General features: G+C 34.9%; 47 protein-coding genes (1 of these 47 cut by a window edge). 16 read left to right on the forward strand and 31 right to left on the reverse strand.

Annotated elements, in window-relative coordinates; genetic code table 11:
* Nucleotides 1-158: 158 nt before the first annotated feature.
* Nucleotides 159-653, reverse strand: a complete 495-nt coding sequence (gene eco, locus J3U09_RS01915) for a serine protease inhibitor ecotin (protein WP_267356893.1) — start codon at nucleotides 651-653, stop codon at nucleotides 159-161.
* A gap of 102 nt (nucleotides 654-755) precedes the next feature.
* Here eco and ydiK point away from each other — a divergent pair, with 102 nt between their 5' ends.
* Nucleotides 756-1,808, forward strand: a complete 1,053-nt coding sequence (gene ydiK / locus J3U09_RS01920; protein WP_220224842.1) for an AI-2E family transporter YdiK — start codon at nucleotides 756-758, stop codon at nucleotides 1,806-1,808.
* 132 nt (nucleotides 1,809-1,940) lie between these two features.
* Nucleotides 1,941-3,296, forward strand: coding sequence for a CDP-diacylglycerol--serine O-phosphatidyltransferase (pssA, locus tag J3U09_RS01925; RefSeq protein ID WP_267356897.1), 1,356 nt, complete (start codon nucleotides 1,941-1,943; stop codon nucleotides 3,294-3,296).
* Between the two features lie 53 nt (nucleotides 3,297-3,349).
* On the opposite strand, the gene J3U09_RS01930 is transcribed toward pssA, so the two are convergent.
* The 3 genes from J3U09_RS01930 to J3U09_RS01940 form a co-directional block, all read right to left on the reverse strand.
* On the reverse strand, nucleotides 3,350-4,315 hold the full coding sequence (locus J3U09_RS01930) for a sugar-binding transcriptional regulator (protein WP_267356899.1): 966 nt from the start codon (nucleotides 4,313-4,315) through the stop codon (nucleotides 3,350-3,352).
* A gap of 785 nt (nucleotides 4,316-5,100) precedes the next feature.
* Nucleotides 5,101-6,654, reverse strand: coding sequence for a hypothetical protein (locus tag J3U09_RS01935; RefSeq protein WP_267356901.1), 1,554 nt, complete (start codon nucleotides 6,652-6,654; stop codon nucleotides 5,101-5,103).
* Nucleotides 6,655-7,289: 635 nt separating this feature from the next.
* Nucleotides 7,290-9,263 (reverse strand): TonB-dependent receptor domain-containing protein, encoded by a 1,974-nt coding sequence (locus J3U09_RS01940; protein WP_267356903.1) that lies wholly within the window; start codon nucleotides 9,261-9,263, stop codon nucleotides 7,290-7,292.
* Between the two features lie 194 nt (nucleotides 9,264-9,457).
* Between J3U09_RS01940 and J3U09_RS01945 the strand changes: the two genes are divergently transcribed.
* The 4 genes from J3U09_RS01945 (at nucleotide 9,458) to J3U09_RS01960 (ending at nucleotide 15,034) form a co-directional block, all read left to right on the forward strand.
* The gene (locus tag J3U09_RS01945) at nucleotides 9,458-10,357 is read left to right on the forward strand and encodes a siderophore ABC transporter substrate-binding protein (RefSeq protein ID WP_065734490.1); all 900 of its coding nucleotides are present in this window, start codon (nucleotides 9,458-9,460) and stop codon (nucleotides 10,355-10,357) included.
* Nucleotides 10,358-10,552: 195 nt separating this feature from the next.
* Entirely contained in the window at nucleotides 10,553-11,869 is a 1,317-nt protein-coding gene (gene rimO / locus J3U09_RS01950; RefSeq protein WP_065561714.1) for a 30S ribosomal protein S12 methylthiotransferase RimO, read from the forward strand.
* 9 nt (nucleotides 11,870-11,878) lie between these two features.
* A complete protein-coding gene (locus J3U09_RS01955) occupies nucleotides 11,879-13,267 on the forward strand; it encodes an MATE family efflux transporter (RefSeq protein WP_267356905.1) in 1,389 nt (462 codons plus the stop codon).
* A gap of 597 nt (nucleotides 13,268-13,864) precedes the next feature.
* Nucleotides 13,865-15,034, forward strand: coding sequence for a phosphoethanolamine transferase (locus J3U09_RS01960; protein WP_267356907.1), 1,170 nt, complete (start codon nucleotides 13,865-13,867; stop codon nucleotides 15,032-15,034).
* Between the two features lie 246 nt (nucleotides 15,035-15,280).
* Here the strand turns inward: J3U09_RS01960 and tkt are convergent, their stop codons facing one another.
* From tkt to J3U09_RS01990, 6 genes are all read right to left on the reverse strand, one after another.
* Entirely contained in the window at nucleotides 15,281-17,287 is a 2,007-nt protein-coding gene (gene tkt, locus J3U09_RS01965) for a transketolase (protein WP_267331393.1), read from the reverse strand.
* 115 nt (nucleotides 17,288-17,402) lie between these two features.
* Nucleotides 17,403-18,353, reverse strand: a complete 951-nt coding sequence (gene tal, locus J3U09_RS01970; protein WP_065561718.1) for a transaldolase — start codon at nucleotides 18,351-18,353, stop codon at nucleotides 17,403-17,405.
* Between the two features lie 759 nt (nucleotides 18,354-19,112).
* Nucleotides 19,113-19,349 (reverse strand): FeoC-like transcriptional regulator, encoded by a 237-nt coding sequence (locus J3U09_RS01975; RefSeq protein WP_267337000.1) that lies wholly within the window; start codon nucleotides 19,347-19,349, stop codon nucleotides 19,113-19,115.
* A 15-nt stretch (nucleotides 19,350-19,364) separates the two neighbouring features.
* Nucleotides 19,365-21,665, reverse strand: coding sequence for a Fe(2+) transporter permease subunit FeoB (gene feoB, locus J3U09_RS01980; RefSeq protein ID WP_267356909.1), 2,301 nt, complete (start codon nucleotides 21,663-21,665; stop codon nucleotides 19,365-19,367).
* Nucleotides 21,662-21,940: a FeoA family protein gene (locus tag J3U09_RS01985; RefSeq protein WP_218060022.1), complete on the reverse strand. Its 279-nt coding sequence runs from the start codon at nucleotides 21,938-21,940 to the stop codon at nucleotides 21,662-21,664. The genes feoB and J3U09_RS01985 overlap by 4 nt, the downstream gene beginning before the upstream one ends.
* A gap of 149 nt (nucleotides 21,941-22,089) precedes the next feature.
* Entirely contained in the window at nucleotides 22,090-22,485 is a 396-nt protein-coding gene (locus J3U09_RS01990) for a nitrous oxide-stimulated promoter family protein (RefSeq protein ID WP_267356911.1), read from the reverse strand.
* Nucleotides 22,486-22,536: 51 nt separating this feature from the next.
* On the opposite strand from J3U09_RS01990, the gene J3U09_RS01995 reads away from it, so the two are divergent.
* Nucleotides 22,537-23,367: a shikimate 5-dehydrogenase gene (locus tag J3U09_RS01995; protein ID WP_065561722.1), complete on the forward strand. Its 831-nt coding sequence runs from the start codon at nucleotides 22,537-22,539 to the stop codon at nucleotides 23,365-23,367.
* A gap of 204 nt (nucleotides 23,368-23,571) precedes the next feature.
* Here J3U09_RS01995 and J3U09_RS02000 read toward each other — a convergent pair whose 3' ends face one another.
* The 6 genes from J3U09_RS02000 to coaE form a co-directional block, all read right to left on the reverse strand.
* Nucleotides 23,572-24,525 (reverse strand): carbohydrate kinase family protein, encoded by a 954-nt coding sequence (locus J3U09_RS02000; protein WP_267356913.1) that lies wholly within the window; start codon nucleotides 24,523-24,525, stop codon nucleotides 23,572-23,574.
* Between the two features lie 422 nt (nucleotides 24,526-24,947).
* Nucleotides 24,948-26,705 carry a 30S ribosomal protein S12 methylthiotransferase accessory factor YcaO gene (ycaO, locus tag J3U09_RS02005; protein WP_065734515.1) on the reverse strand — a complete coding sequence of 586 codons (1,758 nt, stop codon included), beginning with the start codon at nucleotides 26,703-26,705 and terminating at the stop codon, nucleotides 24,948-24,950.
* A 31-nt stretch (nucleotides 26,706-26,736) separates the two neighbouring features.
* On the reverse strand, nucleotides 26,737-27,756 hold the full coding sequence (gene tsaD / locus J3U09_RS02010) for a tRNA (adenosine(37)-N6)-threonylcarbamoyltransferase complex transferase subunit TsaD (protein ID WP_065734516.1): 1,020 nt from the start codon (nucleotides 27,754-27,756) through the stop codon (nucleotides 26,737-26,739).
* A complete protein-coding gene (gene yacG, locus J3U09_RS02015) occupies nucleotides 27,756-27,968 on the reverse strand; it encodes a DNA gyrase inhibitor YacG (RefSeq protein WP_065561726.1) in 213 nt (70 codons plus the stop codon). The genes tsaD and yacG overlap by 1 nt, the downstream gene beginning before the upstream one ends.
* A gap of 25 nt (nucleotides 27,969-27,993) precedes the next feature.
* Entirely contained in the window at nucleotides 27,994-28,731 is a 738-nt protein-coding gene (gene zapD / locus J3U09_RS02020) for a cell division protein ZapD (protein WP_267356915.1), read from the reverse strand.
* Nucleotides 28,724-29,338 (reverse strand): dephospho-CoA kinase, encoded by a 615-nt coding sequence (coaE, locus tag J3U09_RS02025; RefSeq protein WP_220224859.1) that lies wholly within the window; start codon nucleotides 29,336-29,338, stop codon nucleotides 28,724-28,726. Before coaE ends, zapD begins: the two co-directional genes overlap by 8 nt.
* Before the next feature lie 323 nt (nucleotides 29,339-29,661).
* Here coaE and lexA point away from each other — a divergent pair, with 323 nt between their 5' ends.
* Both lexA and J3U09_RS02035 read left to right on the forward strand, forming a co-directional pair.
* The gene (gene lexA / locus J3U09_RS02030; protein WP_065734520.1) at nucleotides 29,662-30,288 is read left to right on the forward strand and encodes a transcriptional repressor LexA; all 627 of its coding nucleotides are present in this window, start codon (nucleotides 29,662-29,664) and stop codon (nucleotides 30,286-30,288) included.
* A gap of 51 nt (nucleotides 30,289-30,339) precedes the next feature.
* Nucleotides 30,340-30,720, forward strand: a complete 381-nt coding sequence (locus J3U09_RS02035) for a hypothetical protein (RefSeq protein ID WP_065561730.1) — start codon at nucleotides 30,340-30,342, stop codon at nucleotides 30,718-30,720.
* A gap of 78 nt (nucleotides 30,721-30,798) precedes the next feature.
* Here J3U09_RS02035 and hisM read toward each other — a convergent pair whose 3' ends face one another.
* Genes hisM through J3U09_RS02050 form a run of 3 tightly spaced genes read right to left on the reverse strand, consistent with a single transcriptional unit; the run spans nucleotide 30,799 to nucleotide 33,000 of the window.
* Nucleotides 30,799-31,518: a histidine ABC transporter permease HisM gene (gene hisM, locus J3U09_RS02040; protein WP_267342768.1), complete on the reverse strand. Its 720-nt coding sequence runs from the start codon at nucleotides 31,516-31,518 to the stop codon at nucleotides 30,799-30,801.
* Nucleotides 31,519-31,530: 12 nt separating this feature from the next.
* Complete coding sequence (locus J3U09_RS02045) at nucleotides 31,531-32,214, reverse strand: ABC transporter permease (protein ID WP_267356917.1); 684 nt, start codon at nucleotides 32,212-32,214, stop codon at nucleotides 31,531-31,533.
* Between the two features lie 3 nt (nucleotides 32,215-32,217).
* Complete coding sequence (locus J3U09_RS02050; protein WP_267356919.1) at nucleotides 32,218-33,000, reverse strand: lysine/arginine/ornithine ABC transporter substrate-binding protein; 783 nt, start codon at nucleotides 32,998-33,000, stop codon at nucleotides 32,218-32,220.
* Between the two features lie 335 nt (nucleotides 33,001-33,335).
* On the opposite strand from J3U09_RS02050, the gene yccS reads away from it, so the two are divergent.
* Nucleotides 33,336-35,426, forward strand: a complete 2,091-nt coding sequence (yccS, locus tag J3U09_RS02055) for a YccS family putative transporter (protein WP_267356921.1) — start codon at nucleotides 33,336-33,338, stop codon at nucleotides 35,424-35,426.
* 26 nt (nucleotides 35,427-35,452) lie between these two features.
* Here the strand turns inward: yccS and J3U09_RS02060 are convergent, their stop codons facing one another.
* Genes J3U09_RS02060 through yejK form a run of 4 tightly spaced genes read right to left on the reverse strand, consistent with a single transcriptional unit; the run spans nucleotide 35,453 to nucleotide 38,908 of the window.
* Nucleotides 35,453-36,010: a hypothetical protein gene (locus J3U09_RS02060; protein WP_267356923.1), complete on the reverse strand. Its 558-nt coding sequence runs from the start codon at nucleotides 36,008-36,010 to the stop codon at nucleotides 35,453-35,455.
* A 46-nt stretch (nucleotides 36,011-36,056) separates the two neighbouring features.
* The gene (locus tag J3U09_RS02065; protein ID WP_267356925.1) at nucleotides 36,057-37,061 is read right to left on the reverse strand and encodes a hypothetical protein; all 1,005 of its coding nucleotides are present in this window, start codon (nucleotides 37,059-37,061) and stop codon (nucleotides 36,057-36,059) included.
* Nucleotides 37,058-37,900, reverse strand: coding sequence for a deoxyribonuclease IV (nfo, locus tag J3U09_RS02070; RefSeq protein WP_065561737.1), 843 nt, complete (start codon nucleotides 37,898-37,900; stop codon nucleotides 37,058-37,060). The genes J3U09_RS02065 and nfo overlap by 4 nt, the downstream gene beginning before the upstream one ends.
* A 9-nt stretch (nucleotides 37,901-37,909) precedes the next feature.
* Nucleotides 37,910-38,908, reverse strand: coding sequence for a nucleoid-associated protein YejK (yejK, locus tag J3U09_RS02075; protein WP_267356927.1), 999 nt, complete (start codon nucleotides 38,906-38,908; stop codon nucleotides 37,910-37,912).
* Between the two features lie 177 nt (nucleotides 38,909-39,085).
* On the opposite strand from yejK, the gene J3U09_RS02080 reads away from it, so the two are divergent.
* The gene (locus J3U09_RS02080) at nucleotides 39,086-40,477 is read left to right on the forward strand and encodes an MATE family efflux transporter (RefSeq protein ID WP_267356929.1); all 1,392 of its coding nucleotides are present in this window, start codon (nucleotides 39,086-39,088) and stop codon (nucleotides 40,475-40,477) included.
* 200 nt (nucleotides 40,478-40,677) lie between these two features.
* Here the strand turns inward: J3U09_RS02080 and J3U09_RS02085 are convergent, their stop codons facing one another.
* The 3 genes from J3U09_RS02085 to J3U09_RS02095 all read right to left on the reverse strand — a co-directional run bounded on the left by J3U09_RS02085 (nucleotide 40,678) and on the right by J3U09_RS02095 (nucleotide 45,929).
* Nucleotides 40,678-43,278, reverse strand: coding sequence for an autotransporter outer membrane beta-barrel domain-containing protein (locus tag J3U09_RS02085; protein WP_267356930.1), 2,601 nt, complete (start codon nucleotides 43,276-43,278; stop codon nucleotides 40,678-40,680).
* 500 nt (nucleotides 43,279-43,778) lie between these two features.
* Complete coding sequence (locus tag J3U09_RS02090; RefSeq protein WP_267356931.1) at nucleotides 43,779-44,672, reverse strand: hypothetical protein; 894 nt, start codon at nucleotides 44,670-44,672, stop codon at nucleotides 43,779-43,781.
* Nucleotides 44,673-45,062: 390 nt separating this feature from the next.
* Nucleotides 45,063-45,929 (reverse strand): YicC/YloC family endoribonuclease, encoded by an 867-nt coding sequence (locus J3U09_RS02095; RefSeq protein WP_267356933.1) that lies wholly within the window; start codon nucleotides 45,927-45,929, stop codon nucleotides 45,063-45,065.
* 150 nt (nucleotides 45,930-46,079) lie between these two features.
* Here J3U09_RS02095 and rph point away from each other — a divergent pair, with 150 nt between their 5' ends.
* The 3 genes from rph to J3U09_RS02110 all read left to right on the forward strand — a co-directional run bounded on the left by rph (nucleotide 46,080) and on the right by J3U09_RS02110 (nucleotide 48,716).
* A complete protein-coding gene (gene rph, locus J3U09_RS02100) occupies nucleotides 46,080-46,796 on the forward strand; it encodes a ribonuclease PH (protein ID WP_267356935.1) in 717 nt (238 codons plus the stop codon).
* Nucleotides 46,797-46,809: 13 nt separating this feature from the next.
* Nucleotides 46,810-47,457 (forward strand): orotate phosphoribosyltransferase, encoded by a 648-nt coding sequence (gene pyrE, locus J3U09_RS02105; RefSeq protein ID WP_065561745.1) that lies wholly within the window; start codon nucleotides 46,810-46,812, stop codon nucleotides 47,455-47,457.
* Between the two features lie 146 nt (nucleotides 47,458-47,603).
* On the forward strand, nucleotides 47,604-48,716 hold the full coding sequence (locus J3U09_RS02110) for an SIMPL domain-containing protein (RefSeq protein WP_267356937.1): 1,113 nt from the start codon (nucleotides 47,604-47,606) through the stop codon (nucleotides 48,714-48,716).
* 69 nt (nucleotides 48,717-48,785) lie between these two features.
* Here the strand turns inward: J3U09_RS02110 and J3U09_RS02115 are convergent, their stop codons facing one another.
* Nucleotides 48,786-49,526, reverse strand: coding sequence for a GntR family transcriptional regulator (locus tag J3U09_RS02115; protein ID WP_267330917.1), 741 nt, complete (start codon nucleotides 49,524-49,526; stop codon nucleotides 48,786-48,788).
* Between the two features lie 137 nt (nucleotides 49,527-49,663).
* Here J3U09_RS02115 and J3U09_RS02120 point away from each other — a divergent pair, with 137 nt between their 5' ends.
* Together J3U09_RS02120 and J3U09_RS02125 are read left to right on the forward strand one after the other, a co-directional pair.
* Complete coding sequence (locus J3U09_RS02120) at nucleotides 49,664-51,535, forward strand: beta-glucoside-specific PTS transporter subunit IIABC (RefSeq protein ID WP_267356939.1); 1,872 nt, start codon at nucleotides 49,664-49,666, stop codon at nucleotides 51,533-51,535.
* 13 nt (nucleotides 51,536-51,548) lie between these two features.
* Nucleotides 51,549-52,985, forward strand: coding sequence for a 6-phospho-beta-glucosidase (locus tag J3U09_RS02125; protein ID WP_220224873.1), 1,437 nt, complete (start codon nucleotides 51,549-51,551; stop codon nucleotides 52,983-52,985).
* A gap of 81 nt (nucleotides 52,986-53,066) precedes the next feature.
* Here J3U09_RS02125 and dinB read toward each other — a convergent pair whose 3' ends face one another.
* The 4 genes from dinB to thiP form a co-directional block, all read right to left on the reverse strand.
* Nucleotides 53,067-54,122 carry a DNA polymerase IV gene (dinB, locus tag J3U09_RS02130; RefSeq protein ID WP_267356941.1) on the reverse strand — a complete coding sequence of 352 codons (1,056 nt, stop codon included), beginning with the start codon at nucleotides 54,120-54,122 and terminating at the stop codon, nucleotides 53,067-53,069.
* 73 nt (nucleotides 54,123-54,195) lie between these two features.
* Complete coding sequence (gene cptA / locus J3U09_RS02135; RefSeq protein ID WP_267356943.1) at nucleotides 54,196-55,890, reverse strand: phosphoethanolamine transferase CptA; 1,695 nt, start codon at nucleotides 55,888-55,890, stop codon at nucleotides 54,196-54,198.
* Nucleotides 55,891-56,044: 154 nt separating this feature from the next.
* The gene (thiQ, locus tag J3U09_RS02140; RefSeq protein WP_267337551.1) at nucleotides 56,045-56,746 is read right to left on the reverse strand and encodes a thiamine ABC transporter ATP-binding protein ThiQ; all 702 of its coding nucleotides are present in this window, start codon (nucleotides 56,744-56,746) and stop codon (nucleotides 56,045-56,047) included.
* Nucleotides 56,724-57,671, reverse strand: the 3' portion of a protein-coding gene (gene thiP, locus J3U09_RS02145; protein WP_267356945.1) for a thiamine/thiamine pyrophosphate ABC transporter permease. 633 nt of this gene lie beyond the right edge of the window; only the last 948 of its 1,581 coding nucleotides appear in the window; its start codon lies off the right edge, out of view; its stop codon occupies nucleotides 56,724-56,726. The genes thiQ and thiP overlap by 23 nt, the downstream gene beginning before the upstream one ends.

A 57,671-nucleotide genomic window follows, 5' to 3' on the forward strand; every position in this document is an offset into this window, starting at 1 on the left:
AACAAGTAGAGCTAACCTTGCATTACGAGGGATAAAATACCTTTTTTTTTACAGATGTCTACATAAAAAATCAAATAAACTTAGATTAAGGACCGAATGACTATATTTTAATCAATCAGCCCTTTGTTAGCGAGCTATTAACAATTAATTAACGTTTTTTATTCGGCAGTGGCTTGCAAAACTTTTGAATCTGGTTGCCAAATTCTATATTTAACTGTTACATCGTTTGGTACATAAAATACCAATGGTAACTGACTGTTATAATTTAATAAACCTAAATTATGTCTGATTGTAACGAACAGGTTTTTGTTAGCACTTTCAGGGCAAGCCATCATGGTTGAAAGCGTTCCTTTAACTTCTTCAACTTCGTAATAAGAATATCCCCATCCTTTAAGCTCTTTTTCTTTAATTACCCCACCTAAATTATGTGCATTACAATCTACATTCATATCTTTACCAACTAATATTTCTACTTTTGCGTTAGCTTCATCTTTTAAGCTAGGAAGATGAATCACATAACGCGTAGCACCGACTTTAGCGTTAGGATATGGCGCAATTTCATTCAATTTTTGCGCAACTTGAGGGACTTTTTGTGTATTTGCACACGCTGATAATGTTACACCCATCAAAACTAACAACATTAATTTTTTCATTTTATATCTCCAAGAAAATTGTCTAATTGATACGACATCGTATGCTTTTCAAAACATAATGCGTATAATAACATTATCTAGATTAAAGAATATGAGGTAAAAATGCCAGCAGAAAAAAAAAACGATGATTTACTAAAGCTAATTTTAAATCTATTACTCATAGGTTTACTTATAACAGTAACTTATCGAGTGATAGAAGTATTTTTGTTTGGCTTTTTTTGGGCTGTTATGGTGGTTATTGCTACTTGGCCATTAATGATAAAAATCCAACAAAAGCTGTTTAATAAACGTTGGTTATCACTGTTAGTTATGGCATTAATATTGGCATTTGTTTGTGTCATTCCTTTTCTTCTCATCATTAGTAGTGTCGCTCAAAATGGGCATTACCTTATCGAATGGGTTAGAAACCTATCTCATAGAGAATTACCTACTTTTGACTGGTTAATAAACGTTCCTATGTTTGGTGAGGAGCTACACCAAAAATGGCTCGAAATTATTAAAACCGATGGGTCGGAATTAGTATCTGATATTCAACCCTATATTGGTACCATGATTGGCTGGCTATTAGAACAAGTCACCAACATTGGCGTTTTCATATTCCATGCTGGTGTGATGATTATATTTAGTTTATTACTATTTCTTAAAGGTGAAAGCATTACTAAATATGTTTATGTTTTAGCTAATCGTCTATCTAAACAATATGGAACAACTACCGTTACATTAGCTGGTCAATCTATACGAGCGGTTGCATTAGGGGTAGTTGTCACCGCAATTACATTAGCTTTAATTGGTGGCTTAAGCTTTATTATTACCAAAATGCCATTTCCAGGCATATTAACCCTCATTTTATTCATCTGTTGTGTTGCTCAAATTGGACCCGTTATCGTCATGATTGGCTGTATTATTTGGCAATTTTGGGATGGTCATATCGTATCAGGTATTGTATTAATTGTAGTTGCCATCATATTAACCACACTAGATAGCGTAATGCGAGCCTATTTGATAAAAAAAGGGGCCGATCTACCCTTCTTACTTATACTTTTTGGTGTAATTGGGGGTATTCTAGCTTTTGGTATAATGGGACTATTTATTGGTCCAGTCGTGCTAGCATTAAGCTATAAAATTATTCAAACTTGGGTTAATGAACAATCTTAAATATTAAGTTAATAGACTGAATAAAAACAGATTAATTTAAACATAGGTTAACCTATGAAAAATAGGAGTGTTATTTTCTGACATAAATTGTGATATTCTACACTTTGTGTCAGTTTTAATGATATTTAAATCATGCGAATACCATTTATTAAATACAACCATCAAAAGCATCTAAATGAATTAGCAAAACTTCAGCAAAATGCTGAACAATATCAGATTGTATACGATCCAAAATCTTATCGAATTAGATTGCTTGAGCATATCATGAAAGCTAAGCACCGTATCTACATTGTTGCACTTTATTTAGAAAAAGATGAAGCCGGTCGTGAGGTACTTGATGAACTTTATCAAGCAAAAACAGCGCGCCCGGATTTAGATATCAAGATTTTTGTTGATTGGCATCGTGCTCAACGTGGACGAATAGGTGAAGATAAAACCCAAACGAATGCACGGTATTACTATGATCTAAAACAGCAACATCCAAATATTGATATTCCTATTTATGGTGTCCCCGTTAATCGCCGTGAAGTACTTGGTGTACTGCACTTAAAAGGTTTGATCATTGATGACACCGTCATTTATAGTGGTGCGAGTATTAATAATGTCTATTTACATAAACTGGATAAATACCGCTATGACAGATATCACTTTATAACCAATAAAGCGCTATCTGACACCATGGTCAATTACGTCAATGACAATTTCCTTTCTGCTGAAGGTGTGCAACGCTTAGATGTTAGTGAACATAAAACTCGCAAACAAATTAAACCAGAAATTAAAGCATTACGCCAAAACCTTACCGACGCAAATTATCAATATGTGGCAGATACGGATAATGATACATTATCGGTCTCCCCAATAGTTGGTCTTGGGCGAAATAACCAGCTCAATAAGGTCATTCACCATTTAATAAATGTCACAGAACGAAAAATTACATTTTGTACTCCGTATTTCAATCTACCCAATATATTAGTGCGCGATATTATTCGCCTCCTAAGAAAAGGAAAACAAGTTGAGATCATTATTGGTGATAAAGTTGCTAACGACTTTTATATTCCAGAAGATCAGCCATTTAATATTTCGGGTGGACTACCCTATTTATATGAAATCAACTTAAGACGCTTTGTTGAACGCCTTCAAAATTTCATAGACAAAGAACAGTTAATCATTAGATTATGGAAAGATGGCGATCAAACCTATCATCTAAAAGGTATTTGGGTCGATGATAGTTGGATGATGATCACAGGTAATAATCTTAATCCTAGAGCATGGCGTTTAGATCTGGAAAATGCAATATTAATCCACGATCCAAAACATGAATTACAAAAACAAATCAAACAAGAACTTGTCGCAATTCGTGAAAAAACGACCTTAATTACGCATTTTCAACAAATTCAAGCTAGCCTGTTCTATCCCAAAAATGTACATAAATTAATTAAACGATTAAGCCGAATTCGGGTTGATAGAATTATTAAACGTTTATTATAATTAACAAAGTGATAATAAATAGCTATTTGTTACACAAATAGCTTATACACAACTTAAAGTTTATTTAGGTTTAACACCATCCTAGCATTTGAAGCACTAGTAGCAATAATATCAATGACACCAGAGCGAAGCGCACCTAAAATTGCTGTCGCTTTAGTGTTTTCTGATGCAATGGCAATAACACAAGGAATGTTACGTAGCTCATCAATACTTAAACCAATTACCCGATCATTCATGGTTGTATCAACAGGATTGCCATTGATATCAAAAAAACCATAACCTGCAATATCACCAACTACCCCTTGATTCAAAGTAGCATATGTGACTTCTTGCGGGGTAAACCAGCCTAACTGTACCATGTAACAGTTTTCATTCATATCACCAATACCAACTAAAGCAATATCAGCTTTACTCGCGCGTTCGATCGTATCTTTAATAACCCGATTTTGCATAAACGCACGTTTCAGTTCACGATTCTCAACATAAGCTGGCGCATACAGAGTTTCGCTACTTGCGTTAAATTTTCTCGCAAAGCTACGGCTGATATGATCGGCATCGATAATCTCTCCAACGCGCTGAGTACCACCAATACCACAGATAAATTTACATTGTTTTTCAGGAAAAACGCCTACATGACTAGCAATTGCAGCCACATTACGCCCCTGCCCAACCGCTACCGTCATACCATTTTTCAAAGTACTGGATAAATAATTTGAAACAAGTGCCGCCACTTGTCGTCGTTGCTCATCCTCATCTTGGTGATCTAAAGCAATTAACGCTCTTTTAATACCGAAATTATTAACGAATTGCTGCTCAATACGCGAGCTAAAAATCGGGTGATATTTGACATTAATCTCAACAATCCCCTCCGCTCTCGCTTTTTTTAGCAAACGCCCTACTTTAATACGTGAAAGACCAAATCTCTTGGCAATCTCTTCTTGCGTTTGTTCATACTCATAGTAGGCAACGGCAATTTCAGTAAGTAGTTCTGACTCTTGTTTATCTTCAAATATATCCATTAGGCTTGCCTTTCATTATTAGCTTAGCTGATTGTTAATATATTACAAAAACCGCTAGCTTGCCATTCTCCATGTTGAATAAATGATTTCGCAATGTTTGGCTTGTCGATTAATAATATTTGATTTTCGAAATTTATACTATCTTTATCAAGCCAAATTAGGTGATTAAAATTATTATCATTTTAATCAATACAAAACATAATTTAGCATATATATTTTTTCTTCATTAGGATGTAAATAGATCTTGTTCGGTAATGGCAAATTGGTTGATAAGCTATTATGACTTAGCTAACTAGTATTTTATAAAAAGAGAATAAAGCTACCTTCATTTATATAACAATGGCTTGAGCTTAGACATCATTTTTCTTTAGTTCGCTCATCAGTATATATAAATGGAGTAAAATTAGATTTTAATAAAAAAATTCGCTTTTTTAAGTTCAAAAACCCCGTTCCTCAACTTTTTTTTCATAGTTAAAGTCTTGTTCGGTAATGGAAAATTGGTTGGTGAGCTATTATAACTTAGATAACTAGTATTTTATAGAAATAGAATAAAGCTACCTTCATTTATATAACAGCAGCTTGAGCTTAGACATCATTTTTCTTTAGCACGCTCATCAGTATATACAAATAGAGTAAAGTTAGATTTTAATAAAAAAATTCACTTTTTTAAGTTCAAAAACCCCGTTCCTCAACTTTTTTTCATACTAAAAAGGTTATCATACAGATTAATCAAACCCATGCGATGATTATCACATGGGCCTATATCTAATCGAATTTATGCGTTCTTACCAAGTTTCTTTACAAACTTCAAACGTTACTGAGAAAGGTGCACTAGGCCAAGGATTGTTATAAGCTTTAAAAATTCCACCATTTAACATAAATACAGCACGATGTACTTTTCCTTGCGGCTCCATAGTAAAATCAGAAACCCATGCAAGCCGTTGGTTAGTACCAGTAATTATTGCACTGGATGTAGGAAAATCAGATTTAGGATAATAATCAATAGCTAGCTGTCCCCATTCACCGTTTAAACCACCATTCATTTTTCTGGTCATCGCATTTCCGGTTTCTCTAAAACTTGCGTTAGTATTTGGGTTGGTTGCTTGAGGCGTATTAACCCAGTCAGTAAGCGTTAATTGATTTTGAATTCCTCCACAAAGATCATCTGAATATGTTAATGTCTGTTTTCCGGGTTTTGCCCAGAAATTTAAATCACTCCAAAATACAATCATATCAGATTGCCCGGTTGCATCTTTAGGCCATGCAAAAATTTGGATGGTTCTTTTTTTAGGTTTGCCATTAAAAGTTACAATACCAAGTTTATCAATTGAGATATTATTATCATCTGTTGAAAACAGATAATCTTGTTGTTCATTACTCATCCAAAGTTGGAATGATGCTCCTTTAAATGCAGTATGAGGAAAACGATTATTATGCCCAGCACTGGTATTAAGTAAAAATCCTAATTCAGGATGCCACTCATTTTTATTATAACCACCTCCATGTTTTGGATTAGGTGTAGGATCTATTGATGCTCCCCAACCATAACCACTAGGAGTGTCATTATTATATTGAGTCCAAGACCATATATTTTTATCCATGGTTGGATAAGTCCGAGCATAACACACTTGATTAATTTTGGATTTAAAATAATATGTTTTAAAAACATCGTTATAAATATGTTCTGACTCATTTGGCAGACCATATTCTGTTTGCACTTTTATATTCTTAATTGAAAGCTCTAATTTATAAGGTGCTTTGCAGGGATCTATTTTTTTAGTTAACTCATTTTCAGGTACTTTTTTATATTCCCCTAGCCCATTTTTATTACCACCAGGAACACTATAATACCAAGTAGCCGTTAATACGCCATCAGGAATACCTGTATCACCATCTTCATCAAAAATACTTATATTGAGATTATTAGCGATATCCATCAAATTGACATCGTGACCATTGGCCTCAATAACTTTTTTTACTTCATTTGAACCATCTTTACCTTGAATTACCCAACTTATTTGACTAAGAGTGGTATCCGGGTCCAATTTAAAATCGTTAATATCACTTTCTGAAGTGCGTAACCGACCATCAGGCATACTAACAACACTCAACTTTTCCTTAAAGTCAGTTGAATCAACCATTGCACCATTGACCGCGATCATTGGTGAATTACCATGAATCAATTGAGTCGTTGAGGCGGGTAGTAAGGCATTAATATTATTTACAAATGACAATAGTAAAATTCCCAATAAATAATTTTGTTTATTTTTGAATACTTCATAGCCTGATATAGAAACTGAATTAAAGTATCCATTTTTAAATATTGCTAACCAGTTCAAGCTAAATCTCCTTTTTATTAACATGCTGTTGCAATTAAATCTAATAACACTCCTTTATATGTCCTCTTTTAATACACGACATCAAACAGCTAAACTGGATATGATTTATACAGCTTGTTATATGAAATTGTTTCTTTAAAGATCAGACATTAAAGCTTTTAAATTTGAAAACGATCAAATTATTGATCGAAACTTCCGATCAATCAATAGCCATTTGATCGTGATTGACTATCAAATACACAAATTAAGCTTTAGACGTTTGAAATAAGATAGGGGTTTATTTAGCCTACAATTTTATAAAAATTATATTTATATGATTAATAATAATTAATATAGAATTTTTTATAATAAGATCATAAGTTAATAAAAAGAATTAAAAAATGTTTAAGAAAGGTTAAGAAAGGATAATTTTAACTATTTGATCAATAAAATAAATAAAACATAATTTTTAGTTAATCAAAGATCATTTTGCAAATATCAATAAAAATAATTTCAAAAGAGAGTTAATTAATTAAAAACGATTAATAAAATAAAGAAAGAAGAGTTATTAAAATTTCAAATCGGTTTTATTATGGATTAAATAAACAGTTTTACCAAGTAGCTATGAAGTATAGCTACTTGGTGAGAATTAAATATTAAAAATTAATTTCTGTTCCAATAAAGTAACGACGCCCTTCTAATGTTTTACCAAAGTCATCGTTTGAAACATCTTTGTCAAACAAGTTATAAACGCCACCATATACTTTAGCATTTTTATTTATTTGGAAAGACGCACCGACATCCCAGAAAGTATAGCCTGGATATTCAATTTTCTTACCACTGCGATCTGTGGTAGTTTCTACCCCATAATAAGCAACCTTAGTCCATAAATCAAACTCTTGAGTGAGATTCCAATCAAGTTGAGTATTGAATTTTTGTTTTGGTGTACGGTTTAATGGTTTACCTTTATTTTTACCCGTTTTTTGCTCTGTCTCAGTCCATGAATAGTTAGAGCTTAACAAGAAATCAGTAAATAATGGCGTTTTAAATGTAAGCTCAATACCTTTAAGGTCTGCTTTATCTACATTTTCTCGCCCTTGAATAAAATCAAATTCTTTATTGAAGTTTTTATATTTACATGTTCTATTTGGAATCTTTCTAGTATCACATATATAGTAGGACTGAATTTTATCTTTATACTTTGTATAAAAGGCTGTTGCTGAAGCATCAATACCATAATCATTGGTATAAGCCAAACCAATTTCAAAATTATCTGATTTTTCTGGTTTTAAATCTGGGTTACCAACAACTACACCATTGGAAAATCCACCACCTGTTACTTGTCCCCAATCAGAAACAACTTGACGCAGCTGTGGTGTTGCAAAACCGGTAGAATACCCCCCCTTCATAGTAAAGTTATCATCAATATTCCAGACACTATAAATTCTTGGATTCCAATTACTACCATAATTTTCATCTTTGTTATAACGTAAACCAGCCGTTATATTCCAATTATCGAAAATGCTTATCTCATCCTCTGCATATAGCGCATAATTCCAACGGTCAATTTTAGTAATATTACTATTAAGTTCATTACCTTTATCATGTAATTCTTGATAATTATATTTACCACCCACCGTTAACATGTTAATCGAAAAAGGTATTGTTGCATGTGTATCAACATCAGTATTCTTGATTTTCATTTGCCTTGCAGGATTATTATTCTCTTCATAGGCAATAAACGAAGTTGTTGAAACATCGCCAAACATACCATTATGAGTCAATGCAAAAGTATTTCTCGCATTATCTCGCTTATAGTCATCCTTTCTGCTTTTATCTCTAGTTTTACCTCTAGTTGAAGTACTATTTTGTAAAGAACGACCAAAATCAAAATCAAATTTTTGGGTATCAGTAGCATTAAGCGATATTTTACCGTTTAAGCTTCTTAATTTTTGGCCTGAATGACCATTCAAGAATCTATCTTCGTGTCGATTTGTATATTGCCCATACAATTGAATCCCTAAAATATCATCAATAATTGGTCCCATAGTTGAAAAACTACCTACATAGGTATTTTTTTCATCTGAACGATAAGGCATGATTGATTCAACTCGAATACCGCTATGCCATTTATTTGAAACTTTCTTAGTAATGATATTGACAACCCCACCCATAGCATCTGAACCATATAGCGATGACATTGGTCCTCGGACAACTTCAATACGATCTATAGCAGTTAAAGGCGGTAACCAGCCTTGTTCAAAACCAGAATTATCACTATTAGGTCTGGTTTCACGAGTGCTAACTTTTTTACCATCAATTAATAATAAAGTATATTTGGCATCCATACCACGAATACTAATATCAGTTGAATCACCGCCACCAGTTATCGTGATCCCAGGAATATCCTTAAGCGCATCAGTCACATCACGATAAGGTTTTTTGCTGATTTCCTCTGGCGTGATTACCGAAATTGTTGCTGGAGCTTCTTTAATTTGTTGAGAAAATCCTGATGCTGTCACCACCATAGTATCAGTATTTTTATCAGTGTCTGCTATCGCTAAACCAGATAATGATAATAAAATACTTGTATTTATGACATGTGTTGCCAGTTTAATTTTAGTATTCATGTTTTATAACCTTATTATTTATATTGATATTTTGCAAAGCAAGCCGTGCGTTACAATAACCTACGTGAGAATAATTATCAATAACTTTTCGATAATAATTATCAATATCTTTACGAAAAATTATTTATATCTAGACATTTCACATCATTTAAATAATAATGGTTATCATTTTCATCAAAGCAAAAGGTATCAATATGAATAAAAAAATATTATTAAGCACTCTAATAGCTTTTACTTTAGGGTTATCAGGTTGCCAATCATCAATCACTGTGAATCCAGATAATAAACAAACCGTTGTTGTTCCTAAATCACCAAGTAAAGTGGTAGTAATGAACTATGGTGCTTTAGATACCTTAGATGCATTAGGTAAAGGTTCTATTGTTGTAGGAACACCTCTTTCCGTTCTTCCTTCTTATCTTGAGCAATATAAAAGTGTCTCTGATACAGGTAGTATGAAAGAACCAAGCATCGATGCAATTAAACAAGTTAAACCTCAACTCATCGTTATTGATGGTCGTCAAGCTAGTCGAACTGAAGAATTATCGAAAATTGCACCAGTAATTAATTTAAGTGTTGACGCGAAGAATTATCTTGAATCAACTAAAAATCATATCAATGTTCTAGCAGATATAACTGGAACTGAAAAGAAAGCTGAAGATTTGATTCAATTGCTTGATACAAAAGTGACCAACGCACAAGCTGTTGCACAAGCGAGTCACAAAAAAGCAATAGTTGCTATTCATAATGATGGAAAAATGATTCTTATTAATGGCAGTTCAAGCGCAGCATTAATTCATGATGTGTTGAAAGTAAAACGGGCTGTACCACTAACACCACAGCCTAGTGGTAAACCTAAACCAACCTTTATTGATAACAGCTATATTAGTAAAGTAAAACCTGATATTGTTTATGTCGTTGACCGAAGTAAAGCTATTGGTCAATCAGCAATGAAAAACGACTTTTTAAATCCAAAAGTATTAGCGAAAAGTAAAACTGAGGTTATCTATTTAACACCAGATCTTTGGTACTTATCGGGTGGCGGTGTCGAAAGTTTGGATCGTCAAATTGATGAAGTCATTAATGCATTGAAATAATTTTTTATCATAATGTAGGCCCTTATTTCAATAAGGGCTTGTTTCTCGTTTCTCTCCATATTCATCACTGCAAAGTAAAAATTTTTATTTCGACTAATTTAATTATGTTAGAATGCTCACCTATTATTTTAATCTAAATGAATAAACTTTTAGATTCTCGATAAATACCTCAATAAATTTTAAATTACTATGAATATGTCATCCCCTACTATTGGATTTGTGAGCCTTGGTTGTCCTAAAAATTTAGTTGACTCTGAGCGAATTTTAACTGAACTACGTACTCAAGGTTATCAAGTAGTGCCAAGTTACGACAATGCTGATTTGGTTATTGTTAATACTTGTGGCTTTATTGATAGTGCTGTACAAGAATCATTAGAGGCCATCGGTGAAGCCCTTAATGAAAATGGTAAAGTTATTGTGACAGGTTGTCTTGGTGCGAAAGAAGATCAGATACGTAATGTTCATCCTAAAGTCTTAGAAATATCAGGACCTCATAGTTACGAAGCTGTACTTGAACATGTTAATAAATATGCGCCAAAACCTAGCTACAATCCATTTACAAGCCTTGTACCAGAGCAAGGAGTAAAATTAACGCCTAAACATTATGCTTATTTAAAAATTTCTGAAGGTTGTAACCATAGCTGTACATTTTGTATTATTCCATCATTACGTGGGGAGATGGTTAGTCGTCCAATCGGTAATGTTCTTGATGAGGCAAAACGTTTAGTCGATAGTGGCGTAAAAGAGCTTTTAGTTATCGCACAAGATACCTCTGCTTACGGTATCGATGTCAAAAATCGTACAAACTTTTGGAATGGTATGCCATTAAAAACTGATATTCATACCCTTTGCGAGCAATTATCTACTCTTGGTATTTGGGTGCGTCTACATTATATGTACCCTTATCCAAGTGTCGACAATTTGATTCCATTAATGGCTGAAGGAAAAATATTACCTTATCTAGATGTCCCTTTACAACATGCTAGCCCTACCGTTTTAAAATCAATGAAACGCCCAGGCACAATTGAAAGAACCTTAGAGCGAATTCATCATTGGCGTGAGATTTGCCCTGAAATTACCTTACGTTCAACGTTTATTGTTGGCTACCCTGGTGAAACTGAGAAAGATTTCGAACTATTACTCGACTTTTTATCTCAAGCGCAATTAGACCGTGTTGGTTGTTTCCCTTATAGCCCAGTGGAAGGTGCTGCTGCAAATCAATTAGCTGATCAAATACCAGAAGAAATAAAGCAAGAACGCTTCCACCGTTTTATGCAATTACAACAATCGATTTCAACACAGAAACTTCAAAATAAAATAGGTAAAACATTATCTGTATTGATTGATGAAGTTGATGAAGAAGGTGCTATTGGGCGAAGCATGGCCGATGCGCCAGAAATAGATGGTGTTGTCTATCTAAATGAAGAAAAAGATGTTAAAGTCGGCGATATTGTTCAAGTAAATATTGAACATTCAGATGAATATGATTTATGGGGTACTGTAAAACAGTAAATAAATCCAATGAAGCAACATTATCGACACGAAATAAAAAACTTAGTTACGTTGGCAATCCCTGTCATGATTGCACAGATATCTCAAACCGCGATCACGTTTGTTGATACCATTATGGCAGGTAACTACAGCAAAACAGCACTATCGGGTGTAGCCATAGCTGTATCAATTTGGTTGCCTACTATTTTATTTGGACAAGGCTTATTAACGGTATTAACACCGATAATTTCCAATTTAAATGGTGCGGCTAAACGTGAACAAGTTGCTGATCAGACTCGTCAAGGTGTTGTGATTGCTTTAATCTTATCCATAATCATGATGCTAGTTTTGTACAATTCGGACAAAATAATTAGTTTTAGAAGCTCAGCTGACCATCCAATCGATCCAGAAATGGTTGATGTAGCGGTATCATTTTTACGCTCAATCATGTGGGGCGTACCTGCTTTCTTGCTATTTTTAGTTTATCGTAATCAATGTGAAGGTTTATCTAACACAAAGCCTGCTATGGTGATTATATTTATTGCATTACTTGCTAATATCCCCATTAATTATGTTTTAATTTACGGTAAATTAGGATTGCCAGCATTTGGTGGTGTAGGTTGTGGTATTACCGCAGCAATAATCTTTTGGTTAATGTTTGCTTTAATTCGTATCTATACCTTAACGACAACTACTCAACGGGATATTGGTAAAACACCACTAACAAAACTCATTGATTTTGCTATCATCAAAAAAATAGTTGTATTAGGAACTCCCCTTGCTTTAGCCTATTTTTTTGAAATGAGTTTGTTCGCGGTAGTTGCATTACTTATTGCACCACTTGGTCAAATAACTGTTGCTGCACATCAAATTATCTTCACCATTAGCAGTTTAACGTTTGCAATACCTTTATCTTTAGGGGTAGCAACTAGTATTAGAGTTGGTTACCTATTAGGTAAAAACAAACCCATATTGGCCAAACAAACAGCTTATGTAAGTTTAGCCATATCATTCATGATAGCCGTAGTGGTAGCATTAATTCTGGTGATATTCAGATCACCTATTATTAACATATTCACCCATGAGATTGATGTTATCACTATTTGCCTACAACTTATTATTCTACTCGCTATCTATCAAGTATCTGATTACTTGCAAGTTGTAGCAAGCAATGTATTACGTGGTTATAAAGATACTAAAAGTATATTTTTTATTACGCTTATCTCTTATTGGGTGGTAGGGTTACCAATTGGATATATCTTAGGATTAACCGATCTTATCATACAGCCAATTGGTGCTGCCGGTTTTTGGATAGGAATTATTTTAGGACTAGCTGTAGCAGCGTTCTTACTTATCGGTAGAATGATCTACATTCAAAAACAACCGCAAGATATTATATTGAAAAGAGCTTCACAATAATAAAAATTTCTCGCCAAACTTATCAATAAACAGAGTAAGTTTGGCTATATTTTATCTAAAATTGTTAATATCTATACTTAATCTAACTTAATAAATATAAAAGTCATAAAAGAAACTAAATTATAAATTTATATTGCTTAAAATTTAATTACTTATATAATTTTGACCTCTTCAATGGATTGTTATTAATATAAATTTGTAATGTTAAAAAAAGAATTACTATCGCATGTTATTTGTATTTGTCTTTCAGTAGTATTGGTTTACTTATTAGGTTACCCGCTAAGATTTGATAGGATACTTCTTACTTATTTTTCTCTAATTTTTTTAGCTAGATTTACTTTTTTCCGTTTCTTATTCGGATTAACATTCGTCATAGCTGCACTTTATTTTCCAATAGGATTTTACTATGGATATCCCAACGTTGCTGTAGTCAGTGCCATATCAGAAACTGATATCGATGAAATGCAAGAATTCTGTTCGCAATTACCTCTCTATTTTTACTTAATACCATTCCTATTAGTAATTTTCTTTATTCTTTTTTTTAAAAAGTTTAGATTTCCTAAAATAAAAAATTATTATGTTATTGCACTAGCATTAATGATTTGTTTTTATAAACCGGTTAAAAGTGCCATCAAATATCAGCCAACTACTTTATCTTCGATAACAACTTTAATAATAGATAATTTCAAATATCCCGCATTTGAGTTTTGCTTCGATTTATATTCAAGTGCAAAAATATATCAGACTGAAAAGGCTGAACAACTTAGACAAATACAACAACCCAATACAATACCCATTGTTTCTGTCAATCCTAAACATAAAACCTATATTATTATCATTGGTGAAAGTGTTCGTAAAGATTACATGAGTGCTTATGGCTTTAAATATAATAATACTCCTTTCACCAATAAAAATGCCTCAGTGATTTGGGATGGATTAATTGCTCCTGCATCAAATACCCAATCCTCTATTCCACATTTAATTAGTCAGTCTAGCTATTTAGATGATAATGAAGTCAATGCTCAATTAAATAATAATATTATTGCTATTGCTAATGATGCTGGATTTGAAACCTATTGGCTATCTAATCAAGGAAAACTAGGTAGAATGGAAATAACTGTACCAAGAATTTCCGCTTATAGTAAAAATATCTTTTACACTAAAAAAGGTGAGTACAATGGTAAATCAACTCGTGGTAAATATGATACTTTACTACTACCAGAATTAGATTCCTTATTATCTAAAAAACAAGATAAACCAAAACTCATTGTTATGCATTTAATTGGTTCACATCCTCATTTTTGTAAAAGATTACAATTTGATATTCAGTTCGATCTCAATAATGAAAATATATCTTGTTATGTCAGTAGTATTAAAGAAACTGATGACTTGATAAAATCTACAATTGATATATTGAAAAAACACAATGAAGATTATTCTGTAGTCTACTTTGCCGATCATGGGCTTTCTCACGCTGAGAAATATCAAGATTTAAGGCATAATTGGGAATACCAAAATAGTTATCAAGTACCATTAATATTTTTTGATTCATCAGAAAAGAATCAAATTAAAATCAATAAACAAATTACCGGGTATCAATTCGTATATCTACTAAGTCATTGGATGGGGATTGACTTAAACGTTCACCATGATTATATGCAATATAATCTGATTGATATCCCCGAACAAAAAGATATTCAAATTAAAGATTGGAAAAATAAGTTATATCCATTTGATAATTTGAAGAAAGATCCTAATCCGTATTAAGTATTGATGTTTACTGATTAAGATCAATTCACCATCACTAAATTAATAGTGATGGTTTTTCAAAATTTGTTGAATCAAAAATAATAATTTTTGTCTACAAAATGGATAAATTCCTAGCTATTATTCAAAACAAATATCATCACCAATATTTATATCATGAAAAAAGGCAAAAAATATAAAATACAAATATAAAAAAACTTCGCTAAAGTTATTAGCGAAGTTTTATTTTGTTAATGAAACTATGATTTATTTCAATAGGCTTTTGGCTTGGTTTAAAACATTTTCAACCGTGAAACCAAACTTAGCAAATAGTTGTTCTGCTGGGCCTGATTCACCGAAGGTTGTCATACCAATGATTTTGCCGTTTAAACCGACATATTTAAACCAATAGTCACTAATACCAGCTTCGATAGCGATGCGAGCTGTTACTGAAGATGGTAATACTGATTCTCTATAAGCTTGATCTTGCTTATCAAATGCATCAGTTGATGGCATTGAAACAACTCTTACTTTTCTACCTGCTTCGGTTAATTTGTGATAAGCCTCAACAGCTAGCTCAACTTCTGAACCTGTTGCAATAAGGATAAGTTCTGGCGTACCGCTACAATCATTTAAGATATAACCACCACGGTAAACATTAGCTAGTTGCTCAGCTGTACGCTCTTGTTGTTTAAGATTTTGTCTTGAGAAGATAAGTGCAGTTGGACCATCTTTTCGTTCAACCGCATATTGCCAAGCAATGGCTGATTCAACTTGGTCACAAGGACGCCAAGTACTTACATTTGGTGTCACGCGTAAGCTTGCCATTTGTTCTACTGGTTGGTGTGTTGGGCCGTCTTCACCCAATCCAATTGAATCATGAGTATAAACGAATAAAGAGCGAATCTTCATTAATGCTGCCATACGTACTGCATTTCTAGCATATTCCATAAACATCAAGAAGGTTGCACCATAAGGAATAAAGCCACCATGTAAAGAAATACCATTCATAATTGCTGACATACCAAACTCACGCACACCATAATGAATATAGTTACCAGCAGGGTTGGCTAAAATTTCTTTAGAACCAGACCACATGGTTAAATTACTTGGCGCTAAGTCAGCAGAACCACCTAAGAATTCAGTTAATACTGGAGCAAATGCTTCAATTGCATTTTGTGACGCTTTACGAGTTGCAATTGTTGCTGGATTTGCTTGTAATTTATTAACAAAATCTTTGGCTGTTTGTTGCCAATTACTTGGTAAGTCGCCATTCATACGGCGTTTAAATTCTTTCGCTAAATCAGGATAAGCTTTAGCATAGGCATCAAAACGAGCATTCCATTCATCTTCGCGTTGTTTACCTTTAGCTTTTGCATCCCATGCATCATAATATTCTTTAGGAATTTCAAATGCAGGATGAGACCAACCTAATGCTTTACGTGTTGCTTCAATTTCAGCATCACCAAGAGGAGCCCCGTGACTTTCATGGCTACCGGCTTTATTAGGCGAACCAAAACCGATGACAGTTTTACACATTAATAATGATGGTTTATCAGTTACAGCTTGTGCTTGTTCGATAGCTTCAGCTAACGCTTTCGCATCATGTCCATCAATACCGCGAATCACATGCCATCCATAAGCTTCAAAACGTTTAGCAGTATCATCAGTAAACCAACCTTCAACTTCACCATCGATTGAAATACCATTATCATCGTAAAAAGCGATAAGTTTGCCTAATTTAAGGGTTCCCGCTAAAGAACAAACTTCATGAGAGATCCCTTCCATCATACAGCCATCACCCATAAATACATAAGTATTGTGGTCAACAATTGTATGGCCAGACTTATTAAATTGAGCAGCTAATGTTCTTTCAGCTATTGCCATACCCACTGCATTAGCAATACCTTGACCAAGTGGACCTGTTGTGGTTTCAACACCTGGAACATGACCAAATTCAGGGTGACCTGCTGTTTTAGCATTTAGTTGACGAAAGTTTTTTAAATCATCAAGCGTTACGTTATAACCAGTCAAATGTAACAAGCTATAGATTAACATTGACGCATGACCGTTGGATAACACAAATCGGTCACGATCTGCCCAATTTGGATTGGTTGGATTATGTTTTAAAAATCCACGCCAAAGTACTTCAGCCATATCAGCCATCCCCATTGGTGCACCTGGATGACCTGATTTTGCCTTTTGCACGCCATCCATACTTAATGCTCTTATCGCATTTGCTAATTCGCGGTGGGATAGTGTGGTTGCATTCATGATAATGATCTCCAAAAAATATTTAATAATTCATTGATAGTCTGCGATCAGCAGACAAATAAAACAGGTTTGTAACAAAATTAAAAAGGGGAACTATCTCCCCTTTTATTAATAATTAAAGCAGTGCTCCGATCATATCTTCTAGTTTACCTTGATCGACCGCAAAGGCTCGAATCCCTTCAGCTAATTTCTCAACTGCCATTGCATCACTATTATGTTGCCATCTAAACTCAGCTTCAGTCATTAACGATGGACGCTCTACAATTGTTTGGTTCGGATTCAATTTGCGTTCTACTGGCGCATTTGATTGTTGCATTTCCGCTAATAAATTTGGTGAAATGGTCAAACGATCACAACCCGCTAACGCTAATATTTGATCGACTTTACGGAAACTCGCTCCCATCACAATTGTTTTATAACCATGCTGTTTATAATAGTTATAAATATTACGAACAGATACTACGCCCGGATCTTGATCGGCAACATAAGGTTCTATTGGTTTCTTTGCTTGATACCAGTCATAAATACGTCCAACAAATGGTGAGATTAGAAATGCATTAACTTCTGCACAAGCTCGCGCTTGAGCAAAGGAAAATAATAAAGTTAAATTACAGTTAATACCTTCTTTCTCTAAAACTTCCGCTGCTTTAATTCCTTCCCAAGTTGAAGCGATTTTGATTAGAATTCGCGATTTATCAATGCCTTTTTGTTTATATAAATCGATAATTTTCCTAGCTTTTTCAATACATCCCTGTTTATCAAACGACAATCTAGCATCGACTTCGGTTGAAATTCGACCTGGAACTGTTTTTAGAATTTCGGCGCCTATATTCACCGCAACTTGATCACAAGCATTAACCAATTGCTGTTCTTTACTGCCACCTAATTTTTTAGCTGTATCAACAGCTGAATCAATTAAAGAACGATATTGAGGAAGTTGAGCTGCTTTTAACACAAGCGATGGATTCGTCGTTGCATCTTCTGGAGAAAACTGTTTAATCGAATCAATATCACCTGTATCGGCAACCACGACAGTTAATTTTTTAAATTCATCTAATTGGCTCATACTTCAAATTCCTCTACTACATGTTTTTTAAACATAATTATAATAACATTTATTAAGTAATAAAACGACAGGATAAAGTCGTTTCAGTTCAGGCTATTTTTATCAAAAATAGTATAAAAACAAAGCAAAATTAAAAGTTAGCAAGCTCAAGCAAGCTAAATGTAAGCGTAATTCAACAACTCGTTACTTTAAAACTCATCCTAATAAAAAACGTTCTACTTCTTCAGAAAATAGACCACTTTTAAATTATGATTTTCACCTTAGTTGAATCAATTTTTAGCAAATTCAACCCTTTTGCATCAATTGCCATAACATGAGCATTATTACTCTTTCTTACGGCGGGTAATCTATCATGGCATTATCGCATGCCATGAACTTTTAAGTAATGACCAGATCAATGCCAAAAATAGTGTTTCAATACGCTACTATGCTGTATCTAGCTTGGTTTACATCCGTACCAAATAATCAAGTTTTATATTTTCATCACACCAAAATGAACATGCGTTCATATTAATATCATTTGTTACTTTGAGGTATAAATAAATTCAATTTTGTGATGTAAGTCTCGAAAAAAGATATTGAATAAAAAATATATTGACCTTTTTATTTAAAAGATAACAAAAATAGGCAAAATAAGCGGTTAAATTTTTAAAAAAGTGACAGGGTTTAATCAAAGGTTAAAGATTAATACATTTGATACATTTAGTCTATTTAAGGCTGGTTAACCTGATTTAATTAAGATTGTTAAAAGAAGATAAATTACTGAACCCAAACATAATTGGGATAAACGACTAAATTACAACTAACACATGCCGAACACTGCTTACCAGCACAAGTTAATAAATTATTATTTACTAATTTAATGACTCCTTTATTTACCCAAAAATTAAGCATCGGTTCAACGGCGCTTTCAGGCAAACGAAAGTGACGAGCCACATCTAGCAAATTGGCTCGCCCCCGTAATTGAATATAATCTCGGATTGATGTTATAAGCATAAAAATTAAAGTCTATTATTCACAACAAGCCGATTTATTGTGTGAGCGTGGTTTAGGTAACTGATAATGATTAAAGCATGGCAGATTGCCAAGTTTACGCATAACAACAAAAGTCAGAATAATAAATACCCCTATACCAGTTAGCCAATATGGTGCAGATGTTGAATGGCCTAATAGACTAGATTGGTAATAAACCGTCGCACATAACCACCCAATAACAAATGTCCAAACTGCAACAAAGATCATCCATTTTAGCCCTGCCTCACGATAAATGGTGCCTAATGCTGCTGCACACGGTGTGTATAGTAGAATAAAAATGAGATAAGCGATGGCAGAAGTTGAAGTAATGAAAGAATTGCTTATTTTAGTTATCGTAATTGAATCAACAGATAATTCATCTTGTCGGCTATCTTGATTAACGAGCCCGAGTGGATCACCAATTGAGTTTGCTAAATCAATAAGATGAGCAGGAATTGTGGAAAAAGCTGACTTAATTCCACCATAAAATGAAAACTCTTCTTGCTCATGATGATCCATTGAATAGAGTGAATTTAAAGTTGCAACCACTGATTCTTTGGCAAAAATTCCGGTAAAAATACCCACGGTAGCTGGCCAATTTTGTTTATCAATCCCCATTGGTGTAAAAGCTGGCGTCACTTTTTGGCCAATAACAGATAGCATAGAGTCATTCGAATTTTCATGCCCAAACGAACCATCAACACCCCATGAGTTTAATATGCTAAGTACTGTCACCATCACTACAATTGCTTTACCTGCTCGTAAAACAAAGCTTTTTAGCCGTTGGCAAGTTATTCGCAACATACTGCGTAAAGTCGGAATACGATAGACCGGCATTTCCATAATAAATGGTGTTAATTCGCCTTGTAGCAAAGTATTTTTTAAGACAAAACCGGTCAGCATTGCCACAAAAATACCAAGTAAATACAACATAAAAACCACAACCGATGCATAATTAGGAAAGAATATCACAGCAAACAATGCATAAACTGGCAAACGTGCACTACAAGACATAAAAGGAATTAGACAAATAGATAAGAGACGATCACGTGGGCTGTCTAATGTTCTTGTCCCCATAATAGCTGGCACGCCACAACCAAATCCCATTAACATTGGTACAAAGGCTTTACCGGGTAGTCCGATACATCGCATAAAACGATCTACAATCATCGCAGCTCGAGCTAAATAACCTGAATCTTCCAAAAAAGATAAAACAAAAAACATCGCCGCAATAACTGGAATAAATGTTGATACAGTCGTGATCCCATTACCAAGCCCGTCAGCTAAAATAACCGTTAACCAAGTTGGGGCATGTAGCATATTTAAAAGGTAATTAAAGCCATCAACAAAAATCGTACTAAAAATACCTTCAAAAAAATCAACAAAAACCGAACCAAAATTAATCGCAACCAAAAACATGGCATACATTGCAAACAAAAAGAATGGAATCCCAGTAAAACGTCCTAAAGCTAATTTATCCAATTTTTCAGTAAGATTTAAGCTGACCTCACGAGGTTTATCGACCACCATTTTGCAAACCATATCAATCGTATCGTAACGTATAGAGGCTAAGGCTACATCAACTTGATAATCAAAATTAATCGATACCAAACGACGACAAGTCTCTAACTTCTCATTTTCAACTAAATCAAATGAGGGATCAGAACCATTAAGCAATGCTTCTATTAATTGCCACCGGTTAAATTGATGGATTTTGCTCGTCACGGGTAATTCATCCAAATAGCGATTAAAGATCACTTTTGAATCCCAATTTAAGGTATCTATTGTCGGTTTTGCTATTTTCAGATCTAGAGTGCTAATTTGTATCTGCTGGTAAAACTGTGTTAATCCCATTTTCTGCGTAGATGAAATAGCCACAACTGGGCAACCTAATAGTTTCGCAAGTTTAGCGATATTTAACTTTTCCCCCATCGCTGTAAGTGCATCAACCATATTAAGCACAATTATCATCGGCACTTGCATATCAATTAGCTGAAAAGTTAAATACAAGCTACGTTGTAAATTGGTTGCATCAATAACATTAACAATCAAACTGTCTTTGTCTGTTAACAAAAACTGACGAGTAATAAATTCATCTTGAGCGGTTGAATCTGACTCAATGGAATAAGTCCCAGGCAAATCAACAACATCATACTGTGTATTTTGATAATCAAATGAGCCTGACTTATGCTCAACCGTCACACCAGGCCAATTACCAACACGCTGCTTTGAGCCTGTTAACAAATTAAATAAGGTGGTTTTACCACAATTGGGATTACCAATTAACGCAATTTTCATGCAACTACCTCAACTTCGATGGCTGCTGCTTCACGTCGACGCAAACAGAGCAAAAAACCGCGAAGACTTATTTCAATCGGATCACCTAGTGGTGCAATTCGCAATACCTTTAATTTACATCCAGGCGTCATCCCCATAGCTAAAAGTTTGCGACGAAAAGGTAAAGAGTCAGGTAACAGACGTTTAACAACAGCCTCATGCCCTATAGAAAGGTGTTCAAGCGTAAATATCATACTTCCTATCAAATACGGTTGTATTTCAATAAATGGCGACATTTTAAAAGATAATCATTCGCATTTTTAGTGTTTAACTGCGAACAAATCGCAAAGAACATCTAAAATAAGTGAAAACAATTGAATTTATAGGCAAATTAGAAGATAACCCTGACAAAAGTTGATAATTCAAGGCTCAAAAACCCCGCTCCTCAACTTTTTTTTGCATTAGAAAAGCGCTTTTCTACAAATCTCTTCAAAATCGTTTTTAAGTTTTTATTAAGATGCATGATAGCCATTATAGGGTGATAAATCATCATTCTTGGACCAGAATAACGCATGACTTCTTTTATTCGCTGTTTGTAGTCTTTACGGTAACAATGTTTTAAACAGAGTTCGCAGGTAGTTTTAGACTCGCCAAATCGGCACATAGTCAATCGTTGCATAGCGTACTGTAATAGATCATTACACTCATCGCATAACTGTTTTTTTGAGGTGTGGTGTTTTTGGTGACAATAAAGATATATCATCACTTTTACTGTGTTTTTTTCCTGATTTATTTTGGGGCCAGTGTTATTTGCAACCATAATTAAATATATATCGGTCAAAAAGATGCTAGAATACTAAATTAATTAGTATGATCACAAGGATTTTGGTTAATGGCAAGAATTATCAACAAAGATACTACTGTTTGTATGTCACTTTCAGCTAGACCAAGTAATTTTGGTACTCGCTTTCATAATTATTTATATGAAAAATTGGATCTAAATTATATCTATAAAGCCTTCACCACCAATAATTTGAAAGATGCAATTTATGGCATTAAAGCATTATCTATTCGTGGTTGTGCAATTTCGATGCCTTATAAGCAAGCTTGTATAGAATTTATTGATGAATTAGATGTATCAGTACAATCCATTCAAGCAGTGAATACGATCGTTAATACCGACCACTATTTAAAAGCGTATAACACCGACTATATTGCTGTAGAAAAACTAATTAAGGCCAATCATATTAACAACAACACGCCATTTGTTTTAAAAGGCAGTGGAGGCATGGCTAATGCGGTAATTGGCGCTTTTTATGATGCTGGTTTTAAACATGGGATTGTATGTGCACGAAATCAGATTAAAGGCGAAGCTTTAGCTGAGCGTTACAATTATAAATGGGTTAAGGATGAATCAACCATTACGCCAGAACAAGCAAAATTAATTATTAATGTGACCCCTATTGGTATGCAAGGTGGCGTTGAAGCAGATCAACTAGCATTCAGTGAAGCCCTGATTAATCATGCCGATATTGTATTTGATGTGGTCGCCCTACCAATTGAAACACCACTAATTAATTATGCAAAAAAATTAAATAAAACTGTGATTACCGGTGCAGATGTTGTTGTGTTACAAGCTGTTGAACAATTTATTTTGTACACCGGTGTTACGCCTAGCGATGAACTCATCAATCAAGCTGCTGAGTTTGCCAGACAAGGTTAATCTCATTGATAACATAATTTGTAAAGCACACTCTAAAAAATCTCTTGATTCGGACGTTTATTCCTTAATGAAATACAGGTTAAAACGTCCAAACTTACCTAAAATCTGTTTAATAGAAAAACTCGAAGCCCCCCTTTTTTACTCCAAAAAAAGTTGAGGAGCGGGGTTTTTGATGTTTGCAAACCTTCTATAAAATATCATTAATTAAAAATAGGAAGAAAAATGCTTACTAAACGTTTTACCTACTCGATTGATATCAACCAAGTTTGGCATAGCGCTTCGCCCTCTTTTTTGCTGGTTAACAGCAGCAACTGATAGATTCGCAAATAATAGGGTCTTTTCTAATGGCCAATCATAACTAATACCGTAAGCAAAAGCACCCTGAAAAATATCACTTTCGGTCATCTTATCAATAGATTGGTTTTTAAAACCGGGAATAATGATGACGTCTTGACGAGCAAGATATGCACTCCCCTTTTCGCCCATGCGGATGATGACTTTACCGCTAGTTAAACTACGCAATTTTTTAAATGCGTCTTTAATTGTTTTCTTATCACTAAAGGATTTTATTTTTAAAAATGCACACGCAAATTGTTCAGTTACAATGACATAATCTGCATGTTGAGCTAGGTACAGACTCGAATCAGACAGACTATCTATACTCATAATAACTTTCGTTTTAGGTAAATTCTTGATGATATATTCACTTAATTCGGCTTCATATCCATCCACTAAAATAACAATATTGTAGCCACGAATGGTTTGCATAAAGTGATTGAGTTTATTTTTTTCATCATCAGTTAATTTTGGTGGCGTGGTTAATCGGTGCGATATAATGGTTTGCATTCCGGTTTGTTCATCAATGGTGATTGCTTCTAATGGGGTGATCATTTTTTCTGAAAAAATAAATTGCTCAGTATTGACGCCTGCATCAGTAAGTTCAGAAACAATCTGATTGCCATAAGAATCATTATTTAAATGACTAATGTGATAAATAGCTTCGCCCCAAAGTGCGAGCAAATAAGCCGTATTAGCACAAGAACCACCTCCACAACGGACTATATTATCTGGCGGGATAACACCGTTTTTTTCTAAATTAGGTGAAGTAAAACAAACTAGATCTAAACAAGCAAAACCTACGGTAAGAATTGTCATCATTTAGCCTCAATAAATGGATTAATTTAAAAAAACTAAAAATTGAAAATTTTTGACTTAACTTTGTTCGACTTGATTTAAATAATTATGCCAGCGTTCAAACTGCTAGAGAGAAAATGAAAAGCAATAAGGGAATCTACTTATTGCTTTTAGAAAAACGATGCCTCAAAAAGGCTTTATCATATAAAACTATAATATATTATTATAGAACAACCCGTTTAAGGATTCATTTTATGCTAAGTGAATTTTTTAAGTTTAGTAAGCATAAAACTTGAATTTTGTGACATTAGTCTCAAATATAGTCCTTTTATCACTAAATATCAAATTCAAATGTACATAAAATCATCAGCAAAGATGGTTTAGGTTTATCACTGATGATGAATGCTTTCTCTTTAAATAATGATTTATCTTAAAAAACAGCAATTTTACATGGTCTGCTTTAATTTGTTGTAGACCTCTAAAAGTTTTTGATGCATCACAAATTGATCCATTGGATGATTATGCTCATTGCTAATCAAATCAGCGAGACCAAAAAACTGTTTTTTGCCTGTTGCATATTGCCACATTTCGTCAACGCAAGTTTTTCCATACATTTTATTGAATGCATTTTGGTAATCACTAAATTGGTTTTCGCCTCGTTCGATAATAAAATTCACTAAGGTTTGCAAACAACGATAAGCATGGTTACGTTCAGACGTAAAGATGGATTCGTTCATTTCAACCGTCCAATCGATCCACAATTTTGCTTGTGGTAAATCACCAGCGGCTAATGCTAGCATAGCTTTTAATTCACCAATTCGTAAAGTCAGCCATGCATTATCTTTCCCCGTTGCAATGCCAAGCAGTTCACGTACACGAGCAAAATCATCTAAACCTTCATCATCGAACTGTTCAATAATTGCCAGCAACTCTTTTGCTGTTCGCTTTTGATGAGGAAGCGATAAGATCAATTCGCGTAAATGGATCGCCATATTATTGTTTGCGATCAATAGATCTTCAGGCGGATAGATTTCTGACATGCCGACAGCTAAAATACGGCAAGCATAAACCCCAAGATGTTGGTAATCCATGATCAGGACTTCAATTTGATGACGATTAAAAATTGCCATTAAATTGGCAAATTCTTGCTCTGTCGATCCTGAAAAATCCCAATCTACAAATTCATAATCCGATTTTTCATTAAACAGATCCCACGAGATTAAGCCACTTGAATCAATAAAATGCGTTTCTAAGTTGCTTAAATCGGCAACATCATCATTATCAAAACTTGGTGGTGAAAACACATCCAAATCTTTAAGACTTCGGCCTTGTAAGAGTTCGGTAACTGTTCGTTCAAGAGCCACACCAAAATTAGGGTGTGCACCGAAAGAGGCATAACAAGTACCATTTTGAGGATTAAATAAAACAACACAAATAACGGGGAATTCGCCACCTAATGAGCCATCAAAGCAGTAAATCGGGAAGCCTTCGTTTTCTAGAGCGTCGATTGCAGCTAATACTGCTGGATAACGATTGAGTACTTCGACAGGTATGGTTGGCAAACTGATTGCCTCAGTAATAATTCTATTTTTAGTGTAACGTTCGAATATTTCTGACAGACCTTGTACTCGTGCTTCGTTTGGAGTATTGCCTGCTGACATTCCATTAGAAGCATATAAATTAGCTATTAAGTTAACCGGTACATAGATGGTTTGACCATCGGATTGTTGTACAAACGGTAAAGCACAAATCCCACGTTCACCATTACTTGACTGTAAATCAATTAAATCAGTAGCAGTTAATTCATGATCCGGATCATAAAACTTGAGTAATTTTGGCGATAATAATCCTTTAGGTAAGCTATTATCTTTCGGTATCGTAAACCATTTTTCAGTTGGATAATGAACAAATTCACTATTGGCAGCTTTTTCACCTAAATAAAAATCAGAAAAAAAGTAATTGGTTGAAAGCCTTTCAAAATACTCACCAAGAGCAGAAGCTAATGCCGCTTTTTTGCTGGCGCCTTTACCGTTGGCAAAACAGAGTGGACATTTAGTATTTTGAATATGTACCGACCATACATTAGGTACAGGATTAAGCCAAGATGCTTCTTTAACAACTAAGTCAAATTTTTCCAATTGTTGCTGAAAATAGTTAATCGAATCTTCAAGTGCTGCATCTTTACCGGGGATAAATGTTTTCATTAAAAAACCTTTTTAATATAGCTTGAATAATTTATTTGTCATTAAGTTCACTTAATGGCCATCTTGGTTTAACTTCTATTGCCAGATCAGCAAATTGTGAGGATTTAAGATGGATCATACCTGCATAAGCAATCATCGCACCATTATCTGTACAAAATTCTAATCTCGGATAATATACCTGCCCTTTTCGCTCAGCCATTAGTTGAGCTAATTTACGGCGTAACGTTTTATTGGCGCTAACACCACCAGCGATAACTAAACGATTAAAACCAGTGAGATCTAAAGCTCGACGTGATTTAATTAACAACGTATCGACTAATGCATCTTCAAATGCTCTAGCAATATCCGCTTTGCTTTGCTCGTCAAGGTCTTGCCCTTGTTGATGAATAGTATTTGCTGCAGCCGTTTTTAGACCGGAAAAACTAAAATCTAAACCCGGTCTATCTGTCATCGGTCTTGGGAAATGAAAACGTGACGCATCACCTTGCTCAGCAAGTTTAGATAATTTAGCGCCACCAGGATAATCTAATCCTAATAATTTTGCTGTTTTGTCGAACGCTTCACCTGCGGCATCATCAATCGATTCGCCAAGTAACTCATATTCGCCAACACCAGTAACTTTAATTAATTGAGTATGACCACCGGAAACGAGCAAAGCAACAAAAGGAAACTCGGGTGGGTTATCTTCTAACATCGGCGCGAGTAAATGGCCTTCCATATGGTGCACCGCAACCGCAGGCACATTCCAAGCATAAGCAAGCGAGCGACCGATAGATGCACCAACCATTAATGCACCAATTAACCCAGGCCCAGCGGTATAAGCCACGCCGTCAATATCACTGGGTTTTAAATTTGCTTCTTTCAATGCAGCTTGAATGAGCGGTACCGTCTTACGAATATGATCGCGCGAAGCGAGCTCAGGTACGACACCACCGTAATCAGCATGTAATTTAATTTGTGAATAGAGTTGATTGGCGATAAGACCTTGTTTGTCGTCATAAATCGCAATCCCCGTCTCATCGCACGAGGTTTCAATGCCTAAAATCTTCATTAATGTTTACTCATCAGATCAGAAATTTCGTCTTCACTCCAAAGATCTTGTTCAGAAAGTTCTTTATCAGCGATGCGATGCTCTTCTGCGGCCCATTCACCTAAATCAATCAATTGGCAACGTTTACTACAAAACGGACGATATGGACTTTTTTCAGACCATTCAACATCTTTCTGGCAGGTAGGGCATTTTACAATGGTATTTTTATTCATTTAAACACTCTTAAATTCTATTTGACTAACAACATGCAAGTTCAAATTCGATTGCATCACTATTGTTATTATCACCAGCATAAAGGGGTAAAAAACGAATACTATAACGAGACATGTGACCGGATACTTGAGGATAAACATTTTTATCCAAAGCAACGCGAATTCGAATTAAACTCACATCACCATTGGTTTCTTGGAAGAAATTGTTGGTACAAGTGAAAAGACTAAATTCGCCTAATTGTCGAATAAATTGTAAACAAGCTTTCAAAGGCTCATCAAGCACCGCAATATGTTTTAACCACTCATCAACTTGTGAATTGCGTTTTTCTTGTGTTTGATTTAACCATAAATGAAATGATGGTAAATCAAAACTACAACATCCACCTGGGATCATCAAACGCTGACGAATTGCCGTAATAAAACGGTCATCTTTCAAAGCTTGTCCTAAGCGTAAACTCGAATTAAACTTTGTTAAAAAAAGATCATATTTTTTTAGCATATCGCCAAGTAACTCTTTATCTACACCATCAAGTTCAATCCAAGATAGTATTTTCTGTTTTTGAGCTTCGATCTCTTTAATTAAATCGCCTTTAACATCATTACGCTCAACGATTTCTAATAATTCTGATAATGCATGAAAAAACAATAATGCATTATTTTGTGTGAAATGGCGATGTAAATGTAATTGTTTAAGTAAAAACTCAATCCGTAACCAAGTACGCATTCTTTCATTTAATGGATGTTCGAAAATTATGTTATTCATAGCTATTCTTAACTTTTAAGTTATGTAGATATTGCTTATGCAAGTTATCTACTTGAATTTTCAGTGACTCTAAATCACCATCATTCACAATAATATCATCGGCAAAGGCTAAACGATCGGTCAAACAAACCTGTGTTGCAATCATTTTTTTTGCCAATGACTCACTAATTCTATCTCGATTAATCAGGCGTTCTAATTGTAACGCTTCTGGAATATCAATCATCAAAACGCGATCAGCCAACTGGTGTAAATTGTTCTCAATTAATAAAGGCACCACCCATATCACATAAGGTTTGGTTTGCTGAGCAAACTGTTTTTGCGTCTCTTGTGCAATAATCGGGTGCAATAAATTATTTAACCATAACCGTTCATGATCATTGTTAAAAATGATCTCTCTTAATTGGCTACGGTCTAATTCACCATTTTCTAACAAGATTTCTTGGCTAAAATGTTGAGTAATTTGCTCCAAAGCAGGCGTACCTACTTCAACCACTTGGCGAGCAATAATGTCAGCATCAATAATTGGAACGCCTAATTGAGCAAATAGATGGGCTATGGTACTTTTACCACTTGCAATGCCTCCACTAAGGGCAACAATATAAGACATAAATCAAATTCCAATTAAAATGACTATATTAAGGGATTATATCATACAACTGGGCAACAGAATATATAGCATCTATACCTAAAATAAATTTAATAATTGCCCGCAAAAGGTCCCACATAAAACATTTAAATCATCTCTGTCAGAATATCATCAATAACGCATTTTGATGAAAAAATGCCTCCATATTTTGTGATTTAGATCAAGAATAATACTTTTTGTGGATTTTTTAATGTCCAATATCAAAAAAATTAGATAAAACAGTTGTTTTGTTCGTATAGCTGTATATAATTACATGTATCTGTATATAAAAACAGGAATATACCATGAGACCATTAACTGAACGCCAGCAACAAATTTATGATTTAATTAAAGAAAACATCCAAACTACAGGTATGCCACCCACTCGAGCCGAAATTGCCCAAAAATTAGGATTTCGATCCGCCAATGCAGCTGAAGAACATTTAAAAGCATTAGCTAAAAAAGGGGCAATTGAGATGATTGCTGGATCATCTCGCGGAATTCGTTTATTACTTGAACAACCTGATGACGCATCCGACTTTGAAGGCATCCCTTTAATTGGTAAAGTAGCCGCTGGCTCACCAATTTTGGCACAAGAACATATCGAAAGCCATTATCAAATGTCACCAGCATTATTCAAACCACAAGCTGACTTTTTATTAAGAGTTCAAGGCATGTCAATGAAGGATATTGGTATTTTAGATGGTGATTTACTTGCCGTTCACAAAACTCAAGATGTAAAAAACGGCCAAGTGGTTGTTGCTCGCATTGATGATGAGGTCACCGTAAAACGATTATCGCAAAAAGGAAGACATGTAAAACTTCTAGCGGAAAATCCTGAATTTGCGCCAATCGATGTTGATTTAGAGCAACAAAATTTTGCCATTGAAGGTATCGCAGTTGGTATTATTCGTAATGGTTCATGGATGTAATCTTAAAGTTAGTATAAAATATCCAATAATTGTTGCTTAGGAGATAACAATATGTGGTTATTTTGGGTATATGAATTTTTAGGATTTGTTGGCGTTATATTATTAGTCTTCGCTTACTGTCGTATTCGTAAACAAGGGTTTTGGTCTTTTTTGTGGCACAATTTAAAATGGATTTCGATTGGTATTGCTTGTGTTTGGCTACTAATAGCACTCATTTGTCGAAATGATTTATACAGCGCTGCAAAATGTTATTTCCGTGGTGAAAGTATGCACGCTAACACCAAATACTCTATCTTTTGGAGTGAGTGTCAAATCGAAACATCTAATGGTAACTTTCTGCCAATTGACCGTACTCGAGCACTACCTGGTGCCAAAGATGGTGGTGATAGTCATGGTGACGGAGTACCTGCTGATGATTTAATCATCAATTAAATGGGTTGATTCTAAAAACAGGCAATGCAAAACGTTGCCTGTTTTTTATTTGGTAAAATTCTATTTGATTGACTTTATTTATACCACTTTTTCATTAACCCGCATGTAAGCTAAGCAATGTTTTTCGAGTTGTTTAAAGCCAAAAATCAGAACAAAACTCACACACAAATAGATCACCGCTGCAATCCCAAAGGCATGAAAAGGTTGATAGGTTTCAGCATAAATATCACGGGCTATCTTCATCACATCTTGAACCGTCACAGTAAAAGCTAATGCGGTTGAGTGCAACATAAAAATCACTTCATTGCTATAAGCAGGCAATGCAATTCGAAAAGCTCTTGGTAAAATAATATAGCGATACAATTGCCAGCGATTAAAACCAAGTGCGGTAGCGGCCTGAATTTCACCACTTGGTACATTACGAATCGCACCAGCAAAAACCTCAGTAGTGTACGCGCAAGTATTGAGTGTAAAAGCTAAAATAGTACAATTTAATCCACTTTGGAAAAAGTCACTTAAATACTTATGTTCGCTAACAAAACTCAATGTATATATGCCGGTATAGATAATCAATAACTGCACATAAAGTGGCGTACCACGAAAAACATAAGTAAACAAACAAATCGGCCATTTAATGAAGATATGGTTAGCATTTCGCCCCACCGCTAACACTAATGCTAAAATCCCACCTAATGACACAGACAAAATCAAGATCCAAAGCGTCATTGCCAGACCTGTAATATGGTAGCCATCCGACCATAATAGAGCTTTCCAGTAATCTTGAATGATTTCTAACATAATATGGCTCGATTATAATTTTGCTTTAGTGATTCCGGCGGAATAATGTTTCTCAAGCCACCATAAAACAACATTAGATATAGAAGTAAAAAATAGATAAAACGCTCCGGCTAGTAAGGCAAAAAATAGCGGTTGATAGGTTGCCTCGCCAGCGGTTTTGGTTGCTTTTACTAGATCGAACAATCCTAATAATGATACAAGTGCCGTGGCTTTTAAAATGACTAACCAATTATTAGCAACTCCGGGAAGAGCATAACGCATCATCAAAGGAAATCGTACATAGATAAAAACTTGACGCTTATTTAAGCCTAATGCAGTAGCAGCATCAATTAATGTTTTGGGAACCGATTGAAAAGCACCGCGGAAGGTTTCGGTAAAATAAGCACCGTAGATAAATCCTAAGGTTATAATACCTGCCACAAAAGGATTGATTTCGATCATATCAGCTTCAAAAAAATCAGTAATGCTGTTTAACAAAAATTGCAAACCGAAAAAGATCAGCATCATCAAAACTAAATCAGGCACACCGCGAATTAATGAGGTATAAGCCTGACAAAGTAGTTGCAAAATCGGCTTTTGGGATAATTTGCCAAGAGCACAAACTACCCCAATCATTACGGCAAGAATTAGCGAACAAATCGCTAATTCAATTGTAATTAGTGCCCCTTGTAATATTAATGAGCTATAACCTTGCATAACCTATTTTTTATAAACGCTAAAATCAAAATATTTATCATTAATTTTTTTATAGGTGCCGTCATTTAAAATTTCGATAAGGGCTTTATTAAATGCTTCACGTAGCTCATCATCCTTTTTACGGAATCCTAGCCCAACACCAACATCAAAATAGCCTTTATCACTAAGCACATCACCAGCGAACGCAAAGTCTTTACCTTGAGGCTGTTTTAAAAAGGCGTAGCTACCAGTAACCTCATCTTGCAATGCCGCATCTAAACGCCCCGCTGCTAAATCCGAAAATACTTGTAACTGATTTTGATATGGCACAATCACTACACCATTTGGGCGCCACTTATCATTAGCAAAATGCTCTTGAGAAGTCCCCTGCTCAACGCCAACTCGCTTACCTTTTAATGACTCAATGGTTGGTAACAAATCAGAGCCTTTTTTTGCGATTAAGCGAGAATTAGTAATAAAAATTTCGTCGGAAAAAGCTATCTGTTTTTTACGTTTTTCCGTCATCATCAATGAAGAGGATATCATGTCGATTTTGCGTGACAATAAAGAGGGAATTAACGCATCAAAATCAGTAGTTTGAAACTCACATTTGATCTTGGCTTTTTCACAAAGTGCTTTGGTGATTTCGATATTAAAGCCACTGATTTCACCATTTTTATCAATAAAATCAAACGGTGCGTAGGATGTATCCGACCCAATTTTAATCGATTCAGGCACTTTGGCTTGAATTGTCCAAGCACAACTTAACAACATCGCTACCGAGGCAATTTTAAATAGACGCTTCATGATTTAATCCTATAAAATTTTTGAACGCATAATATAGCGTGTTATTAAATGAATTAATAATAAAAAAAAATTATCAACATGAGGGTGAAAATTGAGTAAAAGTTATAATTAACATTGTTAAAAGGCGAATTTTTAGGCCTCAAAAGCCCCGTTCCTCAACTTTTTTTGGCTTAAAAAGTATGCCATTCAATACTTTTAAGTCTGATTTGATATTAATAAATTTACTTTCGCTAATTATATAGTATGCTTTGCATTATGATGTTAACTCATTTCAAACACTAAATAACGTGCATTCTTTTATCTTATCTTTGCGTAAAGTTTTTTATAGCAGTAATTTGCTATTTAGTATTCGTATGCTGGTTAGTTTAACTGGCTCTACGCTCGTGCCTTGGTATTTTGGTTCAGTTTCGTTGGTGATTCCACTCACTTTAGGCGTGGTTGCCGCAGGCCTGACAGAGATTGATACCCGGTTGCTCAGTCGCTGTATTAATATTTTACTTACGTTAGTTTGTTTTGCGATTGCAACGTTTTCGGTCGAGTTGTTGTTTAATTTTCCTTTGTTATTTATTGTTGGATTAGTTAGCTCGACGTTTATGTTTATTATGCTTGGTACGCTTGGACAACGATATGGCGTGATTGCTTTTGGTTCGTTATTGATTGCTGCGTATACCATGCTGGGCCACAATCTGTTTGATGATAACTATACTCTGCCTTGCTTTCTACTATTGGGTGCACTTTGGTATAACATTGTTTCATTAATTGAATCTATAGTACAACCGATTCGTACAACTCAACAGACATTAGCAAATTGCTTCTTGAAATTATCACTTTATCTTGATGCCAAAGCAGCGATGTTTGATCCTGATGAAACTGATGGCTTTAGACGACAAACGCTTGAATTAACAGAATGCAACACTCAAGTGATTAATGCGTTTAATGATACCAAGCGTTCGCTATTTAATCGTTTAAAAGGCTTTCGTGGACAATCTTATATTAGAAAGATGCTTAGTTATTATTTTGTTGCTCAAGATATTCACGAACGAGCAAGTTCGTCTCATGGTGATTATCAAGCGCTCAGTGAACACTTTAAGCATAGCGATCTGTTATTTCGTTTTGCAAGAATTTTGAATTTACAAGCTAAGGCTTGTGCCAAATTAGCGGTATCGATTAAATTAAATCAAACTTATCACCATGATCCGCTGTTTGCTCGTTATTTTGCTTATTTAGAAGAGGCAATCATACAATATCAACAGCATCCTAATGCCAATATGTTATTTATTAAATCGTTGCAAAATCTCTATCAAAATTTGCAAGCCATCGATTTATTATTGGCCAATATTGATACCGAGCAACACTTATCTAAAATACAAGAAGATAATCAGTTGATTGATGAGGAACTAACTCGCTTTCATGATATATTTTCACGAATTAAGCAAAATTTAACTTTGAAATCATCATTATTTCGTCATGCTATTCGTATGAGTCTAGTGCTTTTTGTGGGTTATATGGTGATTTTCTTCTCTCATCTTTCACATGGCTATTGGATTATTTTAACCAGTTTATTTGTTTGCCAACCTAACTATTCCACCACTAAATACCGCTTAAAATTGCGAGTAATCGGGACAATTTTAGGGATCATCATCGGGATTCCGTTAACCTATTTATTTCCAAGTATTGAAGCACAATTAGTGTTGATTATTTTGACCGGCTGGTTATTTTTTCTATTTAAGAATTCGCAATATGCCTATGCGACTGCTTTCATTACTTTATTAGTATTTTTTAGTTTTAGCTTGATCGGTGAAAGTAGTATTTCGGTGGCAATATCACGTATTATAGCAACGTTAATTGGATGCTTTATTGCATGGTTTGCGGTCAGTTTTATCTGGCCTGATTGGAAGTTTAGAAACTTACCTAAATTACTTGATCGGGTCTGCCATGATGATAGTCACTATTTGGCGCTAATTGGTAGTCAATACGTATCAGGTAAAACTAATGATCCTAAATACCGTGTTGCACGGCGAGCTGCACATGATAGTAACGCCGATTTATCTTCACTTATCAGCTTAATGACCAAAGAGCCTCATGTAAAACCCGATCTGATTGAGCAAGGTTTCCGATTATTAACACTTAATCATACATTTATCAGTTACTTGTCAACCTTAGGGGCGCATCGTGATAAAAACATCTCGCCCCACACGCTTGAACTATTTGATGATGTTTCGCTTTATATTATTACCATTTTGAGCAATAAGAAGATCGACTCTGAATATCTTCCTTTAAAGAAAATGGTGGATGATCATCTTGAGATTGTGTCCGATGATGATAAAGATAATGATTTGCTGGTCATGCAACAGTTAGCTTTGATTTTGGATATTCTTCCGGAAATCATCGATTTAATTACCTCAATTGAAGAAAAAACTAATTGATCACCATGCTTATTAATTTAACTTCGTTATTGAATAAATGGGTTTTGTTCACCAATGTAGACTAAGGGTTGTTCGAAGTTGTTAACTTTATCTGCATCAATTTCAAAACCATATAAATAATCTGATTCGAAATATGGACCTTGGTTTTGATTCGGTTTAATCACCGCTGATATTTTGAGATCTTTAATATCAAATGATACTGATTGCTTAGTGGCTTTGTCATAAATAAATATTGACGAATTTGGTAAACCTATTTTGCCAAGAAAAATGTCGTGGTATCTGCCGTCAATTGAATAATAGGGTTTTGAATATTGTGCATTGACAGGATCTGAGTGAGTTCGTTCTTCATCTGGTATCAAAAAGAAAGCCTCAATTGATTTATCGCCATGAGCAAGTAAATCATCTGTCACAGAAACGAATGCAAATCGCTTTTTATCTTCTATATAATCAATAAACGTTAGTTGATGAAGATTTACTTTTTCAGTTGATGGTGAATGATTCACTGTTTTTGGATGCACTGATGTTTGAGAATAAGCACCAAAGCTTATTAAAGAAATAATAGATACAATTAGTATTTTTTTCATTGTTTACCTACTCCTTAAGTACATATCCACAAAATTAATCTGAATTTTATCTTGATCTATGATCTTCCTGTCGATAATCAGATTTTATATCTAAACGTTTAAATGTATATAATGGATCAATATAATAAATATATGAATACGGAAATATCATTGATTCAAATCCAAATGCCACTAAAGGTTGATTTTTAAACAATTTGCCAGTCCATTTGTCTTTATTCATTTCATTAAAATCTTTGTCAGTTAGACTTCCAATCCTTGAACTTTCAGTATGGGAATATTCAAAATAAGTAAAAATGTTTTTTTCATTATCAGCTATTACCAATTTCCTATGATAGGTCCCAATAAAGTTGTCATGCTTAATTATTTCATCTTGAAGATAGTAATTTAATTCATTTAATTGAGCTAAATAGCTTTGAGTAATGCTATTTTGAACAGGTGTATCGTTATTTTTCGAGACGTTTGGAAAATCTTGATTGTCAATTTTTTGCCAGTCTAGTCGCGTTAGTTGTTGCATAGCAAACGGACTTTCCTTACCGATATAAACAAATGTATTTTTAGGGTTTAAGTTGGGTAATTGCTTAAGGTTCAGTTTAAAACCAAATTGATAACTCTTCTCATCATGATGTGGTGCTTTACCGATACTATAAATATTTATGATTGCAAAAGCTTCTAATTTGCGAATAGGGTAAGTAAATAGTCGATTATGTTCGTAATCATAAAGATAGAAATTATCGTCTTCAGATATTCCAGCTTCTTTCAAAAAACGTTGTCGATAGATTTTTGTTAATTTATAGCTATCTTTCTTATAATTACCTATTTCATCTGGAATTAAGTGTGGAACGATTCGAGTATTTCCATTTTCATCATATGAGTTAAAATTAATTTTTTCTGATACTGAAGTAAAATAGAAAATGGGGTTGTCTTTTTTCTCAACGATAAAAATATCTAAGTCTTTTATAGTGTTATCTGAATGATTTTGTATTTCCTCGTTAGCATTTACAAAACAACTCAGTAATAATAATATTAATAACTTTATTTTTATTATTTTCATTTTTCCTGCTCTTTTAACCACGCTATTTCTTGTTTCCAAAGATCCGGATCGACAGTTTCGAGGATGAGAGGGATTTCATCGATTCGCGAGTCTTGCATGATAAATTTAAATGCCGTTTCGCCGATGGTTCCTTTGCCTAAGCTATCATGACGATCAACATGGCTTGCCAATTCACTTTTAGCATCGTTTAAGTGCATACCTCGTAAGTATTTAAAGCCAACAATTTTTTCAAATTCGTCAAAAGTCTCTTTGCAGGCTTTTTCAGTACGTAAGTCATAACCGGCAGCAAAGGCATGACAGGTATCAATACAGACACCAACACGACTTTTATCTTCTATTTTATCGATGATTTGTGCAAGATGTTCAAATTTATAACCGAGATTAGACCCTTGCCCTGCGGTGTTTTCTATCACTGCAACAACATTTTTAGTTTTATCTAAAGTGATATTTATCGATTCGGAAATACGCGCCAAACACTCATCCACCGAAATTTTTTGTAGATGACTACCAGGATGAAAGTTGAGTAAAGTTAACCCTAGCTGTTCACAGCGTTGCATTTCGTCTAAAAAAGCTGTTCGGGATTTATCGAGTTGCTCACTATCAGGGCTACCTAAATTGATAAGGTAACTATCATGCGGTAGGATTTGTTTACTAGTAAATCCATATCGTTCACAGCGTTTTTTGAAACTATCAATCACTGCTGATTCAAGCGGTTTTGCATGCCACTGGCGTTGATTTTTAGTAAATAAAGCAAAAGCCGTTGCACCAATTTGATAAGCATTAATTGGAGCATTATCGACACCACCAGAAGCACTCACATGAGCACCAATATATTTCATAATTTTTTCCTAGTTTGAGCCACTGTTTCGTTGAAGTTGGTCACGTAAATTAGGTGGAACACCTTTAATCACAAGTGAGTCAGTTTGCGGGTCCCATTTGATTCGTTCGCCTAATAGATCAGAATCAAAGCTTAAGGTTAATCCACCACCACTACCGGAGAATTTTTTAAGTTGGCGTAGTGCACTACGATCAACGGGAAAAGTGTCCTCCAGATCATATTCACTATTTTTGACAAATTCCATAAAATTATTCTCGTCAGTCGCTGGCAATTCGTTAGCAAGATTTTTCAGTTCAATCTCTTCACCTGCTAGTAATTGCGCTTGGCAATAATTATAAACATTTTCACGGGCATTATTCTTGTTGTCAAATTGCATTTCTTGGCAATAGTCATCAACCGCTTTAACAAGTGTTTTATTTTGCGCTTTAGCATCTAATCCTTCACTCGCACCTAAATAATCCATAAAGAAGTCTGAAACCTTACGCCCTACTCGTCCTTTTAGGAAAGTTAGGTAACGTTTTGAGTCAGGAGCCGTTTCCCATTCGGTTATATCTATGCGAGCAATGATATCGGCATGGTCAATATCTAAATACTGGGTTTCTGATATATTGAGTTGTTCGTTGACTAACATACTTAAACAGCTATTTAATACAGCAATAATAAGGTACTCAACAGCTAGATATCGATAATGGCAAAAAATAACGGTGCCACCTTCAGCAAATGGATATTTGGCCAGTTCATTACGTAATTGTTTGGTAGATTCTTGACTAAAATTAAGGAAGTCTTGATTACCTAAACGTAATTCTTTAAGCGACTGTTCAAAAAGGCTTTCACTATTAAATAGTCCATAAGCTTTACTTTTGTTGTTATAAACGCGGTTTATATCTTCAATCAAGTTGGTTACCGCTTGTTCATTGTTCAGTAATGAGTCACGAAGTTGTAATTCGATTTCCGTATCGCTTTTTCTTATTAATTTATGTAAAACAACGTTTTCTATTTGTACACTCATGAAAATTCCTATTACGCTAGACGATTTGATAATCGACTATTTTATCAAAGCACTAAAAAAGTGCTATCATCAATTTTTATCTCTGTTAAACTAGTTATGATTATTCAAGTCAATTTTATACTTTTACGTATATTCTAAAATTCTTAGCAACTTTAACTTTTTTCAATGTGAATAAAAATGACAAACTCACGCGATATTTATGATGATTTTAAACATAAAAAAATTAGCCTAATATTTTGGCAATATGCGCTACCATCAATTATTGGGACAACAGTAAATACGCTTTACAATATTATTGATGGAATTTTTATTGGTCATTGGATCGGTCGCGAAGCGTTAAGTGGCGCTGGTATTATTTTGCCTGTGATGAATCTTGCTGCCGGCATTGGTATGTTGGTCGGTATTGGTTCGGCAAGCCGTATTTCGATATTTTTGGGTCGAGGCGAGATTGATAAAGCCGAAAGAGTAGCAGGCACATCGTTTATGTTAACTGCTGTGCTTAGCGGTATTACTTTAGCATTATTACTTTATTTTATTGATCCGGTTTTACACTTTATCGGTTCAAGCCCCACTAATCATATTTATGCACGGGAATTTTTAGAGGTATTTTTACCGGGTAGTATTTTTATCACACTAACATTTAATTACAACAACATGATGCGCGCCAGTGGTTATCCTTTCAAAGCCATGGTAACGATGTTTATCAGTGTGATTGCTAATATTATTCTCGCACCAATTTTCATTATTGCTTTAGGTTGGGGAATGCGTGGCGCAGCGTTTGCAACTACGCTATCGATGTTTATTAGCTTTTTGTTTGTAATGCAACACTTTATCAGCAAAAACAGCAATATTAAATTATATCGTCGCAACTTCAAGCTCGATTTTACTTATGTTAAATCTATTTTATCGATTGGTATGTCACCGTTTGCCATGCAGGTGGCTGCGTCGGTTGTTGTGGTATTTATCAACTGGCAGTTAACCCATTATGCACCAATATCACATGTTTCAAGTGATGATGCAATTGCCGGCTATTCTAACGCTAACCGATTAATTACACTAATTATTATGATTGTTATTGGCATAAATCAAGGTATGCAACCCATTATTGGTTATAACTACGGCTCCAAAAATTATGCTCGGGTTAAGGAAACGTTTATTTATGCGGTTAAAATTGCCACCGTCATTACTAGCGTTGGTTTTGTACTAGGTTGTTTTATTCCTGATGTGCTGGTTAGAGCATTTAGTTCTGATGTTGATTTAGTAGCAATATCTGCAATTGCACTACGTTATACTACATTTTCTTTTGCGTTTGTTGGGTTCCAAATGGTAACTACCAGTTTCTTCCAATGTATTGGTATGGCAAAAATTTCTATTTTGTTAAGCCTTTCAAGACAAATTTTAATCTTGTTACCAACACTTTATATTCTTCCATTATTCTTTGATTTAGATGGCGTTTGGGCTGCCTCTCCAACTGCGGATCTGTTATCGACTGGCACGGCTTATGTCGTACTTCATTGCTATTTTAGATCAATCAAAAATAGAGATTGTTCACCAAAACTCAATCAGTAGATCTTTTTGCAAATGGGATAAAATAGGAAATAATAATATGGTTATAAACAATAAAAGCATCCAATAAAAGTAAAATACCAGTTAAAAAATTACTATTTCCTAATAAGATAATTGTTTTATGTCAATATAAAGATACACTTACCTATAAAAAGCAGTACATTTAGTACTGCTGCTTATTTAGGAAGTTATTTTAAAATTTATTAGAATGAATAATTAATGCCTAGTTGTCCTCCTATATGTGAATATTTATCAGAACCAAATCTGGTATCTAATTGAGCATAACCACTAAGTGAATTTGTGAAATTACCGTTCACACCCACTTTAACCTCAGCAAAGTTTTTGCCTAAATTTGATTCAACATTTTTACCTTTTACTTTAGCTTCAGGTGCTGAAGAGTCATAAAGCCAGTTTGCTTCAATAAATGGTAATACACCAAATCCTGATTTAGTGCTTTGGCCATAGTAACGAGCACCTAAGCGTAATTGGGCACCATCAGCATTGATGTCATCCACATCACCTGCGCGACCGAAAGTGAATTTATCGCTGTTTAACCAGGTATATCCAACTTGAGCATGAGGTTCAAGTAACCAATTTCTTTCATCTCCTTCAAGCATAACCATTCCGTAACCTACTTCAGCAGATAAACTTACCGCATCTCCATCATATTTACTTGAATAGTTTCTTATGTTTGATAAATGAACTGATGTTTTGTGTTTGAACCAACTGTATTGTGCCCAAGTATCAACAAAAAGACCTTCGCCATTGGTTTGTGCATTCCAATTACCGTATACGCCTAAGTTATACCCTGTAACACTACCGTCACCTTTACGGCGAGAATGTTTTTGTTTAGTATCGATTGTACTGTGACCGTATCCGCCATAAATCCCAGCTTTGAATTGGTCTAAACTTAATACATCAACACCCATTTCGATCATTGAGGTTTTCATGTCTAATGACTGTTTGCCATTAAACAAATCGGTTTTGGTTCGGTCATAGTTATAACGCATCCAAACATTAGAATCTGGAACATAAATCGAAGTATCTCGATCATGGGCACTATGACGGAACATATTTAATGCAGCTAGCTGATTACCAAATATAGAAGCAACGACTGGAGAATTAGTTACACTTGATAAAACATTGGTATATTCAATAGTTAATTTACCATCTTTATCTCGTCCAATGGTGTAATCAAATTCACTGTCAGCTTTTTCGACTACATTCCATTTACCGCCATCTGTACCACCAACCTCAATAACATTAATGGTTCCGTTATTAGCTTTACCATTACCAATTTCATTTATATCGATGTTAGTTGTACCAGTGATATTACCAGTGACAACCATTTTATCTGTCTTACCATTTTCGGTATCCATATAAATATTTAGTTTACCGTTATCTCCGTGGTAATCGCCATTGACTGTTAGTGTGGTATCAGGTGAGTTTTTACCTAAGTCAATAGTACCCCCATTAACAACACTTCCAATGGTTTGGTTATGATCATTTAAATTAAGTGAACCATCTTTACCAATATTGTAATCAGAGTTAGGACTAAAGACATTTTCACCTTTTGCAGTCCATGACCCGCCAGTTATATTAGTTTTTCCGTCATAAGAGTGATGCCCACTAATTAAGTTATCACCAGAAGTTACATTCACATCACCTTTTCCAGCTATATCCCATGTTATATCGTAATCGGTGTTAGTATGATTAATATTTAATTTACCACCATCGTTTAATCCAACTTTTGATGTATCAATAATACCGGCTTTTTCAGCTGCTTTTCCAGCTTCTCCACCGATATTGACGACACCATTCTTATCAATTGTTATACCTAAATCTTCACCTGATTGGTCACCTTTTTGAGTTTTAACCACAGCATCATTTGAAACGGTTAAACTTGAAGAATGATTACCGCCTTGATTAACAACAAGTTCAGTCATAACATTCAATTTAGAATCTTTACCGTCAACTAATACTTTACCATTTCTGATTGCTAACTTGTTGTATAGACCCCAGTCACCATCAGAAACATTCATGGCTCCGCCATTAGTTATATTGATTTCACCATAGCCAGTTTTATCCGCAGAAAGCGCTCCAACTCTCATACCACCTGTATTAAAAGCTGAACCTTTTCCACTAATATTAATAATACCCTTGCCGTTTTCATGACCAACAAATGTACCTCTAGTAGAATTGATAACACCGCCATCTAATACGTTAACCACTGCGTTACCATTAGAAGCAATACTCATATCTTGTGATTTAACTTGATTTAACTCACTACCTTTACCGGTTACAGTTAGATTTACATTTGAATTAACACCAGAAGCCACGCGCAGTACCGCCCAACCAGCATTAGTAAAAGTACCACCATTGGTAATAAGAACATTCGCGTTACCTTCAGCACCAAAATAAGGATCGCCAAAAGTATTAATTAGATGACCGTTATCAAGTGTTAATTGGCCAGTGCTTCCATCAACATGTCCCACCATGATTCGGCCCATTGATAACTTACCATTATCACTGATTGTTAAATGTCCATTTTGACCAATAAAATATTCATCTTTAGTGTCTTGGCCACTCGCTATTGTTCCTGTGTTATCTCCTTTGATAGTTTGATTTGTATCTATATTAACTCGAACCGCAGATGCATTACCTGCCATTAATACAGATAAAGCACTGGCTACAGTAGCGCTAATTAATATTGATTTCGTTTTTTTCCCTCTTCCCTTGGCTAGTTCTGAAACCGCCAAGCTTATTCCTTTACTATTTTTTAAAACTTTGTAAATTTTGTTCATTTGTTAATTTTCCTTATTTTACAACAATTAAACATTGCTAATAATTAATTAGCGATGTCTTAAACATTATTGATCGAAATAAACGATCAATCAATATTTAATCATTCGAAAATTTCTATTAAAAAATATTTAAATTATTTCCAATAATCGACATACATTGTTAAAAATAAGTTAAGGTAATGAAAATTAAGAGATTTTCTGCTCGTCAAATTTTGTTAAATATTTATAAAAATATTATTAATTTATTATTTTTCTATTACTTTTATTTACAATTGAGAAGGAAAAGATCATTTTAAAAATGATCCTTTTTAGAACTAACTCGTACACATATTCAAGGGTAAAATTAATCTTTTAGTTTTGAGGGAAAAATAGATGATCGATTTCAAGTTTATGAAGGAATAATTTACAGGATTCCATTTTTTATCACAAAAAAGCCTCAGCAGTTTTAATTTTATACAATAAAAAAGGGACATCTGTCCCTTTTTATCTTTCTTACCAATTTATATTTCTTTTTCAAATAATGCATCGGTTTTGTTATCAATATAGGCATCTTGGACTATAAATCCATCACTAACACCTTTTAATTCATACTCTTTTTTGTCTTTTTTCAACAATTTTTTCTCTATGGTAAGAATGCTTTTCTGACGACATTTTGGGCATTGGCAATATTGATATTCTAATACATCGATATTTCCTGCTGATTGATCGACTTGATTAACTATTCCTTTTGTATCAGTATAAAAAGTTGTTTGCGATAATACATCGGCATAACTACCAGTTAAATTGGCAGAAAGTTTAGTTTCTAGGCTTTCATTACTTGATGAAAAGAATTGATATTTTTTGTACCATGCTTGGCAATCTTCACAATAATAATCGTCAATATGAAATGAAACGATTAATGGGTAGAAGAAAACAAGCAACTCAATTAAATAAACAACACCCAACATTAAACCAGAAATGTGACTTGTATTCGATTTTCTGGTGATGGATATTTCACGGTATGGAAGAATTTCATCAAACATGATGTCAACGACTGTGAACGGTGAAAAAAACAGTTTAATATAATCTGTAAAATCACCCGAAAAAAGACCTACTTCAAATCCACATACACTTGAGTAGTAAGCAAATAAACAGATAAAGAATGCCATAAAAAAATTAACCATGGTGTTTCTTACTTTTGCTGCTTTTGCAAGAAATGAAGCAAGATAGGCTAACGTCAATCCCATTACAACGACTAAACCAATATCAATTATAACAAACGGAGAATAATAAGAGATGATTGAATAGATAATGCCCAAAGCAATTGCGACAAAAATACCTATTATGGTAAAGACAATGGTTAAAAGCGGATTAAACTTATGTGACAACTGATAATGACTAACTGTAGAGCTCATTGTTTTATTCCTTATTATTCCTTAAAAATTATAATACTAATAAAAAAACTTCTAGCTATGTTTAAATGATAATTGTCAATTTTTGTTATTTTTTCCAATAACTAGGACTGAGTTATTAATTTGACTGGTGCATTTTAAACATGCTCTATGAAAAGTAAAGTTTATTAGACTAGATAAAAGTAAAGATTTTTCTTTATTAATTATAAATAATCTTTGAAAAAGCAATTCATAATATCTTGACATAAAAAAGGGGCATTGCGCCCCTATTGTTAATTTAATCTACATTGATTGTTTTTGAGTAAATAATAAATCAGTCTGTTAATCGATATAAACATTTAAGACTATATTGAGTGAAGGACTTTGCCGATGACAAAATACTTGCTCATTAAATTACTCGATATTTTGTACTTGCTCTCGAATCTGCTCAATCAATACTTTAAGTTCAATCGCACTTGCAGTTACATCCGCATTAATTGATTTTGAAGCGATGGTATTTGATTCACGATTAAATTCTTGCATCATAAAATCAAGTCGGCGCCCTACTGCTTCGTTTTTCTTTAAGATTGTATAAGTTTCTTTGACATGAGTCATTAATCGATCTAACTCTTCAGCCACATCAATTTTTTGTGCAACCATCACAATTTCTTGTTCAAGACGTGAGCTATCTAGTTCAATATTGGCTTCGTCTAGTTTGCTTTTTAAACGCTCTTTCTGCCAATCTAAGATTTGTGGCATCCAATCTCGAATTTTATTAACTTCGACAGTTATTGCGTCTAAGCGTTGAGTAATTAATTCGCTTAGGGCTTTACCTTCACGTTCACGAACAGTGATAAATTCATCGATTGTCTTTTCAAGTAAAGCTAAAATTTCTTGCGAAATTGCATCTAAATTTTGTTCTTTACTCGACATCACTCCCGGCCAACGTAAAACATCAAGCGGATTGATTGGACCGGTTTGGTATTCACGTTTAATCCAATCACCTGCATTTAATATCTGTTTAGCCAGCTCAATATTTAATGATAACTCTTGGTTCTGAGTAGCGGGATCAAGTTCGAAGCGTAAGTTACATTCAATCTTTCCGCGAGTTAATCGAGCACGAAGACGCTCACGAACGATCGGCTCAAGTGAGCGAAACTGTTCTGGTAATCGAATATAGGTTTCTAAGTAGCGTTGATTGACCGAACGCAACTCCCAAGACGCATTACCCCATGATTGGTTCAACTCTTTTCTCGCATACGCGGTCATACTAGAAATCATAATAGGTTCCTAAATTTATAAAAACTTAGTGTGCATTGTAACACGAATTCTGTATAATGTGCCCTTAGCTTAGGCTAAACATCGACGCTTTCTTGTTGATGTCCCCCTAAAAAATTAATTCGAAGATAAAATAAACTGCTGGAGAATTGCATGCGCCCGTCTGGTCGATCTGCGGAACAAGTCCGCCCAATCAAAATAACCCGTCATTACACTAAGCATGCAGAAGGTTCTGTATTAGTCGAATTTGGTGAAACCAAAGTACTTTGTAATGCAACAATTGATGAATCTGTACCCCGCTTTTTAAAAGGTCAAAATCAAGGTTGGATCACTGCTGAATATGGCATGTTACCTCGCGCAACAAATTCAAGAACACAACGAGAAGCTGCAAAAGGCAAACAAACTGGCCGAACAATGGAAATCCAACGCCTAATTGCCCGTTCACTGCGCGCGATGGTTGACCTTGAATTATTAGGTGAATACACCATTACCCTTGATTGTGACGTTATTCAAGCCGATGGTGGCACAAGAACTGCATCGATTACCGGAGCTTGTGTTGCACTCGTTGATGCAATAAATACATTAATTTCTAATGGCAAAATCAAAGAAAATCCAATTAAATCTTTAGTGGCTGCCGTATCGGTAGGCATTGTAAACGGTGAAGCTCTATGCGACTTAGAATACATTGAAGATTCTAATGCTGAAACCGATATGAATGTCGTTATGACAGATGATGGTCGTATCATAGAAGTTCAAGGCACTGCCGAGGGTGAACCATTTAGTCATCAAGAATTATTAACCCTATTAGAACTAGCAAAAAATGGCATAAAAACTATTACAGAAGCACAAAAACAAGCTTTAAAAGATTAATTGGAGAGGATCGATGAAATCATATAAAAGTGAATTTATAGAATTTGCTTTAGATAGGCAAGCATTAAAATTTGGCGAGTTTACTTTAAAATCAGGTCGAAAAAGCCCTTACTTTTTTAATGCAGGACTATTTAATACCGGTAAAGATTTAGCGTTATTAGGTCGTTTTTATGCCGCTGCATTGATCGATGCAGATTTACAATATGATGTTATCTTTGGTCCAGCCTACAAAGGCATTCCAATCGTTTCATCAACAGTGGTTGCCCTATCTGAACACCACAATGTTGATGTTCCTTACTGCTTTAACCGAAAGGAAGCGAAAGACCATGGCGAAGGTGGTAATCTAGTAGGTAGTTCAATATATCAACAACGCGTTATGTTAGTTGATGATGTAATTACCGCTGGTACAGCAATTCGTGAATCAATGCGAATTTTGGAAGACAATCAATCTAAACTTGCTGGCGTATTGATTTGCTTAGATCGTCAAGAAAAAGGCCGAGGTGATTTATCTGCTATTCAAGAAATCAAACAGACTTATCATTGTGATGTAATTTCAATTATTACTTTAGATGATTTGATCCAATACCTCTACCAAGATCCATCACGAAAAGACCAAGTCACCCAAGTCGAAGCCTATCGTGCTGAATATGGAATAAAATAATAAAGCGTCGTAAGACGCTTTTTTATATTCATAAAGTTTTACAATTTTTTTACAACTTTCCAATTATATTAATTATAATCATCTTATCTTTCTACATTGAACCTACTTTACTAGCCCATTTCACTAGACTGAATAAAGGAAATAAAATGAAAAAAACCTTCTTATTAATCCTATTAATGAATATAAGTACCATCTTTCCATCTCACGCCCAAAATAATGCGTTAAACGTTAGCAATAATTATTTAGAACTACAGCAATTAAAATATGGAAAGAACCTTATCCCTGTTGGAGAAATCACCTCCAAAATTACTGATAACATTATATTAAAACCCGATACAGTTGAATTTTATGTAACCTTAGAAACAGAGGGTGAAACATCAACGGAAGCTTCTAATCTTAATGTCGAAACAATGAAGAAGTTAAAAACTTATTTAAATACACTTAATATTACCGACGATAATTTAGTTACCACCGACTACAAAAACAGTGTTAGAACTGTGACGAAACCAGATAGTAAAAACAATCCCACTTATGCAGCTATTCTTAATGTTGTATTAACGATTGATAATAATGATAGCTTCATCAATCTTAATAAAATACTTGATAAATATGGTATAAACAACATTTATCAGATTGACGATAAAAATTTGACTAACTACTATGAATTCTCCATTGCTACAACCAGTAATAGAGAAAGTAGAGCAAAGGATGATCTGTACAAAGACTTTAACAATATCGCTAACGAATTAAAAAAGATAGGCTTAACGAACGTATCAATTAAAAAATATATGGTACGCGAAATGGAGGCTAAAGAAATTGAAGAAAAACACTATTTCGTCAATAACACACTAAAAATAAAAATAAATAAATTAGATCTTATTGGTAAAATTATTGCTAAAGCGCAAGAATTAAAGATGCAAGTCAACAATAACATCTCTTATAGTGTTTCGCCTGAAGCAATTCAAGCTGCGCTAAACGAGCATGAAACCCTTTTACTAAACAAATTGAGCGCTAAAGTTGAACGATTACTGGATAAACAGTATGTACTAGGCGCACCGATTACACTATCACTCGACTCAAGAGATTTTGATAGAACATATTCATCATATAGCAACGCCAAAAGTGAAAAACGTTATCTAGCTATGGATAGGAGTGCCGATGATCCTATGGATGTAGATATCAATACCCCACCAGAATATGAAGTCACATTAACTTTATCAGGTACATTCGAAACACTTAAAAAAGTTGAACAAAAGTAGTAGCTGTTAAATTGATAAAATTTTATTTAGTTAGTAATTTATTTTATTAACTAAATGAAATACCTTCGACTATTTTGAATGACTTTGTACATAGAATTTAGCATTGTCGTAATGATAGATAATTCTTGAAAAATCGAAAGGTTCGCCTGCTGTAGTATAAAAAATCTCTTCAACACATAAAGCGGGATCGCCAGGTTTTAATCCTAAATAAGGGGCGATCTCCTCATCTAATTTTATCGCTTTGAAATATTTATCAGAAAAACCAATATTGATTTTACAAATCTCTTTAACGTAACTAAAAATTGAGTTTTCGGCAATTTCTCGATTAAGGTAAGAGATGATCTTTTTACGATAATAAGATTGCTCAAAACCATAAACCTTGCCTTCAACCAAACGTAATCGTTTTATATAATAGACTTCTTCACCATCTTCACACTGTAAGTTCTCTTTTACTTTGGCATTAGGCTGAATAACATCAACATTAAATACTTGTGAAGCGCCTGGTAAATCATTTAGGTCAACACTAAAACCATGACTCTCTAAAAAATTCAGATAACCCCGTTTTTTGGGTTGCCTAACAAAAATACCACTGCCTTGAATTTGATAGATCACACCGTGCCTTTCAAGGCGATTAAGTGCTTTGATAATGGTGGTACGACTAACTTGATATTGTTGAATTAATCCTTCGATATTAGGCAATTGTGTATCTTTAGGCAGATTTTGTTGATAAATCGACTGTTGAATTTTCTTTGCCACATCTTGGTATTTTAACATTAGTCGTTCTTTGATATTGGTATAAATGATTGACATTCTATACTTATCCTTAATTAAATAAATCAAAATTGCTAGAAAACGCGATCTAGATCACAAACAATAAAATTGGTCATTAACAATTTTCAATTTAAGGATAAGATATGCTCTCTTACCTGTTAAAAGGAGCTTAATTGATGTCATCTAAAATTAGAGATTATAATAAATTAGCAGTTGATATATTAAATGAGTTAGGCGGCGAAAATAATATTGTTTCTGTCGCACGTTGTGCAACTCGTTTGCGTGTCGTTACTCAAACCACCCCAGCAGAAGCGAAAGAGAAAATCGCCAGTTTGCCGGGTGTTATCACCGTGGTTGAAAAAGGTGGACAAATTCAAGTTGTTATCGGCACAAATGTAGACAAAGTCTATAATGCATTTACGCAATTAATGAGTGGAAACAATAAAGTTGATGTAAATAGCAAAAGTAGTATGTTAAATCGTGTTATCGCCACAATGTCAGCTGTTTTTGCTCCCTTCGTTTATGTTTTAGCTGGAGCAGGTATATTACAAGGGATCTTAATTTTAATTAAGCTTGCCTATCCAGAATTTGAACAAACTGGCACTTGCCAAGTATTTAGCTTTATCTCTTGGGCGCCATTTACCTTTTTACCTATCTTTATTGCCATTACTGCATCGCAACATTTCCGTTGCAACATCTATATTGCAGTAGCATGTTGTGCAGCGCTACTATCACCAACATGGGCAGAAATTGCAACATCAATAAAAAATGGGGGAACATTTGACTTATTTGGTTTACCGTTATCTGAAACCACCTATATGTCAACCGTATTACCACCACTATTTTTAGTATGGTTACTCTCTTATTTAGAGCGTTTCTTAGAACCTCGCTTACACAGCATTATTAAACCATTAGTCATGCCATTAATCTGCTTAGTGATTATGGTTCCATTAACCTTATTAGTAATTGGACCTATTACAGCTGGTGCAGCACACTACCTTGCAAGCGGATACAACTGGATTGTAAACCTTGCGCCATGGGTCGCGGGTGCGATTATCGGGGCATTTTGGCAAGTTCTGGTTATATTTGGTGTGCATTGGGGTATTACACCAGTTATTATCGAAAACATTAACCAATATGGTAAAGACTCTTTCCAAGCCTACCAAACTATCGCGGTAATTGGTCAAGTCGGTGCAGCATTAGGATTCTATATCAAAACTCGCTCAAAAGAGATGAAAGGTGTATCAATCTCTGCATTTATTACGGGTCTATTTGGTATCACAGAGCCAGCTATTTATGGGGTTAACTTACGCTTTAAAACACCATTTATTTATGGCTGTATTTGTGCTGCAATTGGTGGGATGGTCGCTGGTATCTTTACGCCTTACTACTACACCTATGCAGCATTACCTGGACCACTAACTATTGTTAATGCAATTAACCCAGAACATTATGGATCAATCATCGGCGTAGCACTGGGTTCAGCAATAGCACTATTTGGGCCAGTGATCTTAATGCAAATTTTTGGTACTAATGAAAAAGCACAAAGTGATGAAAAAATTGAAAACGACACCCCAAAAGTCGTTCTTGATAAAGTTAACATTACTAGCCCAATGATCGGTAAAGCATTACCACTAAGCGAAGTACCAGATCCCGCTTTTGCACAAAAATTAATGGGTGAAGGTATTGCTATCGAACCAACAGATAACCATGTTTATGCACCATTTGATGGCGTAGTTAGTGCGGTATTTGAAAGTTCAAAACATGCTATCGGTTTAGTCCTAGATAACGGCGTAGAATTATTAATTCACGTTGGAATAGATACCGTTAATTTAACTAATAACGAATTTAGTTATCACATCAGTATGGGTCAACAAGTTAAAAAAGGTGATTTGCTAATCAGCTTTGATCCACAAGCGGTCAAACAAGCAGGTTATCCATTAATTACACCAATTATTATTGTTAATACAGATCAATACCAATTGATCACATTAACTGAAAATAAAGACGTAAATCTTGACGATATCATATTCGAAATTAAGCAATAACAAGGAATCAAAAATGACTAAAAAACCATTTTTATGGGGCGGTGCATTAGCCGCTCACCAATTCGAAGGCGGCTGGAATGAAGGGGGCAAAGGACCAAGCGTGGTTGATGTCATGACCGCTGGCGCACATGGTGTTGCAAGACAAATCACTCAAGATATCGAAGCAGGCAAATTTTACCCAAATCACACAGCAATTGATTTCTATCATCATTATAAAGAAGACATCAAATTATTTGCTGAACTTGGACTAAAATGCCTCCGTACTTCAATTGCTTGGACTCGAATTTTCCCTAAAGGCGATGAGCTAGAGCCAAATGAAGCAGGCCTACAATTTTACGATGACGTATTTGATGAACTCATTGCGAATGGAATTGAACCGGTTATTACCCTTTCACATTTTGAAATCCCATTACACATTGCTCGTCAATATGGTGGTTTTCGTAATCGTAAAACCGTAGAGTTTTTTGAACGTTTTGCTATAAGTTGTTTTGAACGTTATAAAAACAAAGTTAAATATTGGATGACTTTTAACGAAATCAACAACCAAATGGACACCAGTAACCCAATCTTCTTCTGGACCAACTCAGGTGTACAAGTTAAACCAGGTGAAAATCCACAAGAAGTGCTTTACCAAGTTGCGCATTACGAATTATTAGCCAGTGCTAAAGCGGTTATTGCTGGTAAAAAAATCAACCCTAACTTTGAAATTGGTTGTATGATTTCTCACGTGCCAATTTACCCATACTCATGTAACCCTGAAGACATGATGGCATCAGAAATTGCTATGCATCAACGCTTCTTCTTCCCTGATGTACATGTTCGTGGATATTATCCATCATACGCATTAAAAGAGTTTGAACGCGAAGGCTACAAACTTGATATTACAGAAGAAGACTTAGCTTGTTTAAAACAAGGTACGGTTGATTACATCGGCTTTAGTTACTACATGTCAACGGTCGTAAAAGCGGATGTTAAAAACGACAACCGTGACAACATCGTCAATGGTGCATTACCAAATGCAGTTGAAAATCCATACATTAAAAGCAGTGACTGGGGTTGGCCGATCGACCCAGAAGGATTACGTTACACACTTAATCGCTTATACGATCGTTATCAACTACCACTATTTATTGTTGAAAATGGTTTTGGCGCGATTGATGAACTTGAGCACGACAACCAAATTCACGATAAACCACGAATCGAATACCTCGGCGCGCATATTAAAGCGATGCAAAAAGCGATGGATTACGACGGAGTTGATGTGATTGGTTATACCGCTTGGGGGATTATCGACGTCGTTTCATTCACCACTGGCGAAATGAAAAAACGTTATGGCGTGATTTATGTTGATCGTGACAACGAAGGTAACGGAAGCATGAAACGCTATAAAAAAGAGTCATTCGAATGGTATAAAAATGTGATTAAGACCAATGGTCAAAGCTTAAAATAATCACTTAATAATATAAAGGATCTGATTTGCGAATTAAAATCAGATCCTTTAACCCATCTCATCTAATCAAAACATCATCAATCAAAACTTAAAAATAAGTTGCTTTTCAACTTGTGGATCAATCAACGTCACATGAAAACCAATTAACCTAACACCCCGATCATTGCGCCTTTCTAGCCAAACTTTATGAGCTTGTTCAATCAAATCAGCTTTATCCAACTTAGACCAAACATGCTCTTGAGTCGTAAGCTGAAAATCATCAAACTTAAGTTTCACACCTTGGCGAGCAATAGAGAGATCGGAGCGGACTTTACTTAAACGCTTCTCCAACTCCTCAAATAGCGGATCAAATTGTGCTAAACACTCATCCCAACTGTGAATATCATCAACCAACGTGCGCTCTACCCCAACTGACTTGCGTTGCCTATCATTACAGACTTCGCGTTCATCAATCCCTTGGCAACGTTCATATAAAATACGTCCAAACTTACCAAACTGATTAAGTAACTTAGTCAAATCATAATTAACCACATCTTTACAGGTATAAAGCCCCAACTCTGCTAGCTTCTTCTCGGTCACTTTACCCACACCGGGGATCTTCTTCAGTGGAAGTTGCTCAATAAATCCTTCAACCTGATCGGGTGTAATCACATATTGCCCATTTGGCTTATTCATATCAGATGCGATTTTAGCTAAAAACTTAAGTGGAGCCACACCTGCTGACGCGGTTAACTCAAGTTCCTTATAGATTGCTTGTCGAATATCTTGGGCGATTAACGTAGCAGAACCATGACAAAGCTTACAATCCGTCACATCCAAATAAGCCTCATCAAGCGAAAGCGTCTCAATGGCTTGAGTATAACGCTTAAATATTTGATGGATTTGATTGGAAACCTCTTTATAGACGGCATGACGACCAGGAATGACCTTGATATTAGGGCACAGCTTAATTGCCTGTGCCATTGACATCGCACTATGCACACCATACTGACGAGCAATATAATTAGCAGTTGCCACCACACCACGCTTACGCGGATCGCCACCTACGGCGATCGGCACATTGCGATAACGTGGATTGTCTCGCATTTCGACAGCAGCATAAAAACAATCCATATCGACATGAATAATTTTTCGCATAATGAAGGTATTAGTATATAGAAAATAACTGTATAAATATACAATACCATACCTTTACTTTATCTGTAAATCACTATTTAGCGAGCTGATCGAAATCGGTTAACCCCTCTTTACCATGAGGATCACCAATCCATCGAGTTGGCTGTGCAAATTTTTCATTCACAATACTTTTTTCGGGTTGATAATCATCGAAGCTTAACCCAGCCAAATCAGACCAAGTATGAATCAAATCCTGAGTACTAAATTTTCGATTCACATAAGACTCAAAATGATTATTAGGATGACTCACTAACCACTTAGGTGATTGCCAAAGCATAAAAGGAACCGTATACATAGCCCTAGTTGGCGCCTTCTCATTACGCCCTAAAACATCATGCGGAGCCGTTTGATAAACTTCCTCACCATGATCGGAAAAATACAAAATAAAACCATTTGGATCACCATTCTTAAATAGCTTAAACAGCTCAGTGGTAACAAAATCATTAAACGCGACCGCATTATCATAACTGTTATAAACTTTTAACTTATCATTATCCAAATCAAAATTTACGCCAGTCTTATCTTTAAAACGCTGATACTCCTCACCTTCCGGATAGCGCAGCTCATATTTCATATGCGTACCGAGCAGATGAATAACAATAAATTTCTTTTCAGCAGGATCATTTAGCACATTCTTAAACGGCTCAAAAACCGACGAATCATATTGTCTGGAACTCTGGTTACGATCATTATTCATATAAAACTGCTCATCAGCTTGCTTAGAGAACATCGTCAACATCGTATTGCGCTTGGTCATCGTTTGTTGATTGGTAATCCAAAAAGTCTTATAGCCGGCCTGCTTCATCAAATGAATTAAAGATGGCTTAGAAAGATATAAATCAGGATGTTGCTCATCGGCCAAGGTTAGCGCTTGTTGCAAAATCTCGATCGTATAAGGTCTTGATGAAACAACATCATTAAAAGCAAGAAAATCAGGGTTATCTTTTTTAAATTGCTCGATTAACGGCGTCGTATCACGGTCATAACCATAAATGCCCATACGGCTACGAGTAGTTGACTCACCAATCACCAGCACTAACGTTCTTGGAGTATTTCCATTGGCATCAGTTAAATTTTCGAATTTAGGCAAGGTTTCGAGATGATTCAAGATTTTGTCCATATTAGAAAGCTGAGAACGATAAGCAATATAACTACTGAGCAATTGCCATGGAACCGTCGTTTCCATCCGACTTAACAGATGCTGGGTAGCGCGCTCAAACGAAGTCTTCTTAATCGCCACACTAATAAACAATGGCATCAACGCATAAACCACAATGATTATCGACACCACCCATTTAGTCATATTTTTGACATAAAACGGTTTAACCTTAAACCACAAAAACACCCCAACCAAAATATAAATCAACAGCACGGCGACGAGCTTAATACTAAGGTACTGGGAAATAAATTCATGTGACTCATTATAGTTCGACTCCGCCATCACAAAAAAAACGCTCTGCGAAAACTCTTGTCGATATATCGTAAAATAACCAATAGAAATCAGCGACAACCCACCGACAATAATGCCATAAATGGTTGCATATTTTTTGGTAAAATGAGGAAAAAATAGGACTGGAATCAACCAAATCATACTATAAATGATCGAATCGCGAAGCCCAATAAAATTAGCATGACCTGACAGCGCAATATAAAGTTGCAAAGCACAAGAAAAGTAACAGAAATACAAAATCGCATAAACCAACGAACGCCAACTAAAATTCCTATCCAACTTTTGCCTCATTAATCACAAATAGAAGTGTCACTAAACTAACAAAAACAGATTAACAAAACCTTAAGATGGAACTAATAAAGATTATTTATTGATTATGATGAAAGGGATTCAAAAACCCCGTTCCTCAACTTTTTTTTACGGAGAATTCTAATTATGAATAATAACTTATCCCTAACAATTTAGCTATCTCTTGATTTTCAGCTAGCTGTTTTGGTTCTGCATTAAATATGACGTTTCCATTTTCAATAACCACACAGCGGGAAAAATGGCTAAGTGACTCATCCAGATAATGCGATACCATCATTAAGGTCAGATTAAATTCACTACAAACCTGATTCACCAATGCCAACATTTCAAAGCGAAGAGCTTGGTCAAGAGCAGAAAATGGCTCATCTAATAATAGTATAGGACGATGTTGTATAAGACAGCGAGCCAGTGCCACGCGTTGCCGTTGGCCACCCGATAGCTGTTCGGGATAGCGATGGTTAAAGCCTTCCAGCCCGACACGAACCAGAATATCATTAATAGTCATTTGTTCAGCTCGACTCAGTTTTAATGTCGGCTTGATGCCTAAAGCAATATTTTGTTCAACCGTTAGATGGCTAAATAAGTTATTTTGTTGAAATAGCATCGATACCGGGCGTTTACCGGGTAACGTTGTTGTGACATTTTGGTTATTTAAGATGATTTGTCCTGATTTAGGAAAGATGAACCCCGCAATCAAGCTAAGTAATGTACTTTTGCCCGCGCCACTTGGACCGACAATAACAACCCGTTCTTTAGCAGCAATATTTAGCGTAAAGTGCATGTTGAAGTTGTCATATTGATATTCAATTTTTTGAAGTTCGATCATAATCCATCACAACCAATAAACTAAAAGATAAAAGTAATAATATCGCGGCTGTCACGATACTTTCTTGATAATGATAATGCGATATCTGTTGGTATAAATAATAAGGTAACGTGGTCACCGACTGCCCGCCAAACAGAGCTATTACCCCAAAATCGCCCAATGACAATATGGCAGCAAGGGCAAAACTCATCAACATAAGGCTTTTTAACCCCTTAAAATCGACCAAATAAAAATGCGTTAAACCATTGATATTAAGGGTTTGGGTTAATTGCCAATAGCGAGCCGTAATATCATACATCGGCGTAGCTAAATTTTTAAGGATGAAAGGTAACGCCATTAACCCATTACAAACCATAATTAATAAGCAGATAAAAACAGTGTTATGACTAAAACCGAATAACAATAAAAACAATCCCGATGCTAATACCATGTTTGGTATGGCTAATATCAATGAGGCAACCATCATAAGCCGATTGCTTAATTGACGTTGTTGGTTAATCAATAGTCGGCAATTGGTCCATAGCAAAAGTAACCCAAGTAACATCGCTATCATAGCCGAACCTATAGCAATAAGGATTGAATAGAGTAAAGCTTGTTGCAACATCGATGTGAGTAATGAGATTTGGAAAAAATAGAAACCTTGAAAAAGTATAGTAATCATCGGGGACAATATAAATAATCCCCCTATTACGATAATTATCATACTAATCATTTTTAACCAATTGGTTATCGGTAATTGATAGTTGGAGTGACTAAATTTAACACTCAGCTTTCTATCATTTCTATTTATTTTCTGCATCAAGCTGATAAAAACAATACAGCAAACCAACTGCACGCAAGATAGTAATGCGGCTTGTAATAGATCAAAGTCTCGCACCGCTTGATAAATAGCCACTTCCAGCGTGGTATATTTTGGACCACCACC

Origin of the sequence: Gilliamella sp. B2889, from assembly GCF_026536885.1 — a bacterium.
GTDB lineage: Bacteria > Pseudomonadota > Gammaproteobacteria > Enterobacterales > Orbaceae > Gilliamella > Gilliamella apicola_E.

Coding starts and splice junctions, on each gene's coding strand:
- J3U09_RS01975 (WP_267337000.1), bottom strand. CDS start 19,349: ATGCTTATAACATCAATCCGAGATTATATTCAATTACGGGGGCGAGCC.
- J3U09_RS01960 (WP_267356907.1), top strand. CDS start 13,865: ATGATTTGTTTTTATAAACCGGTTAAAAGTGCCATCAAATATCAGCCA.
- pyrE (WP_065561745.1), top strand. CDS start 46,810: ATGAAATCATATAAAAGTGAATTTATAGAATTTGCTTTAGATAGGCAA.
- pssA (WP_267356897.1), top strand. CDS start 1,941: ATGCGAATACCATTTATTAAATACAACCATCAAAAGCATCTAAATGAA.
- rimO (WP_065561714.1), top strand. CDS start 10,553: ATGTCATCCCCTACTATTGGATTTGTGAGCCTTGGTTGTCCTAAAAAT.
- J3U09_RS01985 (WP_218060022.1), bottom strand. CDS start 21,940: ATGTCGCCATTTATTGAAATACAACCGTATTTGATAGGAAGTATGATA.
- tsaD (WP_065734516.1), bottom strand. CDS start 27,756: ATGAAGATTTTAGGCATTGAAACCTCGTGCGATGAGACGGGGATTGCG.
- nfo (WP_065561737.1), bottom strand. CDS start 37,900: ATGAAATATATTGGTGCTCATGTGAGTGCTTCTGGTGGTGTCGATAAT.
- yejK (WP_267356927.1), bottom strand. CDS start 38,908: ATGAGTGTACAAATAGAAAACGTTGTTTTACATAAATTAATAAGAAAA.
- feoB (WP_267356909.1), bottom strand. CDS start 21,665: ATGAAAATTGCGTTAATTGGTAATCCCAATTGTGGTAAAACCACCTTA.
- J3U09_RS01945 (WP_065734490.1), top strand. CDS start 9,458: ATGAATAAAAAAATATTATTAAGCACTCTAATAGCTTTTACTTTAGGG.
- J3U09_RS02045 (WP_267356917.1), bottom strand. CDS start 32,214: ATGCAAGGTTATAGCTCATTAATATTACAAGGGGCACTAATTACAATT.
- J3U09_RS02080 (WP_267356929.1), top strand. CDS start 39,086: ATGACAAACTCACGCGATATTTATGATGATTTTAAACATAAAAAAATT.
- J3U09_RS02085 (WP_267356930.1), bottom strand. CDS start 43,278: ATGAACAAAATTTACAAAGTTTTAAAAAATAGTAAAGGAATAAGCTTG.
- J3U09_RS02125 (WP_220224873.1), top strand. CDS start 51,549: ATGACTAAAAAACCATTTTTATGGGGCGGTGCATTAGCCGCTCACCAA.
- zapD (WP_267356915.1), bottom strand. CDS start 28,731: ATGAATAACATAATTTTCGAACATCCATTAAATGAAAGAATGCGTACT.
- J3U09_RS01955 (WP_267356905.1), top strand. CDS start 11,879: ATGAAGCAACATTATCGACACGAAATAAAAAACTTAGTTACGTTGGCA.
- tal (WP_065561718.1), bottom strand. CDS start 18,353: ATGAGCCAATTAGATGAATTTAAAAAATTAACTGTCGTGGTTGCCGAT.
- lexA (WP_065734520.1), top strand. CDS start 29,662: ATGAGACCATTAACTGAACGCCAGCAACAAATTTATGATTTAATTAAA.
- J3U09_RS01930 (WP_267356899.1), bottom strand. CDS start 4,315: ATGGATATATTTGAAGATAAACAAGAGTCAGAACTACTTACTGAAATT.
- J3U09_RS02120 (WP_267356939.1), top strand. CDS start 49,664: ATGTCATCTAAAATTAGAGATTATAATAAATTAGCAGTTGATATATTA.
- J3U09_RS02035 (WP_065561730.1), top strand. CDS start 30,340: ATGTGGTTATTTTGGGTATATGAATTTTTAGGATTTGTTGGCGTTATA.
- J3U09_RS02000 (WP_267356913.1), bottom strand. CDS start 24,525: ATGATGACAATTCTTACCGTAGGTTTTGCTTGTTTAGATCTAGTTTGT.
- thiQ (WP_267337551.1), bottom strand. CDS start 56,746: ATGATCGAACTTCAAAAAATTGAATATCAATATGACAACTTCAACATG.
- ydiK (WP_220224842.1), top strand. CDS start 756: ATGCCAGCAGAAAAAAAAAACGATGATTTACTAAAGCTAATTTTAAAT.
- J3U09_RS01995 (WP_065561722.1), top strand. CDS start 22,537: ATGGCAAGAATTATCAACAAAGATACTACTGTTTGTATGTCACTTTCA.
- tkt (WP_267331393.1), bottom strand. CDS start 17,287: ATGAATGCAACCACACTATCCCACCGCGAATTAGCAAATGCGATAAGA.
- J3U09_RS01940 (WP_267356903.1), bottom strand. CDS start 9,263: ATGAATACTAAAATTAAACTGGCAACACATGTCATAAATACAAGTATT.
- J3U09_RS02090 (WP_267356931.1), bottom strand. CDS start 44,672: ATGAGCTCTACAGTTAGTCATTATCAGTTGTCACATAAGTTTAATCCG.
- J3U09_RS02115 (WP_267330917.1), bottom strand. CDS start 49,526: ATGTCAATCATTTATACCAATATCAAAGAACGACTAATGTTAAAATAC.
- coaE (WP_220224859.1), bottom strand. CDS start 29,338: ATGTCTTATATTGTTGCCCTTAGTGGAGGCATTGCAAGTGGTAAAAGT.
- J3U09_RS02095 (WP_267356933.1), bottom strand. CDS start 45,929: ATGATTTCTAGTATGACCGCGTATGCGAGAAAAGAGTTGAACCAATCA.
- eco (WP_267356893.1), bottom strand. CDS start 653: ATGAAAAAATTAATGTTGTTAGTTTTGATGGGTGTAACATTATCAGCG.
- J3U09_RS02050 (WP_267356919.1), bottom strand. CDS start 33,000: ATGAAGCGTCTATTTAAAATTGCCTCGGTAGCGATGTTGTTAAGTTGT.
- ycaO (WP_065734515.1), bottom strand. CDS start 26,705: ATGAAAACATTTATCCCCGGTAAAGATGCAGCACTTGAAGATTCGATT.
- J3U09_RS02060 (WP_267356923.1), bottom strand. CDS start 36,010: ATGAAAAAAATACTAATTGTATCTATTATTTCTTTAATAAGCTTTGGT.
- J3U09_RS02110 (WP_267356937.1), top strand. CDS start 47,604: ATGAAAAAAACCTTCTTATTAATCCTATTAATGAATATAAGTACCATC.
- hisM (WP_267342768.1), bottom strand. CDS start 31,518: ATGTTAGAAATCATTCAAGATTACTGGAAAGCTCTATTATGGTCGGAT.
- J3U09_RS02065 (WP_267356925.1), bottom strand. CDS start 37,061: ATGAAAATAATAAAAATAAAGTTATTAATATTATTATTACTGAGTTGT.
- yacG (WP_065561726.1), bottom strand. CDS start 27,968: ATGAATAAAAATACCATTGTAAAATGCCCTACCTGCCAGAAAGATGTT.
- dinB (WP_267356941.1), bottom strand. CDS start 54,122: ATGCGAAAAATTATTCATGTCGATATGGATTGTTTTTATGCTGCTGTC.
- rph (WP_267356935.1), top strand. CDS start 46,080: ATGCGCCCGTCTGGTCGATCTGCGGAACAAGTCCGCCCAATCAAAATA.